The organism is Paraburkholderia sp. UYCP14C (assembly GCF_004197395.1).
Taxonomy (GTDB): domain Bacteria; phylum Pseudomonadota; class Gammaproteobacteria; order Burkholderiales; family Burkholderiaceae; genus Paraburkholderia.
In genome coordinates this window covers 1-56,500 of sequence record NZ_SELS01000027.1, presented here as the reverse complement: position 1 = coordinate 56,500, position 56,500 = coordinate 1, and the positions used below count along the sequence as shown (strand labels likewise).

The 56,500-nt window shown below is 63.4% G+C and carries 53 protein-coding genes and 2 pseudogenes (1 of these 55 cut by a window edge); 19 read left to right on the top strand and 36 right to left on the bottom strand.

What is annotated here, in order from left to right; all coding sequences use genetic code 11:
• The 3 genes from EVC45_RS23945 to EVC45_RS23935 all read left to right on the top strand — a co-directional run.
• On the top strand, positions 1–368 hold the 3' portion of the coding sequence (locus EVC45_RS23945; protein ID WP_129960711.1) for a hypothetical protein. The gene continues 328 nt to the left of window position 1, outside the view; 368 of the gene's 696 nt are visible here — the last part of the coding sequence; the start codon falls outside the window, past its left edge; it ends in the stop codon at positions 366–368.
• Positions 369–828: 460 nt separating this feature from the next.
• Positions 829–1,509 carry a PspA/IM30 family protein gene (locus tag EVC45_RS23940; RefSeq protein ID WP_129960710.1) on the top strand — a complete coding sequence of 227 codons (681 nt, stop codon included), beginning with the start codon at positions 829–831 and terminating at the stop codon, positions 1,507–1,509.
• A 170-nt stretch (positions 1,510–1,679) separates the two neighbouring features.
• Positions 1,680–2,846: a M48 family metallopeptidase gene (locus tag EVC45_RS23935; protein ID WP_129960709.1), complete on the top strand. Its 1,167-nt coding sequence runs from the start codon at positions 1,680–1,682 to the stop codon at positions 2,844–2,846.
• 93 nt (positions 2,847–2,939) lie between these two features.
• Here EVC45_RS23935 and EVC45_RS23930 read toward each other — a convergent pair whose 3' ends face one another.
• Complete coding sequence (locus EVC45_RS23930; RefSeq protein ID WP_248295235.1) at positions 2,940–3,608, bottom strand: TetR family transcriptional regulator; 669 nt, start codon at positions 3,606–3,608, stop codon at positions 2,940–2,942.
• Between the two features lie 211 nt (positions 3,609–3,819).
• Between EVC45_RS23930 and EVC45_RS23925 the strand changes: the two genes are divergently transcribed.
• Together EVC45_RS23925 and EVC45_RS23920 are read left to right on the top strand one after the other, a co-directional pair.
• Positions 3,820–5,310, top strand: a complete 1,491-nt coding sequence (locus EVC45_RS23925) for an NAD(P)/FAD-dependent oxidoreductase (protein WP_129960707.1) — start codon at positions 3,820–3,822, stop codon at positions 5,308–5,310.
• 40 nt (positions 5,311–5,350) lie between these two features.
• The gene (locus EVC45_RS23920; protein WP_129960706.1) at positions 5,351–6,355 is read left to right on the top strand and encodes an alpha/beta fold hydrolase; all 1,005 of its coding nucleotides are present in this window, start codon (positions 5,351–5,353) and stop codon (positions 6,353–6,355) included.
• A gap of 48 nt (positions 6,356–6,403) precedes the next feature.
• On the opposite strand, the gene EVC45_RS47665 is transcribed toward EVC45_RS23920, so the two are convergent.
• The 5 genes from EVC45_RS47665 to EVC45_RS23900 all read right to left on the bottom strand — a co-directional run bounded on the left by EVC45_RS47665 (position 6,404) and on the right by EVC45_RS23900 (position 10,650).
• Positions 6,404–6,532, bottom strand: a complete 129-nt coding sequence (locus tag EVC45_RS47665) for a hypothetical protein (RefSeq protein WP_306770789.1) — start codon at positions 6,530–6,532, stop codon at positions 6,404–6,406.
• Between the two features lie 16 nt (positions 6,533–6,548).
• A complete protein-coding gene (locus tag EVC45_RS23915; protein WP_129960705.1) occupies positions 6,549–7,367 on the bottom strand; it encodes an ABC transporter permease subunit in 819 nt (272 codons plus the stop codon).
• Positions 7,364–8,296: an ABC transporter permease subunit gene (locus EVC45_RS23910; RefSeq protein WP_129960704.1), complete on the bottom strand. Its 933-nt coding sequence runs from the start codon at positions 8,294–8,296 to the stop codon at positions 7,364–7,366. The genes EVC45_RS23915 and EVC45_RS23910 overlap by 4 nt, the downstream gene beginning before the upstream one ends.
• Entirely contained in the window at positions 8,293–9,459 is a 1,167-nt protein-coding gene (locus EVC45_RS23905) for an ABC transporter ATP-binding protein (protein WP_168991521.1), read from the bottom strand. The genes EVC45_RS23910 and EVC45_RS23905 overlap by 4 nt, the downstream gene beginning before the upstream one ends.
• A gap of 90 nt (positions 9,460–9,549) precedes the next feature.
• On the bottom strand, positions 9,550–10,650 hold the full coding sequence (locus EVC45_RS23900) for a polyamine ABC transporter substrate-binding protein (RefSeq protein ID WP_129960703.1): 1,101 nt from the start codon (positions 10,648–10,650) through the stop codon (positions 9,550–9,552).
• A 534-nt stretch (positions 10,651–11,184) separates the two neighbouring features.
• On the opposite strand from EVC45_RS23900, the gene EVC45_RS23895 reads away from it, so the two are divergent.
• The 3 genes from EVC45_RS23895 (at position 11,185) to EVC45_RS23885 (ending at position 13,682) form a co-directional block, all read left to right on the top strand.
• A complete protein-coding gene (locus EVC45_RS23895; RefSeq protein ID WP_129960702.1) occupies positions 11,185–12,486 on the top strand; it encodes an Nramp family divalent metal transporter in 1,302 nt (433 codons plus the stop codon).
• A gap of 125 nt (positions 12,487–12,611) precedes the next feature.
• Positions 12,612–12,815 (top strand): DUF1289 domain-containing protein, encoded by a 204-nt coding sequence (locus EVC45_RS23890; protein WP_129960701.1) that lies wholly within the window; start codon positions 12,612–12,614, stop codon positions 12,813–12,815.
• 90 nt (positions 12,816–12,905) lie between these two features.
• Positions 12,906–13,682, top strand: a complete 777-nt coding sequence (locus EVC45_RS23885; RefSeq protein ID WP_248295234.1) for a uracil-DNA glycosylase — start codon at positions 12,906–12,908, stop codon at positions 13,680–13,682.
• Positions 13,683–14,038: 356 nt separating this feature from the next.
• On the opposite strand, the gene EVC45_RS23880 is transcribed toward EVC45_RS23885, so the two are convergent.
• Entirely contained in the window at positions 14,039–15,631 is a 1,593-nt protein-coding gene (locus tag EVC45_RS23880; protein ID WP_129960700.1) for an ABC-F family ATPase, read from the bottom strand.
• A gap of 93 nt (positions 15,632–15,724) precedes the next feature.
• Positions 15,725–16,678, bottom strand: coding sequence for an NAD(P)-dependent oxidoreductase (locus EVC45_RS23875; RefSeq protein ID WP_129960699.1), 954 nt, complete (start codon positions 16,676–16,678; stop codon positions 15,725–15,727).
• A 280-nt stretch (positions 16,679–16,958) separates the two neighbouring features.
• On the opposite strand from EVC45_RS23875, the gene EVC45_RS23870 reads away from it, so the two are divergent.
• Positions 16,959–17,168 carry a dodecin gene (locus EVC45_RS23870; RefSeq protein ID WP_129960698.1) on the top strand — a complete coding sequence of 70 codons (210 nt, stop codon included), beginning with the start codon at positions 16,959–16,961 and terminating at the stop codon, positions 17,166–17,168.
• 149 nt (positions 17,169–17,317) lie between these two features.
• Here the strand turns inward: EVC45_RS23870 and EVC45_RS23865 are convergent, their stop codons facing one another.
• The 4 genes from EVC45_RS23865 to EVC45_RS23850 form a co-directional block, all read right to left on the bottom strand.
• Positions 17,318–18,412, bottom strand: coding sequence for a BMP family ABC transporter substrate-binding protein (locus tag EVC45_RS23865; protein WP_129960697.1), 1,095 nt, complete (start codon positions 18,410–18,412; stop codon positions 17,318–17,320).
• A 64-nt stretch (positions 18,413–18,476) separates the two neighbouring features.
• Positions 18,477–19,406, bottom strand: coding sequence for an ABC transporter permease (locus tag EVC45_RS23860; protein WP_129960696.1), 930 nt, complete (start codon positions 19,404–19,406; stop codon positions 18,477–18,479).
• Positions 19,407–19,433: 27 nt separating this feature from the next.
• Positions 19,434–20,540: an ABC transporter permease gene (locus EVC45_RS23855; protein ID WP_129960695.1), complete on the bottom strand. Its 1,107-nt coding sequence runs from the start codon at positions 20,538–20,540 to the stop codon at positions 19,434–19,436.
• Positions 20,541–20,632: 92 nt separating this feature from the next.
• A complete protein-coding gene (locus EVC45_RS23850; protein ID WP_129960694.1) occupies positions 20,633–22,231 on the bottom strand; it encodes an ABC transporter ATP-binding protein in 1,599 nt (532 codons plus the stop codon).
• A gap of 308 nt (positions 22,232–22,539) precedes the next feature.
• Here EVC45_RS23850 and EVC45_RS23845 point away from each other — a divergent pair, with 308 nt between their 5' ends.
• Positions 22,540–23,472 (top strand): LysR substrate-binding domain-containing protein, encoded by a 933-nt coding sequence (locus EVC45_RS23845; RefSeq protein ID WP_129960693.1) that lies wholly within the window; start codon positions 22,540–22,542, stop codon positions 23,470–23,472.
• A gap of 108 nt (positions 23,473–23,580) precedes the next feature.
• On the opposite strand, the gene EVC45_RS23840 is transcribed toward EVC45_RS23845, so the two are convergent.
• Positions 23,581–24,969 (bottom strand): 8-oxoguanine deaminase, encoded by a 1,389-nt coding sequence (locus EVC45_RS23840; RefSeq protein WP_129960692.1) that lies wholly within the window; start codon positions 24,967–24,969, stop codon positions 23,581–23,583.
• 546 nt (positions 24,970–25,515) lie between these two features.
• On the opposite strand from EVC45_RS23840, the gene uraH reads away from it, so the two are divergent.
• The 4 genes from uraH (at position 25,516) to EVC45_RS23820 (ending at position 29,185) form a co-directional block, all read left to right on the top strand.
• Positions 25,516–25,869, top strand: coding sequence for a hydroxyisourate hydrolase (uraH, locus tag EVC45_RS23835; RefSeq protein WP_129960691.1), 354 nt, complete (start codon positions 25,516–25,518; stop codon positions 25,867–25,869).
• A 240-nt stretch (positions 25,870–26,109) separates the two neighbouring features.
• Positions 26,110–27,303, top strand: a complete 1,194-nt coding sequence (locus EVC45_RS23830; protein ID WP_129960690.1) for a urate hydroxylase PuuD — start codon at positions 26,110–26,112, stop codon at positions 27,301–27,303.
• 269 nt (positions 27,304–27,572) lie between these two features.
• A complete protein-coding gene (locus tag EVC45_RS23825; RefSeq protein ID WP_008920757.1) occupies positions 27,573–27,839 on the top strand; it encodes a helix-turn-helix transcriptional regulator in 267 nt (88 codons plus the stop codon).
• Positions 27,836–29,185: a type II toxin-antitoxin system HipA family toxin gene (locus EVC45_RS23820; RefSeq protein ID WP_129960689.1), complete on the top strand. Its 1,350-nt coding sequence runs from the start codon at positions 27,836–27,838 to the stop codon at positions 29,183–29,185. The genes EVC45_RS23825 and EVC45_RS23820 overlap by 4 nt, the downstream gene beginning before the upstream one ends.
• A gap of 95 nt (positions 29,186–29,280) precedes the next feature.
• Here EVC45_RS23820 and EVC45_RS23815 read toward each other — a convergent pair whose 3' ends face one another.
• The 12 genes from EVC45_RS23815 to EVC45_RS23755 form a co-directional block, all read right to left on the bottom strand.
• Positions 29,281–29,793 carry an ureidoglycolate lyase gene (locus EVC45_RS23815; protein ID WP_129960688.1) on the bottom strand — a complete coding sequence of 171 codons (513 nt, stop codon included), beginning with the start codon at positions 29,791–29,793 and terminating at the stop codon, positions 29,281–29,283.
• Complete coding sequence (gene alc / locus EVC45_RS23810; RefSeq protein WP_129960687.1) at positions 29,790–30,800, bottom strand: allantoicase; 1,011 nt, start codon at positions 30,798–30,800, stop codon at positions 29,790–29,792. Before alc ends, EVC45_RS23815 begins: the two co-directional genes overlap by 4 nt.
• Positions 30,801–30,867: 67 nt before the next feature.
• Entirely contained in the window at positions 30,868–31,389 is a 522-nt protein-coding gene (gene uraD, locus EVC45_RS23805) for a 2-oxo-4-hydroxy-4-carboxy-5-ureidoimidazoline decarboxylase (RefSeq protein ID WP_129960686.1), read from the bottom strand.
• Positions 31,386–32,336 carry an allantoinase PuuE gene (gene puuE, locus EVC45_RS23800; RefSeq protein ID WP_129960685.1) on the bottom strand — a complete coding sequence of 317 codons (951 nt, stop codon included), beginning with the start codon at positions 32,334–32,336 and terminating at the stop codon, positions 31,386–31,388. Before puuE ends, uraD begins: the two co-directional genes overlap by 4 nt.
• Positions 32,337–32,565: 229 nt before the next feature.
• Positions 32,566–33,402 (bottom strand): aspartate/glutamate racemase family protein, encoded by an 837-nt coding sequence (locus EVC45_RS23795; RefSeq protein WP_129960684.1) that lies wholly within the window; start codon positions 33,400–33,402, stop codon positions 32,566–32,568.
• Positions 33,403–33,458: 56 nt separating this feature from the next.
• Complete coding sequence (locus EVC45_RS23790; protein WP_129960683.1) at positions 33,459–34,940, bottom strand: NCS1 family nucleobase:cation symporter-1; 1,482 nt, start codon at positions 34,938–34,940, stop codon at positions 33,459–33,461.
• A 368-nt stretch (positions 34,941–35,308) separates the two neighbouring features.
• Positions 35,309–36,022 (bottom strand): GntR family transcriptional regulator, encoded by a 714-nt coding sequence (locus EVC45_RS23785; RefSeq protein ID WP_129960682.1) that lies wholly within the window; start codon positions 36,020–36,022, stop codon positions 35,309–35,311.
• A gap of 318 nt (positions 36,023–36,340) precedes the next feature.
• Entirely contained in the window at positions 36,341–37,267 is a 927-nt protein-coding gene (gene ldcA / locus EVC45_RS23780; protein WP_129960681.1) for a muramoyltetrapeptide carboxypeptidase, read from the bottom strand.
• A gap of 26 nt (positions 37,268–37,293) precedes the next feature.
• Positions 37,294–37,932: a tRNA adenosine(34) deaminase TadA gene (tadA, locus tag EVC45_RS23775; protein ID WP_306770788.1), complete on the bottom strand. Its 639-nt coding sequence runs from the start codon at positions 37,930–37,932 to the stop codon at positions 37,294–37,296.
• A 128-nt stretch (positions 37,933–38,060) separates the two neighbouring features.
• On the bottom strand, positions 38,061–38,462 hold the full coding sequence (locus EVC45_RS23770) for a DnaJ family domain-containing protein (RefSeq protein WP_129960679.1): 402 nt from the start codon (positions 38,460–38,462) through the stop codon (positions 38,061–38,063).
• Positions 38,463–38,985: 523 nt separating this feature from the next.
• Positions 38,986–39,579 (bottom strand): 2'-5' RNA ligase family protein, encoded by a 594-nt coding sequence (locus EVC45_RS23760; protein WP_129960677.1) that lies wholly within the window; start codon positions 39,577–39,579, stop codon positions 38,986–38,988.
• 120 nt (positions 39,580–39,699) lie between these two features.
• Positions 39,700–40,602, bottom strand: coding sequence for a LysR family transcriptional regulator (locus EVC45_RS23755; protein ID WP_129960676.1), 903 nt, complete (start codon positions 40,600–40,602; stop codon positions 39,700–39,702).
• A 125-nt stretch (positions 40,603–40,727) separates the two neighbouring features.
• On the opposite strand from EVC45_RS23755, the gene EVC45_RS23750 reads away from it, so the two are divergent.
• Together EVC45_RS23750 and EVC45_RS23745 are read left to right on the top strand one after the other, a co-directional pair.
• Complete coding sequence (locus EVC45_RS23750; RefSeq protein WP_168991520.1) at positions 40,728–42,011, top strand: MFS transporter; 1,284 nt, start codon at positions 40,728–40,730, stop codon at positions 42,009–42,011.
• Positions 42,012–42,135: 124 nt separating this feature from the next.
• The gene (locus tag EVC45_RS23745) at positions 42,136–43,116 is read left to right on the top strand and encodes an amidohydrolase family protein (protein WP_129960674.1); all 981 of its coding nucleotides are present in this window, start codon (positions 42,136–42,138) and stop codon (positions 43,114–43,116) included.
• Positions 43,117–43,191: 75 nt separating this feature from the next.
• Here EVC45_RS23745 and EVC45_RS23740 read toward each other — a convergent pair whose 3' ends face one another.
• The 3 genes from EVC45_RS23740 to EVC45_RS23730 form a co-directional block, all read right to left on the bottom strand.
• The gene (locus EVC45_RS23740) at positions 43,192–44,319 is read right to left on the bottom strand and encodes a DUF2827 domain-containing protein (protein WP_129960673.1); all 1,128 of its coding nucleotides are present in this window, start codon (positions 44,317–44,319) and stop codon (positions 43,192–43,194) included.
• Positions 44,320–44,396: 77 nt separating this feature from the next.
• On the bottom strand, positions 44,397–45,551 hold the full coding sequence (locus EVC45_RS23735; protein WP_129960672.1) for a DUF2827 domain-containing protein: 1,155 nt from the start codon (positions 45,549–45,551) through the stop codon (positions 44,397–44,399).
• Positions 45,548–46,717: a DUF2827 family protein gene (locus tag EVC45_RS23730; protein ID WP_129960671.1), complete on the bottom strand. Its 1,170-nt coding sequence runs from the start codon at positions 46,715–46,717 to the stop codon at positions 45,548–45,550. Before EVC45_RS23730 ends, EVC45_RS23735 begins: the two co-directional genes overlap by 4 nt.
• A gap of 868 nt (positions 46,718–47,585) precedes the next feature.
• On the opposite strand from EVC45_RS23730, the gene EVC45_RS23725 reads away from it, so the two are divergent.
• Complete coding sequence (locus EVC45_RS23725; RefSeq protein WP_129960670.1) at positions 47,586–49,508, top strand: potassium transporter Kup; 1,923 nt, start codon at positions 47,586–47,588, stop codon at positions 49,506–49,508.
• 129 nt (positions 49,509–49,637) lie between these two features.
• Positions 49,638–49,769 (top strand): annotated as a pseudogene (locus tag EVC45_RS46860) (cysteine hydrolase); the annotation flags it as partial.
• Between the two features lie 89 nt (positions 49,770–49,858).
• Here the strand turns inward: EVC45_RS46860 and EVC45_RS23715 are convergent.
• The 7 genes and pseudogenes from EVC45_RS23715 to EVC45_RS23685 all read right to left on the bottom strand — a co-directional run bounded on the left by EVC45_RS23715 (position 49,859) and on the right by EVC45_RS23685 (position 55,431).
• A complete protein-coding gene (locus tag EVC45_RS23715) occupies positions 49,859–51,085 on the bottom strand; it encodes a hypothetical protein (RefSeq protein ID WP_129960669.1) in 1,227 nt (408 codons plus the stop codon).
• A 31-nt stretch (positions 51,086–51,116) separates the two neighbouring features.
• The gene (locus EVC45_RS23710; protein WP_129960668.1) at positions 51,117–51,764 is read right to left on the bottom strand and encodes a hypothetical protein; all 648 of its coding nucleotides are present in this window, start codon (positions 51,762–51,764) and stop codon (positions 51,117–51,119) included.
• A 179-nt stretch (positions 51,765–51,943) separates the two neighbouring features.
• On the bottom strand, positions 51,944–52,765 hold the full coding sequence (locus EVC45_RS23705) for a hypothetical protein (RefSeq protein ID WP_129960667.1): 822 nt from the start codon (positions 52,763–52,765) through the stop codon (positions 51,944–51,946).
• Positions 52,766–52,846: 81 nt separating this feature from the next.
• Positions 52,847–53,497: a hypothetical protein gene (locus tag EVC45_RS23700; RefSeq protein ID WP_129960666.1), complete on the bottom strand. Its 651-nt coding sequence runs from the start codon at positions 53,495–53,497 to the stop codon at positions 52,847–52,849.
• 192 nt (positions 53,498–53,689) lie between these two features.
• Positions 53,690–53,963, bottom strand: a pseudogene (locus EVC45_RS46855) (hypothetical protein); the annotation flags it as partial.
• Positions 53,964–54,157: 194 nt separating this feature from the next.
• Entirely contained in the window at positions 54,158–55,033 is an 876-nt protein-coding gene (locus EVC45_RS23690) for a sulfite exporter TauE/SafE family protein (RefSeq protein ID WP_168991519.1), read from the bottom strand.
• A 212-nt stretch (positions 55,034–55,245) separates the two neighbouring features.
• A complete protein-coding gene (locus tag EVC45_RS23685) occupies positions 55,246–55,431 on the bottom strand; it encodes a hypothetical protein (RefSeq protein WP_129960664.1) in 186 nt (61 codons plus the stop codon).
• A 253-nt stretch (positions 55,432–55,684) separates the two neighbouring features.
• On the opposite strand from EVC45_RS23685, the gene EVC45_RS23680 reads away from it, so the two are divergent.
• The gene (locus EVC45_RS23680; RefSeq protein ID WP_129960663.1) at positions 55,685–55,867 is read left to right on the top strand and encodes a hypothetical protein; all 183 of its coding nucleotides are present in this window, start codon (positions 55,685–55,687) and stop codon (positions 55,865–55,867) included.
• A 38-nt stretch (positions 55,868–55,905) separates the two neighbouring features.
• Here EVC45_RS23680 and EVC45_RS23675 read toward each other — a convergent pair whose 3' ends face one another.
• Positions 55,906–56,337 carry an Lrp/AsnC family transcriptional regulator gene (locus EVC45_RS23675; protein WP_129960662.1) on the bottom strand — a complete coding sequence of 144 codons (432 nt, stop codon included), beginning with the start codon at positions 56,335–56,337 and terminating at the stop codon, positions 55,906–55,908.
• Between the last annotated feature and the right edge of the window lie 163 nt (positions 56,338–56,500).

Below are 56,500 nucleotides of genomic sequence, written 5' to 3'. Positions count from 1 at the left end.
CCGCATCGGGCGCGCCGGATGCCGTGGATTCGCCCGCGCTACAGCAAGCCGGTCGGCCCGCCCTCGCCGCCGGCGCCGCCGATTCTCCCGCGCCGCTGCTTCCCGCCGGCGTCGCCGCCGCGCTTGCCGCAGAGCAGGACGAACAGGCCGCGGCCACCGCCGAGGCCGTCGCGCGTCTGACGGCAGCGCGAGCCGCCGACAACGCGGAAAACGCGGAAGCGGACGCAATCGACAACGCCGCGTCGAAACGGCTGCCCGGCGCGTCGGCGCGTCTGCGCAACTCACTCAAGCGCCGCCACCACGACCAGTCCCCCGACGACGACGAACCGCACGGCGACCCGAGCGCCGAAGGCGGCCGTTTCGCGTGACGCAACGCGTCACGGCACATTACCGCGCATCGAACCGCGATCACTGCATCCGAGCGAGCCGGCAAAGGTATGCAACGCGTCCCCGTTGCATATCGTTACATCGGTGACACCCGTATGAAATGCCGCTCGATAACGCCCGCTCACACGCGCCAACAGTGGCTTTGAAGGCAACGTGCGAGCCTTCGGAAGGCCGCATCGTTTAAGCCGTCTTTAAGACTGCCGATGGTGTAATATCCGCCGTCAAGTCCATGCCCATCGCGGCTTCACATCATCCAGACAACCCTCGACCCGGCATTGCGCCCCAACAAAAACGCACCGCGCTATTGCAATTGGCCAGTGCGCCCCGAACTCCGGTCCGAACGTTGCGCAGCATCGCGCGCGGCGGCGTAAAGTAGCAGTAGTTCAAGGTAGCCAGGCGCGCACGCATCGTCGGCGCCGCTTACATTCTCTGGAGGTTTTCATGTCGCTTTTTGACAGCATTTCGCGCACGCTCAAAGGTCTTCTGAACGATGCGGCCGACTCGGTGCAGGATCCGTCGCGCGACTCGCGCCAGATCGTGCGCGAACTCGACGACAGCATCGGCAAGGCCGAGAACTCGCTGATCGAGATTCAGGCGCAGGTCGCCACCCAGCAAAGCAAGCGCGATGTTGCCGCGGACAAGGCGAAGAAGTATGAAGACGGTGCCCGCCGTGCGCTGCAGTCCGGCGACGAAGCGCTCGCGCGCGAGGCGCTCGGCGCGCAGGCCACCGCCGAAGCCGAACGCGATGCGCTGACGAAAGAACTGACTTCGCTGGAGCCGTCGGTCGCGCAACTGAAGAGCCAGATCGACGACATGCGCACGCGCCGCAACGACCTGAACGCGCGCTCGAACATCCTGCAGGCCAAGCAGCAGATCGCGCAGGCGAAAGATACCGCGGCCACCGCACTCGGCGGCATCGGCGGCAAGAACCTGTCCGAGGATTTCCAGAAGCTCGAAGACAAGGTCGCGCTGTCGAACGCGCGTTCCGATGCACGTCTGAACTCCGCCGACGAGAAAAGCGGCAAGGCACTCGACGACAAGCTCGCGGATCTGAACCGCGGCCCGTCCGTCGACGATCGGCTCGAAGCGTTGAAAAAGCAGCTCAATACGCCGGCGCAGTAAGCGCCGGATGCGTGTGCCGCTTCACGGCAAGTACGCACAGCAATGACAACAGCAGTAGCAGTAGCAGTACATGCCGGTGCGCTCGCTCCTGAACGCACCGGCATACCGGCCGCCGCAGGCAGCCACCGCAATCGACTGATGGAGACGGGCGCGCCCCGCCCGGTCTGCAAATGAAAAAACTTTTCGCAACCGCCTTCGCTTCGCTGCTGCTCGTGTCGGCCGCGGCGTTTGCGGTGCCGACCGTTCAGCAAATCGAATCGGCGATGTCGCAGGGCAACTGGCAGCAGGCCGACGCCGGCCTCACCGAAGTGTTGCAAGCGCATCCGAACAACGCCCACGCGCACTATCTGTACGCTCAGGTGCTCGATCGCGAAGGTCGTTCCGCCGAAGCGCTCGCGCAGATCCAACAGGCGAAGACGCTCGATCCGCAGATCCGCTTCACCGACCCGAGTCGCTTCGCGCAAACCGAAGCGCGCCTGCGCCGCGATGCGCAAAGCGCGGGCGGCAACGTCACCCGTCACGCCACGAATCCGTTCGCTCAGCAGAATGCGCCTGCTGTGCAGCAACCGTCGGCGATGGCGTCGCAAGCGCAACTACGGCATGGTCCGGGGGTAGGTATGTGGATCGGTATCATTGTTCTGATCGCGGCGATCGCGCTCGTGCTGCGCTGGACCTTGCGCCGCGCGCGCAGCCAGGAAGACACGCGCGCCGACGAGGATCGCCGCGCGCAATTGAAGCGCGCAACCGAGATGCTCAACACGGTGCGTTCGATCAAGCTCGACGTGAAGCTCTCCACCGCGCCGGGTCACGAACTTCTCGAGAAAGACGTCGAAGCGACCGAAGAGCAACTGCGCGGCGCCGTCGAAACGCTGTCGAACGGCAAGAATCCGCTGCCGCCTTATGCGCTCGACGAGTTCGAGCAGCGCCTCGCGAGCCTGCGCGCGCGCGCCGACGGCCGGCCCGATCCGACCGCCGCGTCCGTGGGCAGCGGCCAGCAATCGGCGTATGCGCAGGAGGCCGAGCGCTTCGGCAGTCCGCAGCCGCCTTATCCGCAGCAGCAGCCGCAGGTCATCGTGCAGCAAGGCGGTGGCATGGGCGGCGGCATGGGCGGTCTGCTGACCGGCGTGCTGCTTGGCGAAGCGCTCAGTCACGGGCGTGACCGCGTGGTCGAGCGCGACGTGCTCGTCGACCCCGACGAACTGCGCCGGCGCGGCAACGACGGTGCAAACGCCGGCGGCCTCGACTTCGGTCAGGGTTCGAACGACTGGAACGACGACGGCAGCGGCGGCGGCATCGACATGGGCAGCAGCGACGATTCCGGTTGGACCGATACCTGATCGAACCCGATCGATGCGCGTCTAATAAGAAACAGGCTCCTTCGCGGAGCCTGTTTTTTTGCTTGCCGGTTTTGTGCACCGCCTTCGTTCAGGTCACGCCCGCGCCGGCTCCGCCCGGCTGCCGTCCTGCTGCGCGAGTACGACCGCCCCCGCGAACAGCCGCACGATGAAACGCTCCGCGTAATCGATCAACGCGTCGCGGCGCGCGTCGTTCGCGTCGATGTATTCAGCGGATAGATGAAACAGCTGCAGCACGATCTGCGTGCAGACTTCGTCGACGGTCTCGCGCGCGAGTCGCGGCATCAGTTCGAGCTGCACGACATCGTCCGCCATTTCCGCCGATACCTCGTGCAGGTTCGCACGCACCGCGTCGCGCAAAGCCGGCGACGTGCCGTGGTATTCGGCCAGCGCGCTCAGGAACGCCTCGCGGTTCGCGAGCGCGAATGCGAAGAACGCGACGCACGCGCGCCGCGGCACGCTGTGCGGTTCGTCGTGCGCGGCGAGCCAGCGCTCACGCCGCAGCATCGGCCGCAGCCGCCGGCTCACCGAGGCGACGGCTTCGCGCGCAAGTTCGTCGAGCGCGCTGAAATGGCGGTAGAACGTGTTCGGATTGAGCCCCGCCTCGCGCGCGAGCTCGCGCAAGCCGAGGCTCGCGAAACTGCGCCCACCGGCGGTCAGCCGCAGCGCGGCTTCGATCAGCTTGCGCTTGCCGGGCGGCAACTCCGCGCCGGCGACGGACGCTGCTTCGGAGACGGTGGTCATCGTGCGTTCAATCATCGCGCGGTATGCGCGTTTATTAGCTGCACTCTAAACGATCTTGACGCGATGTGCACAGTTGTCTACCCTGCGCGTTAAGCTTGGCGCAGGCAGGTGTAGACGCGCGATTTCGCTGCCGGCTGTCGCGCCGCGCGAACCCAGCGCGCGGCAGCCACTGTCGTTTCACCCGCCGCTTTCGCCCCGCCCGGAGACCGCCGTGACGCCTGCCCCTTCCGCTTCATCCACCACGCCGCGCATTGCGATCGTCGGCAGTGGCTTTGCCGGCATCGGCATGGCCATCCGTCTGCAGCAGATGGGTATCACGTCGTTTACGGTCTATGAGGCCGCGAGCGGCATCGGCGGCACGTGGCGCGACAATACCTACCCCGGCGCGGCCTGCGATGTCCCGTCGCATCTCTATTCGTTTTCGTTCGAGGCGAATCCGGCGTGGTCGCGCTCGTTCAGCAGCCAGGCCGAAATTCTCGCGTATCTGCAGCACTGCGCGCGCAAATACGGAGTCGATCGCTACGTGCGCTGCAATGCGAAAGTGAGCACCGCGCGCTTCGACGAAGCGCGGCAGATCTGGCTCGTCGAACTCGACACGAACGGCGCGCACGAAACCATCGAGGCCGACGTGCTGATCGCAGCGAACGGTCCGCTGTCGCGTCCCGCGCTGCCGCGCATCGCCGGCATCGAACGTTTCGAAGGCAAGCTGTTCCATTCGGCGCGCTGGGATCACGCCTATCCGCTCGACGGCAAACGCGTCGCGGTGATCGGCACCGGCGCGAGCGCGATCCAGTTCGTGCCGCAAATCCAGCCGCGCGTCGCGCATCTGGACCTGTTCCAGCGTACCGCGCCGTGGGTGATGCCCAAGCGTGACAAGCCGATCGGCGCGCGCGCGCAGTGGCTGTTCCGCACACTGCCATTCACGCAGCGCGTCGTCCGTCATGCGATCTATTGGCAGCTCGAATCGCGTGGGATCGCGTTCGTCGTCAATCCGAAGCTGATGAAGACGCCGATGAAGTTCGGCCTCAGTTATCTGGAGCGCCGCGTGAAAGACCCGGCGCTGCGCGCGAAGCTCACGCCGAACTACCGGCTCGGCTGCAAGCGCGTGCTGCTGTCGAGCGACTATTACCCGGCCGTCTGTCAGCCCAATGTCGACGTCGTGACGAGCGGCATTCGCGAGATCGTCGCCGATGGCATCGTGACCGAAGATGGCGTGCATCATCGCGCGGACGCGATCATCTGCGGCACGGGTTTCCAGGTCAACGACGTGCGCGCGCCGTTCGAAGTGACCGGTCTCGACGGCACCGACCTCAGCACGCTATGGCTGAGCGACGGCCCCGAAGCGTATCTCGGCACGAGCATCGCGAACTTCCCGAACTTCTTCATGATCGCCGGCCCGAACACCGGGCTCGGCCATAACTCGATGATCTACATGATCGAGTCGCAGTTGCGCTACATCGGCGATTGCCTGCGCGTGCTGCGCAAACAGAACGCGCGCACGATGACCTTGCGCGCCGACGTGCAGCGCGATTTCAACGCACGTCTGCAGCAGGACATGCAGCACGCGGTGTGGACGAGCGGCTGCCACAGCTGGTATCAGACCCGCAGCGGCAAGGTCACCGCGATCTGGCCCGGCTTCACGTTCAGCTTTCGCAAGCGTACGCGGCGCGTGCGGCCGCAGGATTACCGCTTCGCACGTTGATTCGGCACGATGTTTTGAACCACAAAGGGAGGCAAATAACGTGACAACAAACGACTCCACTTCATCTTCGTCCACCGCCCCGTTGCCGCGCCGCTCGCTCGCGGCGCGCCTCGGCATCACGAGCGTGTCGCGCACCGATCTGCGACGACGCTATACGCAAAGCGGCTCGCAATTCGTGCAGATCATGGGCGCGGACGTGCACTACGTCGACGAGGGACCAGGCGCGGTCAACGGCAATCCGATCGTGATGATTCACGGCTTCGCGTCGTCGCTGCATACCTGGAATCGCGTCGCCGATGAGCTGAAGCGCGAGCACCGCGTGATCCGCCTCGATCTGCCGCCGTTCGGCGTAACCGGGCCACTACGCTCGGCGAGCGGTGCGATCGAAACGATGAACCTGCCGACCTACCGCCGGTTCATCGATACGTTCCTGCAGGCGCTCGGCATCGAACGCGCGACGCTGATCGGCAATTCGCTCGGCGGTTTGATCTCGTGGGATTACGCGCTGCGTCATCGCGGCGCGGTCGAGCGGCTCGTGCTGATCGATTCGGCCGGTTTTCCGATGAAGCTGCCGATCTACATCGACCTTTTCAACAGCGCGCTCGTGCGCGCGAGTTCGCCGTGGTGTCTGCCGGACGCGATCGTCCGGAGCGCGGTGCGCGACGTGTACGGCGATCCGCGCAAGATCGACGCGCTGACGCTGCGCCGCTACGTCGAGTTCTTCCAGGGCGAAGACACGCGCACCGCGATCGGCAAAATGGTGCCGACGCTCGATTTCAACCATCTGGATACCGACGCGCTGACAACGCTCGACGTGCCCACGCTCGTGCTATGGGGCGCGAAAGACCGCTGGATTCCGACCGCGCATGCGGCCGAATTCGCGAGCCGCATACCGGGTGCGAAATCGGTCATGTATGCGGAGCTTGGCCATATTCCGATGGAAGAAGCGCCCGAGCGCGTGCTGGCCGATCTGCGCGAGTTTCTGGCAACGCCCGTCCCGGCCCACGGACCCACGAGCGCTCAGGCGCGCCAGCGAACCACCTGAGCGAACGACTGCGAGCCGCCGGCCCGCGCGTGGGGCCGGCGCATTCAGTTACCGCCCGCCGCCGCCCAGTAACAGCAACAGATCCCACAGAAACTTCAGGATGAGCACGATCAGCTCCCACAGCCGGTAAAGCGGCTCCCAGTCCAGCACCTGGAGAAGGGACTCGATCATGGCCATGGTCCGTCGCGTGAACTCAAACCGCCATCACGGCCCGCTTGCGCTCCGCGCGCTGCATGAAGAAGTTCGCCGCGACGACGCCGACCGTGACGACCGCGATGAACAGCGTCGCGAGCGCGTTCATCTCCGGATTCAAACCGAGACGCACGCGCGAGAACACGACCAGCGGCAAGGTCGTCGAGCCAGGCCCCGACAGAAACGCGGACAGCACCAGATCGTCGATCGACAGCGTGAACGACAGCAGCCAGCCCGACACCAGCGCCTGCGAAATCAGCGGCAGCGTGACGAAGAAGAACACCCGCAGCGGTGTCGCGCCGAGGTCGAGCGCGGCTTCCTCGAGCGACGGATGCAGCTCCCGCACGCGCGACTGCACGATGATCGCGACGTACGAAATACACAGCATCACGTGGCCGATCCAGATCGTGAAGATGCCGCGTTCGGCCGGCCAGCCGATCCAGCGTGCCATTTCGATGAACAGCAGCAACAGCGAGATGCCCTGAATCACTTCAGGGATTACCAGCGGCGCGTTGATCATGCCTGTGTACAGCGTGAAGCCGCGAAAGCGCCCCATGCGCGCGAGCACGAAACCGGCCCACGTGCCGATGATCACCGACGCGAACGCCGTCAGCAGGCCGATACGCAGCGACAACCACGCCGACGTGATGAGCTCGTCGTCCTGCAACAGCGCCGCATACCAGCGCGTCGAAAAGCGCGTCCACACGGTGACCAGCTGCGATTCGTTGAACGAATACACGACGAGGCTGACGATCGGGATATACAGAAACAGAAAGCCGATGCCCAGAGCGATCAGCTGCAGCATGCGATTCGGCTTCATTGGCGGCCCTCCTCCAATGCCTTCGCCTGCGAGTGCTGGAACAGCGCCATCGGCACCAGCAGCAGCAACACCATCGCGCACGTGACGGCGGACGCCATCGGCCAGTCGGCGTTGTCGAAGAACTCATTCCACATCACGCGGCCGATCATCAGCGTATTCGCGCCGCCGAGCAGCTCAGGAATCACGTACTCGCCGACCGCCGGAATGAACACCAGCAGGCAGCCCGCGATGATGCCGTTCTTCGACAGCGGCAGCGTGATCTGCCAGAACGCCTTCCACGGCTTCGCGCCGAGGTCGTAAGCGGCTTCGAGCAAGGTCAGGTCCATTTTCACGAGGTGCGCGTAAAGCGGCATCACGAGAAACGGCAGATACGAATAGACCATGCCGATATAGACCGCCGTGTTCGTGTGATACAGCTCGATCGGCGAATGGATCAGCCCGATCGACATCAGGAAGTTATTCAGCAGCCCGTTGTTCTTCAGAATGCCGATCCACGCGTACACGCGGATCAGGAACGAGGTCCAGAACGGCAGCATCACGGCCATCATCAGCAGATTGCGGGTGGCCGGATTCGAGCGCGCGATGTAGTACGCCATCGGATAGCCGATCAGCAGACACAGCACGGTCGAAATCGCCGCGACCACGACCGAATTCACATAGGTCGCGAAGTACAGACTGTCGGTCAGCAGAAACGCGTAGTGCGACAGATCGAGCGTGATGTGCAGCGCGCCTTCCGCGAAGTTGACGAGCTGTGTGTACGGCGGAATGCCGAGCTGCGAATCGGCGAAGCTGATCTTCACGACCAGCAGGAACGGCACGAGGAAAAACAGCAGCAGCCAGACGAACGGCCCTGCCACCACCGCGGTGCGGCCCGTGAGCTTCAGTCGCCGCACCGGCCATGCGAAAAACGAGGAAAGCGCATCTTTCATGACGTCAGCACCACGCCGGCCGATGCGCTCCAGCGCACGTAGACTTCATCGCCCCAGGACGGCGGATCGATCTCGGTGAGCGCGAGGCTCGTCACGTTCGCGATCACGGTCTTGCCGCCGTCGAGCTTCACGTGATACAGCGAATAGCCGCCCATGTACGCGATATTCGTGACGACGCCCCGGCCCCAGTTGTACGCGCCCTCGGGCGGCTTGCGCGTGAGCGCGATGCGCTCGGGCCGCACCGAGATCGTCACCGGCATGCCGAGCGGACCGGTGATGCCGTGATTGACGTGCAGATGGCACGGCAGATCCGGCGTTTCGATGAACACGTGATCGGGTTCGTCCTCGATCGTGTGACCTTCGAACAGATTGGTCGAGCCGATGAACTCCGCCGAGAAACGGCTGTTCGGATACTCGTAGACTTCATGCGGCGTGCCGAGCTGCACGATCTGGCCTTCGCTCATCACGGCGAGGCGGTTGGCCATCGTCATCGCTTCTTCCTGATCGTGCGTGACCATCATGCAGGTGACGCCGACCTGGTCGAGAATGTTGACGAGCTCGATCTGCGTGCGCTGGCGGATCTGCTTGTCGAGCGCCGACATCGGTTCGTCGAGCAGCAGCAGCTTCGGCCGCTTGACGAGCGAACGCGCGAGCGCGACGCGCTGCTGCTGCCCGCCCGACAGCTGATGCGGCTTGCGCTTCGCGAAGCGGCCCATCTGCACGAGTTCGAGCGCGTTGTGCACGCGGTCTTTCAGCTCGGCCTTCGGCACGCCTTCCTGCTTCAGGCCGAACGCGACGTTCGCCTCGACGGTCATGTGCGGAAACAGCGCGTACGACTGGAACATCATGTTGACCGGCCGGCGATACGGCGGCAGTTGCGCGAGGTCTTCGCCATCGATCAGGATCTTGCCTGACGTCACGGTTTCGAGCCCGGCCATCATGCGCAGCAGGGTGGACTTGCCGCAGCCCGAGCTGCCGAGCAGCGCGAACAGCTCGCCCTTTTTCACCGTCAGGTTGACACCTTTGACCGCGACGGTCTCGCCGAACTTCTTCACGACGTCGACGATCTGGATGAACTGTTCCGCTGCGTCGTCGGTAACGGCATTCGGGCCCGTCGACGGCACGGCCGTCCCGGCCAGCGCGCCCGGCTGGTCACTACTCATCATAATGCTGCTTCACTCCGGCGTTTGACGAACAAAGCCCCCGGTGAACACCGAGGGCTTCATAGGCTGCTTATCTGTTTGTTGCCGCGCTTAGCGGCCGGACTTGAACTCGGTCCACAGCCGCGTTTGCAGCCGCTGGATTTCCTGCGGCAGCGGCTTCAGCAGGAACAGCGTCTTGATGGTTTCCGGCGACGGGTAGACGGCCGGATCGTTCGCGACGTCCTTGTCGACGTACTTGCGCGCTTCCATGTTGACGCTCGGGTAGTACACGGCGTTGGTGATCGCGGCGTGCACCTGCGGCGTCTCGATGTAGTTGATCCATTCGAGCGCGGCTTCCTTGTGCTTCGCGTCCTTCGGAATCGCCATCACGTCGAACCACACCGGCGCGCCGCCCTTCGGCACGAAGTACTCGATCTTGTACGGCTTCTTCGCTTCGAGCGCGCGATGCTTGGCGATCACGACGTCGCCCGACCAGCCGTACGCGAAGCAGACGTCGCCGCCGACCAGGTCGTTGATATAGCCCGACGAATTGAACTGCGTGATGTACGGGCGGATTTTCTTCATCATCTCGAGCGCGGCGCGATAGTCGGCCGGGTTCGTGCTCATCGGATCCTTGCCCATGTAGTGCAGCGCGGCCGCGAACATCTGGTCCGGCGCGTCGAGCACCGACACGCCGCAGGCCTTCAGCTTCGAGATGTTTTCCGGCTTGAACAGGATGTCCCAGTTGTCGAGCGGCACGTCCTTGCCGAGGATCTGCTGGACCTTCGTCACGTTGTAGCCGAGGCCGGTCGTGCCGTACGCCCAGGGCACCACGTACTTGTTGCCCGGATCGGCGCCGGCGACGAGCGCCATCAGCGACGGGTCGAGGTATTTCAGGTTCGGCAGCTTCGATTTGTCGAGCGGCGCGAAGATGCCCGCGGCGATCTGCTTGCCCGCATAGTTGCTGGTCGGCACGACGATGTCGTAGCCCGAATTGCCGGTAAGCAGCTTCGCCTGCAGCGTGTCGTCGCTGTCGTAGTTGTCGTACTTGACCTGGACGCCGGTCTGCTTGGTGAAGTTAGGGATCGTGTCCTTCGCGATGTAGTCGGACCAGTTATACACGTTGAGCTGCGTATCCTTCGCAGCGGCCGTCAACCACGGCGCCGCGCACAAGACCAGCGCCGCCACATGCCCCACTATCCGTTTGTTCATCCCGTTCTCCGATCCCGTCGTCACTCAAGCCGCGCCCTCGCGCGCACGGCCCCCTGAAAACCCCGAAAACTACCACCAATTATTGCCCGCTCCAAAAAAAACCCGGAGCTGTCGCGCAAACGGTACAGGCTCTGGCCGCACCCTTGCAAAATGGGCGCAATTTTAACGGGTTATCGGCGCGTGTCCACCGAAAAATACGCGGCCCGCGGCCGTGCTTTATTCGCGCTGTGTACAGGCCGCAGGGGTTTCGTCGCGTCGCTGTTATCTGCTTGTCAGGTCGGCGTCGGCTCGCACCTGGGCGGTGCGCGGCTCTGGCCCACGCGGGTGCCCTACGGTGCTTGCCGGTGCACGGCCGCGGTGGTATGCGGCGCACCTTTCATGTTCCGCGGCGCCGACACGACGGCTCGAATGCTCCTATCATGGTCTCTTGATGCGTGTTGCGCGACGCCGTCGCGCGACGGGCCGCCAACCGCTGCGCGCGTGCAATGGGCATGTGCCTTGCAACAGGATGCGTTTCCCGGAAGCTCCGGCACGATGAACACCAATCCTTTCGCGATGCGTCCCAACCGGCGTCGGCGTCTGCCGGGCGAGCCGACGCGTCCGGCGCACTGGTTCTCGTACCTCGGCGCCGGCGCGCTGATCGCGGTCGGCTATATCGATCCGGGCAACTGGGCGACCGCGCTCGGCGCCGGCGCGGGCTACGGCTATCGCCTGCTCGGCATCGTGCTGCTGTCGAGCCTGATGGGCATGCTGATGCAATGGCTGTCGTCGCGCCTCGGCGTCGTGACCGGGCGCGATCTTGCGCAGCTGTGCCGCGAGCGCAATGGCCGGCGCGCAACGCTGTTCCTGTGGCTGACGAGCGAAGTCGCGATCATCGCTTGCGACGTGGCCGAGGTGGTCGGCAGTGCGGTCGCGCTGCAGTTGCTGCTCGGCGTGTCGCTGACGGTCGGCGTGCTGATGTCGGCGGTCTGCACGTTCGCGCTGCTCGCGCTTCAGCAGAAAGGCGGCCGTAGGCTCGAGGCCGTGATCGCCGCGCTGATCGGCTTCGTCGGGCTGTGCTTCGTCGTGCAGCTCGCGCTCGCGCGGCCCGACTGGCACGCGGCGCTGGCCGGCACCGCGCCGAGTCTGGAGCTGATCAGAAGCGCGGGCATGCTGTGGCTTGCGGCGGGCATCGTCGGCGCGACGGTCATGCCGCACAACCTGTATCTGCATTCGGCACTCGTCAAGCATCACGCGCCCGACAGCAGCGACGCGCAGATCAAGGCCGCGCTGCATGTGGTCAATATCGATACCTTCGGCTCGCTTGCTTTCGCGTTCGTGATCAACGCGGCGCTGCTGATCGTGGCGGCCGCGGTGTTCTATGCGAGCGGCCATCGCGACGTCACCGATCTGGCCGATGCGCATCGGCTGATCGCGCCGCTCGTCGGCAGCCGCTGGGCCGGCATCCTGTTCGCGGCGGCGCTGCTCGCGTGCGGACTCAGCGCGACCGTCACCGGCACGCTGGCCGGTCAGACCGTGATGGAGGGCTTCCTGCGGCTGCGGTTGCCGCGCTGGAAACGCGCGCTGCTCACGCGTGCGCTCGCGATCGGGCCGGCCCTGCTCGCGGTGGGCATGTTCGGCCAGCATGGCTCGAATCAGTTGCTGGTCGCGAGCCAGGTCGTGCTGAGCCTGCAATTGCCGCTCGCGGTCGTGCCGCTGATCCGCTGCGCGTCCGATGCAACGCTGATGCGCGGCTGGCGCGTGCACGGTGTGCCGCTCATGCTGTCGTGGCTGTCGGCGGCCTTCATCGTTGCGCTCAATGCCGCGCTGTTATGGCAACTGGCGACTGGGGCATGACGGCAGCCACAGACGTCGGCGCGGCTATCGTGAACTTCGCATGACGCCGAGCGCCGCGTACAAGGCGCGCGTCGCGCATCGGTTAACATAGCGGGACTTTGCCTCCCCCCGCCCCAAGGTTTCCGATGACTTCGAATCTCCACGATCTTCCCGATAGCCCGTGCATCGGCGTGTGCTCCACGCTCTTCGACGAGGTCTGCAAAGGCTGCGGCCGCACCGCGACCGAAGTGTCGAACTGGGTGTTCCTCAGCGACGAGGAAAAGCGCGCGATCTGGGTCCGGATCGAACAGGAAGGCACGGCGATGCGATTTCAGAACGACAAGGTGTGAGTCTGTTCGTTACGCGCATCGCGGGTTGATGGCGCCCGCCACCACCAGGAATGCCGGGATTCCGAAAACGCTTCCGAAAACTTCGGCGCCATGCCCACCGCCAAGGACTTCGTTCAGCGCGTCGCAGAATGGCGCCGAATGCCCAACGTGTTCAATCCATGGTCCGAGACCGATGAGCGCGATCAGCCCGGCGTCGATGCGCCGCTGATTCGCCAGAGACAGCTTACGGCCTACCTGCAAGCCCGCCGGACGAGCGTTAAGGTGATCCTGATTGCGGAAGCGTTGAGCTGCCGTGGCGGGCGTTTCACAGGCATCGCGATGACCTCCGAGCGGATTCTGCTCGGCCACGATGCAAAGCTCAACGACGTCGTCATGAGACCGGACCGCGGCTCGCTTCCGGACTACCTCCCGGGTCCGGCAACCCGCACCAGTTGCGTAACTGCGCTGTCTCGTACGACGGACCGCGAATACGGTGTCTATGAGAGAACCGCGTCAATCGTCTGGCAGACGATGCTCGCCAATGGATTCGGACCGACGGAGTTTGCGCTTTGGAATGCGTTCCCGTTTCATCCGTTCGCGCACGAAGATGCCCAGAGCAACCGCCGCCCGTCGACTCACGAACTACTTGAGACCGGCCAGATTCTGACCGACTTCATCAGTCTATTCCCTCGATCCGTGAGATTCGTTGCGCTTGGCCGGGAAGCGGAAAGCGCGTTGCGAAGTCACGCGATGGACCCACCGCACGAACTCGTGAGGCACCCTACGGCGAGAGCGGGGAGGCCTGCAAACGGAACGATTCAACGGAAGGCTCGCCCGATGGGCAAGCTGGACGAAGTGATTCGACGGCTTGCGCTGAACCGGCGATAGTCGCTAGTTTTAGCCGGCATCGATCGCTGTTCGCGGTGCCTTGACGCAGATCAACCGATCCACCCCTCAGTGCGACAGCCCGTCTCAGGTATGCGTTCGGCCGGGTCGGTAGAGTGACCCCATCAGCTAAAGAAATGGGGAACCGATATGTCCTGCCTGCAAATCCTGATTGCTCTGGCGCCGCTTTGGATCATTCTGCTTGGCGTGTCGTGCACGTGCGCTTACCTCATCTTCGTCCGCAAGGTGATCGAGTAGGCGTCTGGATCGCGTTTGAACTGGGTACAACAAAAAGCCCACCAAGGTACGAACCTGGGTGGGCCATCTGGGTACATCGGGTCTTGGGTACGACCCGGCGCTTATTGCACGCCCTGACTCGTCAGGAAGTCCTCGTAGTTGCCGCCGAAGTCGTTCAGCGTGCCGTTGGTCTTCACTTCGATGATCCGGTTCGCGAGGCCGCTGACGAACTCACGGTCGTGCGACACGAAAATCAGCGTGCCTTCGAACTTGTCCAGCGCGATCTGCAGCGACTCGATCGACTCCATGTCCATGTGGTTGGTCGGCTCGTCCATCAGCAGCACATTGTGGCGGCCGAGCATCAGCTTGCCCCAGATCATGCGGCCCTTCTCGCCGCCCGACAGCACCTTGACCGACTTGCGGATGTCGTCCGCGTTGAACAGCAGGCGGCCGAGCGTGCCGCGCACCATCTGCTCGTCGTCGCCTTCCTTGCGGTACTGGTCGATCCAGTCCATCAGCGTGACGTCGCCCGGGAACTCTTCGTACGTGTCCTGCGGCATATAGCCGATGTTGGCGTTTTCCGCCCACTTCACCTTGCCGTGATCGAGTTGCAGGTTGCCGAGCAGCGAGCGCAGCAGCGTGGTCTTGCCCGCGCCGTTCTCGCCGATGATCGCAATACGCTCGCCCGGTTGCACGCTGATGCTGAAGTTATTGAAGATCGAGCGCTCGTATTTCTTCGAAATGCTCTCGGCGACCACCGCGATGTTGTGCAGCTTCTTCTCGAACTCGAAGCGGATGAACGGGTTCTGACGCGACGACGGCTTGAATTCCTCGATCTTGATCTTGTCGATCATCTTCAGACGGCTGGTGGCCTGGCGTGCCTTCGACTTGTTCGCCGAGAAGCGGCGCACGAAGTCCTGCAGATCGGCCACGCGCTCCTTCGCCTTCGCGTTGGCGGCCTGCTGACGCTCGCGCGCCTGGGTGCTGGCGAGCATGTAGTCGTCGTAGTTGCCCGGGTAGACCTTCAGCGTGCCGTAGTCCATGTCGGCCATGTGCGTGCACACCTGGTTCAGGAAGTGCCGGTCGTGCGAGATGATGATCATCGTCGAGTTGTACTGGTTGAGCACGTCTTCCAGCCAACGGATCGAGTTGATGTCCAGGTTGTTGGTCGGCTCGTCGAGCAGCAGCACGTCCGGCTTCGAGAACAGCGCCTGCGCGAGCAGCACGCGCAGCTTCCAGCCCGGTGCCACGTTGCTCATCGGCCCGTTGTGGTCTTCGATCGCGATGCCGATGCCGAGCAGCAGTTCGCCCGCGCGCGCTTCGGCCGTGTAGCCGTCGTACTCGGCGAACTTCGCTTCGAGCTCGGCCGCGTGCATGTAGTCGTCGTCGGTCGCCTCGGGGTTCGCGTAGATCGCGTCGCGCTCGGTCATCGCGGCCCACATTTCGGTGTGGCCCATCATCACGACGTCGAGCACGCGCACGTCTTCATACGCGAACTGGTCCTGGCGCAGCTTGCCGAGACGCACGTTCGGCTCGAGCATCACGTTGCCCGAGCTCGGCTCGAGATCCGAACCGAGAATCTTCATGAAAGTGGATTTACCGCAGCCGTTCGCACCGATCAGGCCATAGCGGTTCCCTTCCCCGAATTTGACCGAAATGTTCTCGAAGAGGGGCTTCGGCCCGAATTGCATGGTGATATTGGCAGTAGACAGCACGGCGCGTCCCTTTGAATGTGATATCGGCGAAAAACCCAATATTTTAGCAGGTTTAGAGATTTCAACCCGACAGTTCGTCCGGCGCGGCCCGCCTCACCCGTTCGAGCCGCCGCGCGGCGTCTGCAAAATGTCGATGAAGGCCGAAAAATCCGCATCGGCGAGCCCCATCGCGGCACCCAGTCGCAGCAATTGCTGGACCGTCGACGCAACCGGCATCGGCGTGCCGGTCTCGTAGGCGGTGGCCGCGACCGTGTCGACGTCCTTCTGAAACGTGCGCAACGCGCCGATCGGCGCCTGGCCGCTTTGCGTCATGCGCGGCACGAAGGTCCGCAGCAGCACCGAGTCGGCCCAGCCGCCGGCGAGCGCCTCGCTCAGCTTCGCGGCGTCGATGCCGCTGCGCTGCGCGAGGCTCACCGCCTCGGCGATCGCGGCGACGGTCGCGGTGACGATCGCCTGATTGCACAGCTTCGCGGTTTGCCCCGCGCCGACCTCGCCCATGTGCGTGACGCGGGCGGCATAGGCGTCGAGCAAGGGGCGCACCGCGGCGAGATCGCTGGCCGCGCCGCCGGCCATGATCGCGAGCGTGCCCGCCGTGGCGCCGGCGACGCCGCCCGACACCGGCGCGTCGATCCAGCCTATCGAAGTCGCACGCTCGTGCGCCGCTGCGCCGGCCGCGTTGCCCGGTTCGCCGAAATCCGCCACGCGGCGCGCCAGCGCGCGCGTCGCGGCGGGCGGAATGCTCGAATGATCGACGATCCAGCGCAGCCGCTGCGCCGCCAGACGGCCGCCCCCCGGAGCGCAATCGAGCAGCCCGCCCGGCCCGAACACGGTCTGTTCGACCGCTGCCGCGTCGGCGACGCACAGCAGCACCGCGTCGCAGCGCGCAGCCAGCTCACGCGGCGTATCGACGACGTGCGCACCCTCGGCCCGCAAGGCCTCGGCCTTGGCCCGCGTGCGATTCCATACATGCACGGTATGCCCCGCGCGCAACAGGTGCCGGATCATCGGCGCGCCCATCAGACCGGGGCCGCAAAAACCAGTTTCCACGTTCGAACCTCGTCGGCTATCAGATTGCAGGGATTATGTTGCGTGCACATGATAACGGCCGCCCCGGGCGGTGAGCTCCCGCGATACCGGGCATGCGGCGTGCGGCGTCGATGGTTCGGGCGGCGACATCCGATCCGCCACGCAGCCGATGACGCTGGCGCGGACGTCGGCGAGCACGCATATGCCTCTCAGACAGCGCGAACCGTTGCCTATACTTTTTTCCATGCGCGTTTCCGAGCAGCGTTTCACCGACCCGCGGCGCACACCAAGGAGAACACTCATGTCAGAGCACGTTTACAAGAAGATCGAACTGACCGGCTCGTCGAAAAAATCGATCGACGACGCGATCACCACCGCGATTGCCAAAGCGTCGGCGACGCTGCGCAATCTGCACTGGTTCGAGGTCACGGAAACGCGCGGCCAGATCGAGGACGGCAAGGTCGCGTACTGGCAGGTCACGCTGAAGGTCGGCCTGCGCATCGAGGACTGAGCGGCGGCTACGCGATGCGCTTGCGCGCCATCGCGCGCAGCCGCAAACAAAAAAGCTGCGTCCAACCCGAAGCCGGGTTGGGCGCAGCTTTTTTTCAACAGGAGGCTGCCCGCGGCGCCGGACCCCACGGGCGAGCGTCACGGCCCGCTTTACTTCGGCAGTGACCCGTCGACACCCTCCACGTACCAGTTCAGGCGCTGCAGTTCCGCATCGGTCAGCGTCTTGCCGTCGGGCACCTTCACCGTGCCCGACTGATCCTTGATCGGACCCGTGAACACGTCGCGCTTGCCGCTCGCGAGTTCGTCGCGCCTGGCGGCGACCTGCTTCTGCCCATCGGCCGGAATCACCGAGGTGTTCAGGTCCTCGAGGTTGACGGCCTTCTGCGGAATGCCCCACCACACCGGATCGTTCTTCCACTTGCCGTCGAGCACCTGCTGGATCACCGCGCTGTAGTACACGCCCCAGTGCGCGACCACCGAGCCGAGATGCGCATCAGGACCGAACTTCTTCATGTCCGAATCCCAGCCGAACGCGTGCACGTGCTTCTCCGACGCGGTCGCGAGCGTCGCGCTCGAATCGGTGTTCTGCAGCAGCACGTCGGCGCCCTGGCCGATCAGCGTTTCGGCGGCCTGCTTTTCCTTGCCCGGATCGAACCAGCTGTTGATCCAGATCACCTTCGTGTGCACCTTCGGATTCACCGAGCGCGCGCCGAGCGTGAACGCGTTGATGTTGCGCACCACCTCCGGAATCGGCACCGACGCGACGAAGCCGAGCGTGTTGCTCTTCGTCACGTAGCCCGCGGCGACGCCGGCCAGATACGCGCCCTGATACATGCGCACGTCGTAGGTGCCGAAGTTCGGCGCCTTCTTGTAACCGGTCGCGTGCAGGAACACGGTGTCCGGGAAGTCCTTCGCGACCTTCAGCTGGAAGTCCTGGTAACCGAAGCTCGTGCCGAAGATGATCTTGTTGCCCTTGTTCGCGAGATCGCGGAACACGCGCTCGGAGTCGGCCGATTCGGGCACGTTCTCGACGCGCGTGATCTTGATCCTGTTGCCGAACTTCGCTTCGGCTTCCTTCGAGCCCTGGTCGTGCGCGAAGGTCCAGCCGGCATCGCCCGGATTGCCGAGATAGACGAACGCGACGCCCGGCACGTCGGCGGCTTGCGCGGTTTGCGCGAGCGGCGCGGCGAGTGCGAGCGACGCCGCGCCCCACGCGAAAGCGGTCAGCAGATTTCTTCTCTTCATGTTTTATCCCCTGTCGTGATGAGCGAATAGTATTGAGCGGATCGATAAAAAACCCGTGTCGCCGTCAACCCGCCGAGAAAAACGGCTTGCCGAGCGACGCGGGCGCATTCAGGCGAATCGTGTTCGGATTGCGCGAGATCAGCGCGAGCACGACGATCGTCGCGACGTACGGCAGCATCGCGAGGAACTGCGTCGGCACCGGCACGCCGATCGCCTGCGCGTAAAACTGCAGCCCCGTCACCGCGCCGAACAGCAGCGAGCCGATCAAAAGGCGCCCGGGCCGCCACGTCGCGAACACCACGAGCGCGAGCGCGATCCAGCCGCGGCCCGAGGTCAGGTTCTCCTGCCACAGGTGCAGATTGACGATCGAATAGTAGCCGCCCGCGAGCCCCGCCATGCCGCCGCCGAACGCGACCGCGCCATAGCGCACGCCGACCACCGGAAAGCCGACCGAGTGCGCGACCTGCGGCGATTCGCCGACCGAGCGCAGCACGAGCCCCGCGCGCGTGCGATACAGGAACCAGCCGATCACCGCGAACATCAGGAACGCGAGGTAATCGAGCGGCGTGAGGGTGAACAGCGCCGGGCCGAGCACCGGAATCTTCGACAGGCCCGGAATCGTCCACGTGTCGATCGTCGCGCGCACCGCGGCCGACGTGTACGGCTTGCCGACGTACGCGGACAGACCGATGCCGAAGATCGTCAGCGACAGACCGGTCGCGACCTGGTTGGCGAGCATCGTCAGCGTGAGGAACGCGAACAGCAGCGACATCACGAGACCGGCGCCGATCGCGGCGAGCACGCCGAGCCACGGGCTGCCGGTGATCGACGTGACCGCGTAGCCGCTGACGGCGCCCATCAGCATCATCCCTTCCACGCCGAGGTTGAGGACGCCCGATTTCTCGGCGACGAGTTCGCCGGCGCCCGCGAACATCAGCGGGATCGACGCGGTGATCGCGCTCGACGTGAGCGCGCTGGCTTGCTGGATATCCATATCGAATCTAGGAGCGGATTGGCAAACTTAATGACCCACTGCCACGGCCGAGCGGCGCCGCACGCGGTAGTTCACGAACAGGTCGGCGCCGAGCAGGCAGAACAGCAGCAGGCCCTGGAATACGCCCGACAGCGCCTGCGGCAATTGCATCGAGGTCTGCACCGCTTCGCCGCCCAGATACAGCAGCGCCATCAGCAGACTCGCGAGCACGATGCCAAGCGGATGCAAGCGCCCGACGAACACGACGATGATCGCGGTGAAGCCGTAGCCCGGCGACCACGTCGCCTGCAACTGGCCGATCGGACCGGCGATCTCGCCCATGCCGGCGAGGCCCGCGAGACCGCCGCTGACGAGCAGCGCGGTCCAGATGGTTTTCTTGTCGGAGAAACCCGCGTAACGCGCGGCCAGCGGCGCGAGTCCGCCGACGTTCATCCGGTAGCCCGCGAAGCTCTTGCGCATGAACAGCCAGACGAGCGGAATCGCGATCAGCGTGAGGAACACGGACGCGTTCAGGCGCGTGCCACGCAAAAATTTCCAGTGCCAGTCGCCGTACAGCGTCGGAAACAGCGCGTCGCCGCTGAACATTTCCGACAGCGGGAAGTTCATGCCCTGCGGATCGCGCCACGGGCCGCTGACGAGGTAGATCAGCAGTTGCGTCGCGACGTACGTGAGCATCAGGCTCACGAGAATCTCGTTGGTATTGAAGCGGCTCTTCAGAAACGCGGGAATCGCGGCCCACGCCATGCCGCCGAGGATGCCGGCGAGCATCATGGTCGGCAGGATCCACCAGCCGCTCGCCTGATCGAAATAGATCGCGACGCCGCTCGCCGCGATGCCGCCGAGCAGCATCTGCCCTTCGGCGCCGATGTTCCACACGTTCGCGCGATAACCGATCGCGAGACCAAGGCCGATCAGGCACAACGGCGACGCCTTCAGCAGCAGCTCGGACCAGCCGTTGATGCTCGACAGCGGTTCGATGAAGAACGCGTGCATCGCCTGCAACGGGTCGCGGCCGACCAGGCCGAAAATCAGGAAGCCGATCGCGAGCGTCAGCAGCGCGGCGATCAGCGGCACGGCGAGCTGCATCGTGCGCGAGGGCGTCGTGCGGGCTTCGAGTCGATAGGGAAGCATCATGGGTAGCGTGGGTTTGTTCGGGTTCTGTTCTTCAGGGTCCGCAGCGGCTGCGTGATGAGCTTGTTAGTGTGGCAGGCGGCGCAAGCCTCGCATCACGCATGCGCCGGCTGGTCCGCCGCGGGTGCCGAGCCCTCGCGGTCGCCGAACAGCCCCGCCATCCAGCGGCCGATTTCCTCGGCGTTGGTCGCACCGGTCGCCCGCACCGGTGAAAGCCGCCCGCCCGCGAGCACCGCGATGCGATCGCAGATGTCGAACAGCTCTTCCAGTTCCTCCGAGATCACCAGAATCGCGACGCCGCGCGCGGACAGATCGAGCAGTTGCTGACGGATGAACGCGGACGCGCCGACATCGACGCCCCACGTCGGCTGCGCGACCACCAGCACCTTCGGCGCCTGCAAAATCTCGCGACCCATGATGTATTTCTGCAGATTGCCGCCCGACAGACTTTGCGCGAGCGCGTCGGAGCCGCCGCAGCGCACGTCGAACGCGTCGATGCAGCGCTTCGCGAACGCGCGCATCGCGTCCGTCCTGATCCAGCCCGAGCTGACCATGCCCTGCCGATGCGCGGTCAGCAGCGCATTGTCGGCGAGGCTCATCGCCGGCACCGCGCCGCGGCCGAGCCGCTCCTCGGGCACGAAGCCGAAGCCGAGCGCGCGCCGGCCGCCCGCGCCGAGGCGCGCGGCCGGCTTGCCGCAGATCGTGATCGCGTCGGCCGGCAGGCTGCGTTTTTCAACGCGCTTTTCACCGGACAGCGCCGCGAGCAGTTCCGCCTGGCCGTTGCCCGACACCCCGGCAATGCCGAAGATCTCGCCCGCGTGCACGCTGAACGACACGTCGCGCAACGAGGTGCCGAACGGATCGTCGCTCGCGACCGACAACTGCCTGACGTCGAGCAGCACCGCGCCCGGCTTGTGCTCGCGCCGCGTGTAGTCGGGCAGCGAATGACCGACCATCAACTGCGCGAGGGAAGCATGCGTCTCGTTCTTCGGCGTCACATGGCCGGTCACGCGACCGCCGCGCATCACGGTGGCGGTGTCGCACAGCTCCTGGATTTCGTCGAGCTTGTGGCTGATGTACAGGATGCTGCAGCCTTCGGCCGCGAGCCGGCGCAGCGTCGTGAAGAGCTTGCGGACCGCCTGCGGCGTCAGCACCGAGGTCGGTTCGTCCATGATCAGGAGACGCGGATTCTGCAGCAGGCAGCGCACGATTTCGACGCGCTGCCGCTCGCCGACGGTGAGGCTGTGCACGTGCCGCTGCGGATCGATGTCGAGCCCGTAGTCGGCCGACACCTCACGAATGCGTTTGGACAGGGACTTCAGATCGAACGGCTCGTCGAGCGCGAGCGCGATGTTTTCGCCGACCGTCAGCGTCTCGAACAGCGAGAAGTGCTGGAACACCATGCCGACGCCGAGCTTGCGCGCGGCCGCCGGGCTCGCGATGTCGACCGTCTCGCCTTCCCAACGGATCTCGCCGGCGTCGGGTCGCACCGCGCCGTAGATGATCTTCATCAGCGTGCTCTTGCCCGCGCCGTTCTCGCCGAGCACCGCGTGAATTTCGCCGGGAGCGACGACCAGCGTGACGTCGTCGTTGGCGCGCACGGCCGGGTACTGCTTCGTGATGCCCGTGAGTGCGAGCCGGGGCACCGCCTGAGCGGTGAGTTGCGCGCCGTCGCTAAGTGGAGTGTCGCTCATGAGATTCCGTAGTGCGTTCGTGACGCTGCCTGGCATGTGCTTGCAGCCTGCTTGCCGCCTGTTTTTTTGCCGCCGGGTTGCCGCCGGGTTGCGGACCATCGGCCCGCCCTGTCGACGGGCGATCCGTCACCACAACCGGATGACGATACCTAATTCGTCCCACTCAGTCGAGTTGACAAAATTCCCGCAAACCCCCGCCACTACAAGCTCTGCGGGTATGCCACCCTTGACGCAGCTTTTCGTTCATATTAAAACGCATATACCCCCACGTTCGTTCGATCAGCCAGCACATATATTTCGGAGAGTCCATGAGTCAGCAACGCGAGGCGATCGACACGTACCTGCTACGCGTGTTGCACACCCTTCTGATGGAGCGCAGCGTCACGCGCGCCGCCGTCAAACTGAACCAGTCCCAACCCGCGATCAGCGCGGCGCTGCGCCGTCTGCGCGACATCACCGGCGACCCGCTGCTGGTGCGCGGCAAGTCCGGCATGGTGCCGACCGAGTACGGCCTGCGCCTGCTCGAACCGGTGCAGAACGCGCTGCGTGAAATCGAGCGCATCAAGTTCCAGCAGCACAACTTCGATCCGGCCACCTCGATCCGCTGCTACCGGATCGGCTGTCCCGACTACCTGAACGTACTGTTCGTGCCGACGGTCGTCGAACGGTTCCGCCAGGCCGCGCCGAACGCGACGCTCGAATTCCATTCGCTCGGCCCCGCGTTCGACTACGAACTCGCGCTCGAGGACGGCAAGCTCGACATCGTGGTCGGCAACTGGCCGGAGCCGCCCGAGCAGCTGCATCTGTCGAACCTGTTCGTCGATCAGATCGTCTGCCTGATGAGCAACACGCATCCGTTCGCCAAACGCGGCGGGCTCACGCTCGACCAGTACCTGAACGCGCCGCATCTCGCGCCGACGCCGTATTCGGTCGGCCAGCGCGGCGCGATCGACGTGCATCTCGCGCGCGAGCGGTTGAAGCGCCATGTGGTCGTCACGCTGCCCTACTTCAATCTCGCGCCTTACGTGCTGATCAAATCCGACCTGATCTTCACGACGACGCGCCTCTTTGCCGACTACTACGCGAAGTTCCTGCCGCTGACCGTGGTACCCGCGCCGCTCGACTTCCCGCCGATGCAGTATTACCAGCTGTGGCACGAACGCGTGCATTACTCCGACGAAGTGCGCTGGCTGCGCGGTCTGGTCGGCGAGGCCACCCGGACGTTGATCGACAAGCCCTGACGCCGCGGCGCCGATCGCACTGGCGGCGCCGCTCACGTGCCGAGCACTCGCGGCATCCGCGGATCACCACCCGGATGCCGCCCCTTCCGCGCAAGCTCAAGCTCAAGCTCAAGCCGCCGCATCGTAAAGCTGCCGCGCGAGCCGGTTATGGCGCTCGATCACCGGCCCGAGTTCGAGCGTCGCCAACTGCCCGTCCTTCACCACCACCTTGCCGTCGATCACGCTATAGCTGACCTGCGACGGCGCGCAGAACACCAGCGCCGCCACCGGATCGTGCAGCGCGCCGGCAAAGTGCGGCTGGTGCAGATCGAACGAAACGAAATCGGCGGCCATGCCGGGCGCGAGCGCGCCGATGTCGTCGCGATTGAGCACGCGCGCGCCGCCCACGGTCGCAATTTCGAGCGCCTCGCGCGCGGTCATCGCATCGGGCCCGAAACCGACGCGCTGCAGCAGCAGCGCCTGGCGCACTTCGGCGACCATCTGCGCACCGTCGTTCGACGCCGAGCCGTCGACGCCGAGCCCAACCGGCACGCCCGCGAGCCGCATGCGCTTGACCGGCGCGATGCCCGACGCGAGCCGCATGTTCGAGCACGGACAGTGCGCGACGCCGGTGCCGGTGCGCGCGAACAGCGCGATGCCCGCGTCGTCGAGTTGCACGCAGTGCGCATGCCATACGTCGCGGCCGACCCAGCCGAGATCGTGCGCATACTCGGCCGGCGTCATGCCGAACTTCTCGCGGCTGTACTCGACGTCGTTGACGTTCTCCGCCAGATGCGTGTGCAGCGACACGCCGTACTGGCGCGCGAGCACCGCCGATTCGCGCATCAGGTCGCGGCTCACCGAAAACGGCGAGCACGGCGCGACCACGACGCGCAGCATCGCGTAGCGCCCATCGTCGTGATACGTCTCGATCAGACGCTGCGTGTCCTTCAGGATGTCCGCCTCGCGCTCGACCACCGAATCGGGCGGCAGGCCGCCGCCTTTTTGTCCCACGCTCATGCTGCCGCGCGCCGCGTGAAAGCGCATGCCGATGCGGCGCGCCGCGGCGATGCTGTCGTCGAGACGGCTGCCGTTCGGATAGATATACAGATGGTCGCTCGAGGTCGTGCAGCCCGACAGCAACAGCTCGGCCATCGCGGTCAGCGTCGACACTTCGATCATGTCGGGCGTCAGGTTCGCCCATACCTTGTACAGATTCGTGAGCCAGCCGAACAGCTCGGCGTTCTGCGCGGCGGGAATCGCGCGCGTGAGGCTCTGGTACATGTGGTGATGCGTGTTGACGAGCCCCGGAATCACCAGATGGCCGCGCAGGTCGAGTACTTCGTCGGCCGTTTGCGGCAGTTGCGCGGTCGGTCCGACCGCGACGATCCGGTTGTCCTCGATATACAGCCCGGCGTCGCGCAGTTCGCGCCGCTCGCCATCCATCGTGACGAGCACGTCCGCGTGCTTCACGAGCATCGTTTTACCGGGTTGTTGCAGTGCTTCGTTCATCGTCATTCGTCTGTCCGCCTGGTTGCCTGCATGCAAAGCCGTTCGAACGCGATGCGGCGGTACGCCACCGTGCCGCCGCGTTCCGTTGAACGCCGTTGGCCCGGTTACCCAGCGTGAATCGCCGTCTTCGGGTTTTCCGTGGCAAAGGACTGCCTTCGCACGGGTGTTTTTGCGCCGCCGCCTTGCGCGAACCGCATCGGGTTCGCGTCGGCCGCGTCGCACAGCGCTTACCTTCGGTAGCCAAAATCCGGCTGGCAACCCGCGTGGTTGCGATACCCGGGTTCACACCGCCAATATAGTGGTGCATTTTTGGCGCCGGTACGATCGGCCGATGAGCCGGCGCGGCTTTCGATTGGCCGTCCATCATGCGCGAACTATTATCTTTCCTATCGCTCGCGTTCGGGACGGAGCAACCTTTTTACAATGGCTGCCACGGCGCTCGCTTCAATTCGCCGACGGGTATGTAGCCACTGACGTGGAGCCTCGATCCGCCGCAAACGTAATGGATCGGGCCGCCGCCGACACCTCGCATTCACACAAGGACAATTGCGAATGGGCAAGCTCACTACCCACGTGCTCGACACCGCGAACGGCCGTCCCGGCGCAGGCATCAAGGTCGAACTCTTCGCGCTCGCTGGAGACACGCGCCGCGCACTCAAAACCACGCTCACGAATCACGACGGCCGCTGCGACGAGCCGCTGCTCGAAGGCGACGCGCTCGTCGCGGGCGAGTACGAGCTCGTGTTCGGCGCGGGCGACTACTTCGCGTCGCTCGGCACCAAGGTGCCGGAGCCGCGCTTCGTCGATCGCGTCGTGCTGCGCTTCGGCGTCGCCGATGCTGGCGCGCACTATCACGTGCCGCTGCTGGTGTCGCCGTTTTCGTACAGCACGTATCGGGGCAGCTAGCCCGGCTGGATGCGAGCCGCGCCCGATCGCATTGGGCGGATGCTCGCCGGGCCCGCGGAGGAGACACGAGCCACGACCGGCGAACATGCGCGAAACGCGATCAGCTGCACGGCATGAATCAGCGGATGCCCCGCGATACCCATAACAACCCGCGCTGCGTCTTTTACCCCGCAGTCGGCGCGATGACCGGCGATATCGACCGTCATCGCGCGCACAACGAATCAGAAGTGGAGGAGTTTCATGGAAGGCTTTATCACCGACTGGTTGAACCTCGCGATTCGCTGGTTCCACGTCATCGCCGCCATTGCATGGATCGGCGAATCGTTCTATTTCGTCGCGCTCGACAATAGCCTGAAACCGCCGACCGATCCGAACCAGCGCCGCCGAGGCGTATTCGGCGAGCTGTGGCACGTGCACGGCGGCGGCTTCTACAACATGCAGAAGTACACGGTCGCGCCGCCCGAAATGCCCGACGACCTGCACTGGTCGAAGTGGCCGTCGTACACGACCTGGATGTCCGGCTTCGGTCTGTTCACCGTGCTGTATCTGTTCTCGCCGAGCACTTACCTGATCGACAAGAACGTGCTCGACATGGGGCCGGTGGTCGCCGTCGCGTCCGCGATCGGTTTCCTCGCGGCCGGCTGGATCGTCTACGACTCGCTGTGCCGCGTTCTCGGCACCCGCGACAAGCTGCTCGGCGTCTGCGTCGGCGCCTACGTGCTGATCGCGGCGTATCTCGCCTGCCATATCTTCGCGGGCCGTGCGGCGTATCTGATCATGGGCGCGATGCTCGCGACGATCATGTCGGCCAACGTGTTCTTCGTGATCATTCCCGGCCAGCGCAAGATGGTCGACGCGATGCTCAAGGGCGACACGCCGAACCCGATCTACGGCAAGCGCGGCAAGCAGCGCTCGGTGCACAACACGTATTTCACGCTGCCGGTCGTGTTTGCGATGCTGTCGAACCACTACGCGATGACCTACACGCATCCGTACAACTGGGCGGTGCTCGTCGTCATCATGCTGGCCGGTGCGCTGATCCGTCAGTTCTTCGTGATGCGCCATCGCGGTCAGGTGTTGTGGTATCTGCCGCTCGTCGGCGTCGCGCTGATGTGCACGGCGCTCGTGTGGACCATGCCGCGTCCGGTGGTGCCGACGGCGCAGGCCGCCAACGCGCCGACGCTGAAGGTCGCCGACATCGCGCCGGTGCTGCAGCAGCGCTGCGTGGCCTGCCACTCCGCGCATCCGACGATGATGGGCAGCGCGCCCGCCGGCGTGCTGATGGATACGCCCGACGAAATCTCGCAGAACGCGCAGCGCATTTATCAGCAGGCGGTCACGCTGAAGGCGATGCCGCTGGGTAACGTCACGCACATGACCGACGACGAGCGGATGAAGATCGCCGCGTGGTTCGAAGGCGGCGCGGCGAAGTAAGGACGTCGTTCCGGATCACGGATCCGGTGCCGAAGTAGAGGCAGGAATGGAAGCGGGCTTGTCGCGAGAGCGGCAAGCCCGTTGTCGTTTGGGGATCGCGGCGGGTGCAGTCGGCGGTATCGACAGATCATTTTGCTGCCCTAAGGCTACAAAAACTGGCCAAAACACACAAAATGTAGCCCTAAAGGCACAAATTCAAATAATCTTACTGTGCCTCTTGGGCTACAATAAATGTCATATTCGCCGAATGTGACGCCTTGGGGCTACAAATGACCAACCTCGCCGATGTCTCGGACATGCTCAAAGCCGTACGACGCGACAGCAAACTCTCGCAGGAAGAACTTGCACGCCGCGCGGGCGTGGCTCGCACGACCGTCGCGCGGATGGAGACGCTCGCAAAGAACGATATGAGTGTTTCCGTGCTGGTGCGCCTGCTCGAGGCTGCCGGCTACGACCTCAAGTTCGTCGCGCATGGACATGGTCGCACGCTGGAAGACATCCTCGCTGAGCAGCGCAGCCCGGACGCGCAGCCATGAAGCTCGACGTTCAGGTGCTAGGCAGGAACGTTGCCACGCTGTTTCGCGAGCGAGACGACTATGTCCTCAAATACAACCGCGATGCGAGCGCGGCCGACTTCGTCAGTCTGACGATGCCGGTGCGCGAAGAGGCCTGGCGCTGGCCGCGCGACCTGCATCCGTTTTTCCGGCAGAACCTGCCCGAAGGCTACCTGCTGAATCTGATCCGCGAGCAGTTCGGGCCCTTGCTCGACGGAACCGATCTGTCACTGCTCGCCGTCGTCGGTTCGATGGGAATCGGCCGGGTCACCGTCACGCCCGAAGGTGTCGCGCCGGGGACCGAGCTCCAGGCGCTCGACGTCCAGCACATCCTGCACGGCGACAACACCGCCGAACATTTCGCCCGGCTCGTACGTGAATATGCACGAGCGGCCATTTCGGGCGTCGTGCCGAAGTTCATCGCGCCGGAAGCGCAGCCGTCTTCCGCGTCGACACCGTTGCAGCTCGGCAAGCCGACGATTCGAACCAGCCGACACATCGTCAAAGGCTCGGACGACAACACGCCCTTTCTCGGCTTCAACGAGTTCTATTCGATGCGGGTGCTGGAGCGGCTGCGGGTGGCGCCGGTTGCGCGCACGCAGATGTCGGACGATGGCCGGGCCCTGATCGTCGAGCGCTTCGATGTCGACGCAGAAGGCCTGCCGGCGTACGGCGTCGAAGACCTGTGCGGCCTGCTCGGTTTGCCGCCGCACGAAAAATACAATTCGACCAGCGAGAAAATGCTCAACGCGGCGAGAGCGTATCTGCTCGATCGCGACACCATGCGCGTGCAGCTCCAGCAGTTCGGCTGGCATCTGCTGACCAACTACGTCGTGCGTAATGCGGACTGCCACACCAAGAACGTCGCATTGTTCTATACGTCGGTCGACGACGTCGCGTTCACGCCCGTCTACGATGTCGTGACGACGCAGGCTTATCCGCGCTTCGCGGCCAATCCGCCGGGCCTGGCCGTTGACGGCCGCAAAACCTGGGCAGCGGGTAAGACGCTCGAACGCTTTTTCAACACGCGCATGGGCATCGCTCCGCGGCAATATGCGCAGATGGTCGAAGCGCTGTGCGACTCGGCTGTCGACGTCGGACACGAGTTGATCGAAGCCGCGCGCAACGAACCGCAGTGGCGCACGGTCGCCAAGCAGATGCTGCACGCGTGGGACGACGGCATGACCTCGTTGCGATCGCCAAAGAAGAGCCTGCAATTCAGGGGGCTCAAGCCGGCCATCGAAGCGGCGGGATTTTCGGCGCCCGAGCCGCCCGAGCGGTCGAGGGAGGTGATCGGGCATTCGCCGCTGCTTGGCAGGCGCAAGTGATCGCCAGCGATGCAAAAAAGCCCGCGACGTAACGCACGCCGCGGGCTTTTTCTTAAAACCACAACGCTACCGGTTGCCCGGCAGCTGGATTGCCGTCAAACCGCCACCGCGCTCAACGCATCTTCCGTGAGCCACAGCGACTCCGCCAGATCCTGCTCGTTCAGATTGAGCCCCTCCCCGCCACGATCGACGACGATGAAGTCGCTCACCTCGCCCAACGCGATCAGCGGATGGTGCCACACGCCTTTCGCATAGTTGACGCCCTGCCAGCCGCTCGTGACGAACGCGCGGATCTGCGTCTCGTCGAGCTCGCCCACAGGCGCGACGACGACCAGATACGGCTTGTCGTTCAGCGGCACGAACGCCTGACTGCCGAGCGGATGACGCTCCAGCATCTTCACTTCGAACGGCAGCGTGCGCGGCTGACCACGAAACAGATTGACCAGCGTGCGGCCGTGCTCGTCGGTCACGTCGACTTTCGCGAGGTCGTGATAACGGATCGTCGTGCCGAGGTTGATCGGAATCTGCTTCGCGCCTTCGAGTTCTATCACGTCGCCGAATGCGGCGAACGCCTCTTTCGTCAGCGGTTCGATAGCGAGCGTTTTCATTCGAGCGTACCCCACAGACGCAGACGCGACACACCGCCGTCCGGATAGATGTTGAAGCGCACATGCGTGACGGGCCCGAGCGCCGCGATCTCGCTTTCGAAGAAATGCTGCTTGTCCATCTGCAGCTTCTGTTCGCCGAGCAGCACCGGCCAGAACATCGCCTGCGTGACCAGCGAGCTGTCGGTGCCGCCCTTCACGTACGCGGCCTGGATCGAGCAGCGATCCGGATAATTGCCCTTGAAGTGCGCGGTGTCGACTTCGATCTTGCGGATCACGCCCGGCTGCGCGAGCGCGATGATCGCCCAGTCGTTGCCCGGCTCGCGGCGACGACGCGTTTCCCAACCGTCACCCATGTTCACGCCGCGGCCCGGCATCAGCAGCGTAGAGGCCGCGCCGAAGTGCTGGTTGTTCGCGCCGACCAGATACGCGCCGTTTTCCATCGCCGCGAGATCGAACTGCTCGGTGCGGCTCGCAGTCGCCCAGTCCACCTGCGGCTGACCGTACACCCGCAGACGCGCGATGCCGCCGTCCGGATAGATGTTCACGCGCAGATGCGTATACGCATTCGCGTCGCCGACTTCGAGGTAGTGGTGGCTATTGCCCTGCAGGGTGGTCGACGGCACGATCTCGGTCCATTGCGTCGCCTGGTTCGGCTCGCCATCCACCACGCGCGCCGCTTCCACCGACGCCGCCGGCGGGAAGTTGCCGGTGAAATGGCTGGTGTCGAGGTCGAGCCCCTTGATCACGCCGGGCCGCGCGAGCTTGACGACGCACCAGTCGTAGCCGGTCGTGCGCTTGCGGCGCGTTTCCCAGCCGTCCATCCATTTGCCGTTGTTGTCGTACTTGCCCGGAATGAAGACGGCCGGTTCCGGATTCAGCATGCGGTCTTTAGACGCGAAGAATTCGTCGCTGGCCTCGAGCGCCTGCGCGCCCAGACGCGGGTCCGCCAGATTCACGTAACGGCGCGTGAATTCCGGTGCGTTGGGGTCGAGAATCGGAAGTGCCATCTTTGTCGTCCTTGATATCGATTGGTGCGAAAAAAACGTTGCGGCTCGCTGCGTGACGCGATGCGCGTCACGCGCTGATCAGGTCGTCGAGCCGGAAACGTGCAATGCGATAGATCTGATCGAGGCTCGCGCGCATTTCGTCGGTGCGGCTATTGTTCACGCGCGATTCGAAGTTCGCGATGATGCCGTGGCGGTCATAGCCGCGCACCGCGAGAATGAACGGAAAGCCGAATTTCTCGCGATATGCGTGGTTGAGCGCCAGCAGCTTGTCGAACTCTTCCTGCGTGCATTGCGCGAGGCCCGCGCCGCTTTGCTCGCGCGTCGATTCCGCCGTCAGCTCGCCGCGCACGGCGGCCTTGCCGGCCAGCTCCGGGTGCGCGTTGATCAGCGCGAGCTGCCTGTCTTCTCCCGAGGTTTCGACGATCTGCGACATCCTGCGATGCAGCTCGTCGATGCTCGCGAACGGCCGCTCCTGCGCCGCAATCTCCGCGACCCACGGCGAGTGCTCGAAGATGCCCGACAGCGCCGCGACGAAGGCGTCGGTCGAGATGCGGTTGAGTTGGTCCAGGGTGTATTGCATCGCCTTCATGCCGCCGCCTCGCGGTTGTCTTGTTGGTAAGGATGAGTTTCGTGCCAGTGCCGCGCGATATCGACGCGCCGCGACACCCATACGCGATCGTGCTGCTCGATGTGATCGAGAAAGCGCTGCAGCGCGCGAAAACGTCCCGGCCGCCCGAGCAGCCGGCAGTGCATGCCGATCGACAGCATCTTCGGCGCTTCGTCGCCCTCTTCGTACAGCACGTCGAATGCGTCGCGCAGGTAGGTGAAGAAGTGGTCCGCGGTGTTGAAGCCTTGCGGGGTGGCGAAGCGCATGTCGTTGGTGTCGAGCGTGTACGGCACGATCAGTTGCGGCACGCTCTTGCCGCCCGATACTTCGACGTCCATCCAGAACGGCAGGTCGTCGCCGTAGTAATCGGAGTCGTACAGGAAGCCGCCATATTCGGCGACCAGCCGATGCGTGTTCGGACTGTCGCGGCCGGTGTACCAGCCGAGCGGCCGCACGCCGGTCACGCGCTCGATCGCCTGCATGCCGAGGCGCATGTGCTCTGCTTCCTTCTCCGGCGACATGTCCTGATAGTGAATCCAGCGATAGCCGTGGCAAGCGATCTCATGCCCGAGTTCGACGAACGCCCGCGCAACTTCCGGATGCCGTTCGATCGCCATGCCGACGCCGAATACCGTCAGCGGCAGCTTGCGCTTTTCGAATTCGCGCAGGATGCGCCACACGCCCGCGCGCGAGCCGTATTCGTAGATCGACTCCATGCTCATGTGCCGCGCCGGATACGACGCCGCGCCCACGATCTCCGACAGGAACTGCTCGGAACCGGAATCGCCGTGCAGCACGCAGTTTTCGCCGCCCTCTTCGTAGTTGAGGACGAATTGCACCGCGACGCGCGCTCGGCCCGGCCAGTTCGCCTGCACCGGGTGGCGGCCGTAGCCGATCAGATCGCGTGGGTAGTTCGGGTCGAGTGGCATGGTTTGACGGATGCGTAGTGACGGGGCCAGGAATTCGCGTGAAGCTCGGGCGGGCCGCATGATTGACTTGAGGACCGCCGCGGCTCGAAACCCCTCGGCAGCGGCGGCGCGATTTGCTCACGAAGACGCTTGACGGAGGCTTCAGCGGCAGCCGAAGCCGCCGCACCGAGTTGAACCAGTGTAGCTAAAACACCCCGGTGCGCCCATACAGCGGGGCAGATAGTGCGTGTTACACCGAGTGTATGTGCGAGTCCGCCGACTCGGCGTTTACCCGCGGCGCGGCGCGCAGAGTGGCCGGATTACGTTCGGCTTGCGCGGCGATGGAGTCGTCCGCGCCCGGGCTGAACGAGGCGAGCGCGCCGTCGTAGCGCTTCGCGAGCGGGCGCGCGTAGTCGCCGCGCTTGGCCGTCGCGAGACGCAGCGCCACCAGCGCCTCGGTCCATTTGACGGCCGCCGTCACGCCTTCGATCACCGGCGCGCCGAGTGCGTCCTCGATCTCCGCGCACAGCTCGGCCATGCCCGCACAACCGAGCACGATCGCATCCGAGCCGTCCTCGTCGAGCGCGCGGCGGCATTCGTCGAGGATGATGCGGCGCGCCGCCGAACCCGGCTTGTCGAGATCGAGCACGGCGACGTCGGTCGCCCGCACGTTGCGGCAGAAGCGCTTCATACCGTAGCGCTCGGCCAGATGCCAGGCCATGCCGCAGGTGCGCGCGAGCGTCGTCACGACCGAAAAGCCCGGCGCGAGCACGCTCGCCGCGTGCATCGCCGCTTCGGCGATGCCGATCACCGGGCCGCGCGCCAACTCGCGCGCCGCATAGAGACCGGGGTCGCCGAAGCACGCGATCACGTAGCCGTCGCAGCCTTCCCGTTCGCCCGCCGCGACTTCGGCGAGCAGACCCGGCGTGGCGAGCGCTTCGTCGTAATAGCCCTCGATCGACGGCGGGCCCATCGTCGGATTGACGGCGATCACTTCGGTGCCGGGCGCGGCGACGTCGCGCGCGCAGCGCCCCATCGCCTCGGTCATGCGGTGGGTCGTGTTCGGATTGATCAGTTTGATACGCATGGCGACTCCTGTTCGACTCGTTGTTGCAGCGGCGAAAACCTGGTGCTTCGTGAAGCTCAGCGGGCGAGGATCCGGTAAAACAGCGCAGCGAGTCCCGCGCCGATGAACCACGAGAAGTTCGCGCAGCCGTCGAGCCCCGGCACCATCACGCAGATCACCGCGATCAGCGCGGCCGGCAGCAACGCGGCCACCGCCCGATAGTTGACGCCGTTGCGATACCAGTACGAACCGCTCGGCGCGACCGTGTACAGATCGTCGAGCACGATCTTCTGGCGCTTGACGAGGTAGAAGTCGACGATCAGGACGCCGTACAAAGGTCCGATGAAGCTGCCGAGCACGTCGAGCGTGTAGTGGATCACGGCCGGATTGTTGAACAGGTTCCACGGCGTGATGAAGATCGACGCGACCGCCGCGAGCATGCCGCCGGCGCGCCAGCTGATCAGACGCGGCGCGACGTTCGAGAAGTCGAAAGCCGGCGACACGAAGTTAGCGACGATGTTGATGCCGATCGTGGCGATCGTGAAGGTCAGCGCGCCGAGAATCACCGCCATCGGATAGTCGATGCGGCCCACCGTTTCGACCGGGTCCGTAATCAGTTCGCCGAACACCGGCAGCGTGGCCGCCGTCGTGATCACCGTCACCAGCGAGAACGCGAGGAAGTTGACCGGCAGGCCCCAGAAGTTGCCGCGCTTGACGCTGCGAAAGCTCTTGCCGTAGCGCGAGAAGTCGCCGAAATTCAGCATCGGTCCGGAGAAGTACGACACCACCAGCGAGATCGCCGTGATCATCACCGGCACCACTTCCATGCCGTGATATTTGACGCCGCCCAGGTTGATACCGATGTTGTGCAAGCCTGCGCGATACACCATGTAGCCGGCGAGAATGAACATCACCACATACACGGCCGGCCCGGCGAAGTCGATGAACTTCTTGATGGTCTCCATGCCGTGCCAGAACACCAGCGCCTGCAGTACCCACAGCAGCATGAAGCCGGCCCAGCCGAGTGTCGACAGACCGAGCAGACCATGCCGATGCACGTCCGCATAGGGCAACAGTTGCGGCACGAACTTCAGCACGACGATCACGAGCGCGCTCGACGCCAGATAGGTCTGGATGCCGTACCACGCGACCGCGATCAAGCCGCGGATCACCGCGGGAACATTCGCTCCGAGCACACCGAAGGTCGCGCGGCACGCGACCGGGTACGGCACGCCATTCATCTGGCTCGGCTTCGCGATCAGGTTGCACAGCACGTTCACCAGCGTGATGCCGATCAGCAGCGACACCAGCACTTGCCAGCTCGTCAGGCCGAGCGCGAAGAGACTCCCCGCGAATACATAGCCGCCGACGCTATGCACGTCCGACATCCAGAACGCGAAGATGTTGTACGCGTTCCAGGTCTGCGCGTGCAGCGGCGCAAGGTCCTCGTTGTAGAGCCGCTCGCTGTAGCCGGCCGGCATCGACGAATCGGCTTGAGCCGTGCCCTCCGGATAGCTGGTGATGGGGTGACTGCCTGGCGCTGCACTGAACTGAGCCATGATTCCTCCTTTGGATAGGGACCGTCGAAAAAGCATCGACGGACGTTGCATCGGTCATGCCAGTTGCTCGCTTCCCGCCCCGCTTGGGTCGAAGAAGTCGGCTCCGTGGTCCCGGACCGTGCCGCGCGTGTCTCCGTACTGAAGTACTTGTGGTTGTCGCATCGCCGGCCGCCGCGGATTTCCGGCGATGCGTCGCTACCCGAAACTCCGTCGTCTCACGACGGACGTGCGTGTTCAGGCCGGCGGCGCTCACGCGAGGCCGCCCTGCCGTGCATCTATTGGTTCAGTTCAATTCAGTGCGGCGCGCACCACCAACGGGCGCTCGCTTGCCGCTTGCCTCAGCCTGGCGTGGAGCCGGCTTCGGCTGTCTACGTGGATGTTTCTTTCGGCGCGAGCGCGCCGAATACTTCATGCAGATCCGCCGCCCCGCGCGCGGGGCGTTCCAGCATCTTCAACTCGACGCTTTGCAGATGGCGCGACATCAGCGCCGCCGCCTGCTTCGCATCGCCGGCGTCGAGCGCGGCGAGAATCGCTTCATGGTCCTCGAACGAGCACGAGCTGCGTCCGAGCGACTCGTACAGCGCGGAGATCAGCGTGGAACGCGCGACCAGTCCGTTCAGGCAATCGCACAACACCGAGTTGCCAGCCAGGTTCGCGAGCTCCGTATGAAACTCGCCCGACAAGCGGATCCATGCCGGAAAATCCCGCGTTTCGAACGCCTTGCGTTCGCGGCCGATCATGCCGCCGATATTCTTCAGGCGCCGAATGCCGTGTCCGCTACAGATCTTTTCGACGACGGCCAGCTCGATGATGCGGCGCATTTCGAACACCTCATGCACTTCCTGCAACGACGGACTCGCGACGAACGCGCCACGATTCGGCTCGAGGTCGACGAGGCGCTCACCCGCCAGCTGCGACAGCGCCTGCCGGATCGGGCCGCGTTTCACACCGAATACTTCGCAGAGCTGAGCTTCGGTGAGTTTCGCCCCGGGTGCCAGCCGGTGCTCGAGGATCGCCGCGCGGATGCGCTCGGCGATTGCTTCGGGCTTCGAACTGTTCGCGGCGGATTCAAGGTCGGACATGATTGGCGTCTCGGTATGTTGGTCATCATAGGACGGACACAAATATTGTCAACAATTTTTGCGTCGATTTTCGACAGTTTCGGTGCTGCGTTGCGTCAGAGAAAGTCTGCAAGCCAAGCTGCATGGGCGTCTGACGGGAATCTTACCCCGTTTTGTCGATGCCACGCCGATTGTTGTCGGCCAGTTTTTGTCAACAAAAACTGAAGACATTGGCGGCGGGTGTGAGAGCTGGTGAGGGTTCAAACGCTGACAGTTAGTTGCGTTGCTGGGTTGAAAAAAAGCGGCCGATGCGCCCGCCTCTGCCCCGTCCGAGCCGCTTCAGGCAAGGCTCGGATAGCCCGACGCCGTCAGCCTGAAGCCATGCGCATCGGCGACCAGATGCGCGTTAGCGCCGACCGGCAGCGTCACCATGTTGTGCACGTGCCCGAACTGCAGCCCCGTCACGACCGGAATGCCGATGGTCGAGCGCACTTGCTCGACCATCGCGTGCAGGTCGTAGCCGTTGTCGTAGTCGTAAGGTCTGCCGCCCGAGAAATCGCCGAGCACGAGCGCCTTCTGCTGCGCGAGGATGCCGGCCAGGTGCAGCTGATAGATCATCCGCTCGATGCGGAACGGCTGCTCGTTGACGTCCTCGACGAACAGGATGCCGCCCTGCACCGGCGGCATATACGGCGTGCCGACCAGCGACGCCACCACCGCCAGATTGCCGCCCCACAGCGTGCCCGTTACGTCGACGCTCTGCGCTTGCGGGGTGTTGCTCGCGACCGTGACGGTCGGCTGCGTCAACGCCGACCAGAAATGCCGCATCGTGAATTCGCTGAGTTCCTCGGCGCCGAAATCGCTCATCAGCATCGGGCCGCCGAAAGTTTTCAAGCCGGCGCGCGCGAGCAGCGCCAGTTGGATCGCGGTGAAGTCGCTGTGACCGACCAGCGCGATCGGCTGATCGGCAAGCCGCCGCTGCAGCCCTTCGTAGTCGAGACCGTGCAGGATCCGCACCGCGCCGTAGCCGCCGCGCACGGCCAGCACGACATCGGGCAACTCGCGCGAGGGATCGGCGAGCCGGTTCAGATCGGCCGCACGCTCGCCGTCAGTGCCGGCGAAGCGCTGATAGCGGCGCTTCGCGGCCTCCTCGCCGTCGACACGATGCCCCTGCGTACGCAGGCGATGCAACGCGCGATGCAGCACCTCCGGATCGTGCGGATAGCCGGATGGCGCAATCAGTTCGATGGTGCGATGAGCGGTCATGGCGAGACCCGTTGGGCGTTGTGGTTTTAGAGCGGCTTGGTTGGGGGCGGTTCGCTGCTGGAGGGTGTGGCAGTGTTCGTGGCGCTATTTGCGGCGTTGTCAGCAGCCGTTTCACCCGCTTCACCCGGTGCAACCGCTTCAACCGCTTCACCCCGCGCCGCCGCGCGCGCTTCCCGGCTCGCCCGACGCCGCTCGGCGAAAAACGATCTGAGCGCGGCACCGCATTCGGCTTCCAGGACGCCGCCGCTGACCATCGTGTGATGGTTCAACTGAGGATTCGCGAACGCATCGACCACGCTGCCGCACGCGCCGGTTTTTGGATCGCGCGCGCCGAACACGACACGTGCGATGCGCGCGTGCATGATCGCGCCGGCACACATCAGGCAAGGCTCGAGCGTCACATAGAGCTCGCAACCCGGCAGGCGGTAGTTTTCGAGCGACTGCGCGGCGGCGCGCAGCGCGACCATTTCGGCGTGGGCGGACGGATCGTGCGCGCCGATTGGATGATTGAAGCCCGACGCGATGACTTCATCGCCACGCACGAGCACCGCACCGACCGGCACTTCGCCGGCTGCGCGCGCCTGCTCGGCGGCGGCCTGAGCAAGCGCCATGAAGCGCAGGTCGCGTTCGGAAGTGATGGCAGGCTCGGGAGTTACGGAAGGGATGGCGGGAGCGGCCGCGGCATGATCCGCCGTCGGCCCGCAGACCGCGCCGACGCTAGCACCAGCGGATCTTTCGCCGTCCTCGGCTTGCGCCGTCAAGCCGGTCGAGGCGGCACACACGAGCGGCTCGTTCACTGCGAACCCGCGCCGGCCACGTCGACATTGCCCACTCGCTCAGACAGACGCTCGGCGATGCGGCGGCAATATTCGCGCGGCAGGACCATCGGGCCGCCGCGCAGCGATTCGAGCGCCATATCGAGCGCGAGCATGCGCGCCTGGAGACGGCAACGGGTCGCCTGATCGCTCACGGCATTCAGCTCCGTTTGCAGGTCGCGCAACGCGCGAAGCTGCTCGACGGCGGGCGGCACGAAGCCCGCGTTTTTCAGAATCCGGTTGGCGACGCGCACCTCTTCCGGCACCAACGCATCGTCTTCGAGGGGTAGCGGCGCACCCGCACCAGGTAAATCGTCGAACTCTCCGCGCGCGGCGGCGGCGGCAATACGCTGTTCGACAAGCGCATCAAGCAATTTCATCTGCTATCCACAACGTTGCGGCCCGAGCATTCTATCAGGGAGCGCACGGGCGTTCAGCGCTCACTTGACGGCATAAAAACGCCGATTTGCCGGTCGTTCGGCATTTGACCGTGCTTCCGCGTGGACTTAGAGTGAGTCGTCAAGTCGTCCAACTCGCGCGGCATTTAGCCGGCGCGGCGTGCGGGTGTGTCCCTGCCATCGACGTCGATGTCGCGATGCCATTCAATCCGATCGGCCACTCCAGTACTTTTCCCGTCGCGAATCCGGGTCCGGTCTGCGCCGCGCGGACCCCGCAAACGAGCCCGCGCGAGTCGCGGCGCATCGGCGTGCGCACCGTGTTAGCCGCGCTTGCGGCGGCCGCGCTGCTTTCCGGATGCGGAGTCTTTTGCGGCGGCGCCGCAGCGAGCGGCGGGGCCTATGCCGGAGGTTGCGGGACGAGCGTGCGGTTCTAACCAGCTCCCTCACGAAACGGCGGCGAATCCGACATCGCGCGTGGTCGACGCGCGTCCCCTGCCCCTCCGCTCTACCCCACCAACGGCCACCGCGCGAGGACAAGATGCCGGGTTCGTCCAAGCAGGCTGTGCATCAGCGCAAACTCCCGTACATTCCAGCACGCCGGCTCGGCCGGGCGGCGCTCGATCCACGGCATCCCATAGGCCAGCGTCACGTGCGGCGTAAAGCGCGCGTCAGGCTCGATGCCGTCCTCCCGCAAGCCCGCTTCGAGCGCATCGTGAAGTGCCTGCAGCCCGCGCACCCCGTGCTCGCCGACCAGCACCGCCGGCCCGAGCCGCGGCCTTTTCGCAAAGCTGGCGAGCGCGTCGAATTCGACCGTGAACGGCGCCATGCTGACCGCCGCGGCCGCCCGCTTCGCCGCCTCGACCACATCCGCCGGCAAGCCGCCCGCGAAATTGCCGAGATGCCTCAGCGTCACGTGCAAGCGGTTCGCCGCGAGTGGCTTACCGCGCACGCGGCTGCGCCCATGCACCTCCGCACAGACCTGCTGTGCGAACTTCGCCATACCGGCTGCGGAGTTGGCATCGGGATAAACCGCGAAAAAGAGCCCGTCGGTGAGCGGGGCCGGCGCCTCGAGCCCGGGCAACCACAGTTGTTCAGGCATCGCGCCTCGTCCCCTCGCTGATTCATTCCGCCGATTCGCACGCCGCCGCACGTGCGGTCCATTGCGGCCATGATACTGTATATTCATACAGTACGACAGGTCGCGCGCAACCGCGGCGCGCTACAGCTCGGCCGGCTTGCCGATACGTTTGTACCAAAGCTCGATGAAAGACTCGGCCGCCGGCGACAGCGAATGCTCGGCGCGTCGGATCAGATTCACGTCGCGCGTGACGAGCGGCGCTTCGAGCCTGCGCGCGACCAGATCGCGATGCGGAAACGAGCCGAGCAGAATGCCCGGAAAAACCGCGATCCCGAGACCGGCCTGCACCATCGAGAGCCCAGTCGTCATATAAGACACCTCGTACTCGACCGCTTTGCGCGCGCCGAGCGTGAACAGTGTTTCGTCGATCAGCTTGCGGATGCCGCTCGTCGACTTGATGCCGATCCACGGATACTGCAGCGCATCCTTCCAGCTCACGCGCCGCTTCTTCGCGAGCGACGAATCCTTTCGGCAAATCGCGCACAGGTTGTCGCGCGCGAGGCATTGCAGCGTGATGCCTTCGGGCCGCTCGCTGATCGTGCCGATGCCGAACTCGACGTCGCCCGTCAGCGTCGACGCGGTCAGGCGATCGGGAGCGGCGTCGTCGACCGAGACCTCGATGTTCGGGTACAGCGCGCGATATTCGGCGAGCAGTTTCGGCACGATCGCCGCCGCGATCGACGGCGTCGCCGCGAAGCGCAACTGACCGCGCTCGCGCCCGGCCAGTTCCTTCACGCTCGACTGGATCGACTCGAGATCGCGCAGCATCCGCTCGACGGTCGGCAGGATTTCGTGCGCGGCCACGGTCGGCCGCAGCGAGCGCGACGTACGGTCGAACAGACGCAGGCCGAGCGCCTCTTCCATTTGCCGGATCAATACGCTGACCGCGGGCTGGGTGATGAACATTTCGTCGGCCGCGCGCGTCAGCACGCCGAAGCGGCAGACGAGCGCGAACGCGCGCAACTGCTTGATGGTTGGAGTCATGAAAGCTGAATCATAAAGTTACTTTATGGAGCCATTGATTTTGTTCGATTGTTTTCATGCGGACAGTACCCTACATTGCCTTCCTACGCAGCACACAGCCGTTCAAAAAACGACAGGAGACAGTCGTGACAGCAATCGATTCGCGCAAACGCTGGGTCGGCGCAATGGCGTCGACGCTCGGCAATGTGCTCGAGTGGTACGACTTCGTGGTGTTCGGCTTTCTGTCGATCATCATCGCGAAGCAGTTCTTCCCGAGCGACAGCGAATACGCCGCGTTGATGCTCACCACCGCGACGTTTGGCGCGGGCTTCGTGGTGCGGCCGCTCGGCGGCATTCTGCTGGGCATGTACGCGGACCGCAAAGGCCGCAAGGCCGGCCTCACGCTCGTCATCGCGATGATGACGGTCGCCGCCGCGATGATCGCACTCACCCCCGGCTTTCACCAGATCGGCCTGATCGCACCGGCGATCGTGCTGTGCGCGCGCCTGTTGCAGGGCATCTCGGCCGGCGGCGAGTTCGGCACCGCGACCGCGATGTTGATCGAATACGCACCGAAAGCGCGGCGCAATCTGTATGGCAGCTGGCAGATGTTCGCGCAGGCCCTGGGCGCGTCGCTCGCGGTCGCGATGGGCAGCGCGCTCACGCATCTGTTCACGCACGAGGCGCTCGAGTCGTGGGCGTGGCGCATTCCGTTCCTGCTCGGTCTGCTGATCGGCCCGGTCGGCTTTTATATTCGCCGCAATCTGCCCGAAACCGAGGCGTTCCAGAAGCTGGGCCCGCGTGTGAAGGTGCCGTTCTCGCAGGTCGTCGCGCACTATCCGCGCGAACTGTTCGTCGCCACAGCGCTGTCCGCCGCGCTCAACGTGATGGCTTACGTGATCATCACGTATCTGCCGATCTACGCGGTGCAGAACCTTCACATGCCGATGACGCTGCCGTTTTCCGTGCTGCTTGCAAGCGTGCTGCTGCGCGTGGTGACGATCCCGCTGTTCGGTCATCTGGCGGATCGCATCGGCGGCGAACGCATGATTCGCGTCGCGCTGGTGCTGTTTCTCGTCGTGCTATACCCCGCTTACTACTGGATCGTCAGCGCGCCGTCGTTCGCGTCGATCATGACGGTCGAGCTCGGCTTCGCGCTGCTGATCAGCGCATCGAACGCGCCGATTCCGACCGCGCTCGCCGGCCTGTTCCCGACCGAAGTCCGCTCGACCGGCCTCGCGATCTCGTACAACATCGGCGCAGCCGTCTTCGGCGGCTTCTCGCCGATGGTGCTCACGTGGCTGCTGCACGTGAGCGGCAACAACATGATGCCCGCACATTTCTGCGCGGTGTTCTTCGCGCTCGGCCTGGTCGGTGCGTTCATGCTGAAGCGCCGCGCGGCGCCGATGAACGAATTCGCCGCCCAGTAGCCAGCTCCGTTTTCACCTCACCCGCAGGGGCGATCTGAATCGATCGGTAGCTCGAATCGATCGCCCGCCACTGAAGACGCACGCCGCGCCTTCATTCGATCACTCTTTCTTTCGGAGATCCCGCATGCCTGTGATTGACGTTCATACGCACATCTTCACGCACAAATGGCTCGAGCTGCTACGGCAGCGTGGCGGTGCGTACAACATCCAGACGCGCCCCGACGGTCAGCAGGAAGTGTTTCGCGGCAACACGCCGGTCGTGATTCCGCAAAAAGGCCACTTCGATTTCGACATGCGGATTCGCCAGATGGATGAATCGGGCATCGATATTTCCGTCGTGTCGCTGACCTGCCCGAACGTGTACTGGGGCGATCAGGCAACCAGTTGTCTCGCCGCGCGCGAATCGAATGACACGCTCGCCGAAGCGCAGGCCAAATATCCCGGACGCATCCGCTGGTTCACGTCGTTGCCGTGGGAGTATCCCGAAGCGGCGCTCGAAGAATTGCGCCGCACCTGCGATAACGGCGCAAGCGGTGTGATGGTCCTCGCGAACATCGCGGGACGCAGCCTCACCGATCCGATGTTCGCGCCGATCTGGGCCGAGATCGACCGTCGCGCGCTGCCGGTGCTCGTGCATCCGACCGATCCTCCCGGCGTCGATCTGATGGACATGACGAAGTTCGATCTGAGCTGGGCAGTCGGCTTCATGTTCGACACGACGCTCGCCATCACGCGGATGATCTTCGAAGGCTTCTTCGATCAGTATCCGAATCTGAAGATCATCGCGTCGCATGCGGGCGGCGCGTTGCCTTACCTCGCCGGCCGCTTCGAAAAAGGCAACGAGGTCGAGATCCCGCAGCGTCGCAAGATGAAGCGCAAGCCGATCGATTATCTGCGCCATATTTACTACGACTGCATCACGTACGGCCCGGCGTCGTTCGACTTTCTCGTATCGGTGGTCGGTGCGGATCGCGTGATGTTCGGCACCGACTGGCCGCACCAGGTGTACGACATTCGCGGCGCGTTCGCCAACACCGCCCGTTTGCCGAAGGAGCAATGCGACGCGATCCGCGGCAACAACGCGCTGCGGGTGTTCGGGTTCTGAGCCACGTCGCGGCGAATGCGGGGACATGATGCGCCGGACACACGGGCACCTCGATTCTTGCGTCGTGCGCGACGACTACCGCGGCGCTCGGGCGATCAGATCGTCGAGCAGCGCCGCGTAGGTGGCAACCAGCTGACGGTTATCCGGCAGGTAGCGCGCGATCTCCGTGCGCTGCTTCTCGCGGTACCACGACGTATGCGCGTCGTGGCGGTCCATCGCCTCGATGGTCCGACGCGCACCTTCTTCGACGTCGTTGTCCCGATAGTAGTAACCGAGGTCCGCGCACAGATACGCGTTGTGCACCAGCGGATAGCCCTGCCAACATACTTCCAGGTAGAAGTAATTGAGCGGGTTTTCCAGTTGATGCGAGATCACGATGTCCGTGTTCTCGGCCAGAAACACCGGCGTTTCGTGTCGTCCGAGGAATACCGCCTTCTGATTACGCACGATATCGAGCTGGTTCATCAGCGCGATGAATTCCTTGCTTTCACGCGCGATACTCTCTGCGTTCGTGACCTGCAGCAGCGCGACGCTATCCGCCCGCTGGCGGTACACCAGTTCCGCGATCAGCGTCGGATAGAAACAGAACTTCACGACGTTGATATTCGGCTCCATCACGGAGAGCCGCTTCGCGCCGCCGTGCGGCTGATAGATCCCACCGCCCGGCAGGCTCCTGACCCGCTCGTCCAGAAACATTGGACTCCAGATGAACGGCACGACACGCGCGGTTTGCCGGCGCAGCACCTCGAAATACGAGCGGCTGATATGGTCGACCTGCGGGATCATCCAGATATCGTCGTAGCGCTGATTGACGAACAGGTTCCCGCCCCACGCCGGCTTGCGGAACAGCACCGATTCCATCGCGTGGATGTATTCGAATCCGCAGCAATACGACACGATCCGCACGCCGCGTTGCTTCAGATAGTCGGTCTGTTCCGCGTTGATCTGACCGCCCAGTTCGATCAGCACGTCGAGCGCATCTTTCGCGGCATCGAACGTCAGCGTCGGAAAACGCGTCTGGTCCCACGGCAATGCGGGGGTGATCGGCACCGCGGTCGTATTGACGAGCGTCACCGACGTCACGTTCGGACAATGGCGCAATGCATCGGCAAGAAACGCGGCGTTCTGTTTGATGCCGTTATTCCACAGCGTTTCATTCGGTTGATGCAAACCGATGGTGATGCCGATACGCAACCCGCTCATGATCTGAAATTTCCAGTTTCGCACCGACAGGGTGCTGAATCTCGTGGTGCTATCTGCATGCTGCCCTTACACGGGCTTTAACTGTTTTCGAAAAGCGCGGCGATCGCCTGGGTATAGCTGCCGACGTTGGCATCGCTTTCGGGATCCAGTTGTGCAATGAACGCATTCGCGGTGCGCTGGTAGGCAGCGAGATTCGCGTCATGCTCCGCATACGCGAGTTGCAACGCGCGACCCCCCTCTTCGCAATCGAAGTCGTGATAGCGATACCCGCAAGCGCCGATCAGATGCGAGTTGTGGATCAGCGGATAGCCGCCATACAGTGCCTCGTAGTACACATAGTTCTGCGCGTTTTCCCACTGATGGCTGACGATCACATCGACGTCGCCGGCCACCACCTGACAAAACGGAAACCGCCCCTCGAACGACGCGAGACCGTGATGCACGATATCGAGGCTGCGCGCGAAGCCGTTGAAGCTCACGTGCTCCTTCAGATGAAACGTGTTGTACGCGAACACGTGATCGAGCATGTCCGGGTTGTCGCGATGCGCGGCTTCGCAGGCCAGCAGCGGAATATAGCTCGTCTTCACCATGCAGATGTTCGGCTCGAAGATACCCGCGCGCCAACGCCTGCGGCCGGGCCGATAACCGAAGGGCCGGTCTTGCGGCAAATTCGCGGCTTCGCGATCGAGCACCATCGGGCTCCACAGATGCGGCATCAGACGCACCGGGCAGCGGAACAGGCTCTCGAAATACGGCGCGCAACTCACCTCGTACTCGGGCAGCGTCCAGATCTCGTGATACGGTGCGCCGGTAATCAATAGTCCATGTGATTTGTCGAACACCATGCGTTCGATGTCGATCACATAGTCGTTGCCGACCCGCATCGACACGATCTTGCCGCCGCGCTCCCGAAACGCGACGACCCATTCGTGCGACAGTTGCGCGCTCATTTCGATCATCAGGTCGAGCGTCGCCGCCGCTTCGTTCATGTCGATCAGCGGTACTGGCGAATCGGCGAGAAACTTCGTCGCGTCGGCAGGTCCGCCGTCGCCGCCGCCGGCCACCAGATAAGTCGCCTCGACGAGCGGCGAGCGCATCAGCAGCATCACCAGAAAAATGCAGTTCTGGTAAATGCCGTTCTCCCACACCGACTGCTCGCCTTTGCGCACAAAAATCGACACGCCGACCCGCAGTTTGCGGCCGCCGGCTAATGGACTGGTTGCAGTGTTCATGAACGGCTCGGGCGGTTGGCAAGGAAATTCGCGTCGCGACACAGATGCAGCAGCCGTGCCGCATAGGCATCGAGGTTGTGCTGCGCAAATGCATCGACCGCGTGGAATACCCGCTGGGTGCGCGCGCGATAGTCGTTGAGTTGCGCCGCGTGCCGATCGACCGCGAGCCGCAGTTGCGCGGCCCCCTGACGGATTTCGAAGGCCGGATAGTAGTAGCCCGCCTCCTTCAGCCACGCGGAGTTGTGGATCAGCGGATAGTCGCCATACAGCGCGTCGAGGTAACTGTAGTTCTGCTCGTTGCGCCACTGATGCGACACCACCGCATCCGCATGCTGCACCATGAAGCCGACGATATCGTGACGCCCGTGAAACACCGCCTTGTGTTCGCGCACCAGATTCATCGAGTTCGCGAAGTGCAGCATGGTCGCGTGGTCCTTCATGTGCAGCGTATTCAGTACGTGCATCATGCGCACCGAGGCGGGATCGGCGCGGTAGGCTTCCTCGCAGACCAGCATCGGTATGCTCGACGTCTTCACGACCGAGATGTTCGGCTCGAAGATCGCGACGCGCAGACCGCGCGCGGCATCCGTGGCCGCGTCGTTCGCCCGGGCGCCGGCCTGAAAACCGTAGCGCAGCCCCGAGAGGTCCACGACCTCCTGGATGCGCCGCTCGATGAATTGCGGATGCCAGATGAAAGGCGTCTGATGGACGTCGCAGCGGTGCAATACCCGCAGCATCGGCGCGAATGCCGCGTCTTTCGGCAGATGCCAGACTTCGTCGCAGCGATCAGGGCGCGACGCATGCGTCGGCTTGTTGAACACGGCCGGCTCGGCCAAGCCGACGAACGGCTGCCCGCAGCAATGGAATACGACCTTCTTGCCGCGCGCGCGCATCAGATCGAGCCACTGAACGTCGAGCGCGCCGCCCATCTCGACGATCACGTCGACCTGATCGGTCGCATCGGCGGTCTTGATCACGTTCAGCGCTTTCGCGTTCGTGTCGACCTGCGGCGGCATCGCGAACTGGTCGCCGACATCGATCAGGACGACCGATTGGACGAAAGACAGACGTTGAAAAAGTTCGGCGAGAAAGATGACGTTCTGCCCCAGACCGTTCTGCCAGATGTTCTGGCCGGCATGAGTGACGACGGAAATCGCAATACGCATGTTCAGGTCAGCACCAACAATTGTTAAACAGCGTCCAAGCGAGCCTTGCTTTCACAAGAGCCCGCCTTGCTTCTGAACTTGACGATGGTGTAGCCGCTGACGCGAGCACTGGCGCCAACGCATTCGCCATCGCAACATGTGCGCAGCCGCTGCTCGCGAACCGCGACATTCGGCTGCACGACCTGAGTTCACGCAACATTTGCCGCAGCACGAGCAGTGTATTCGACAATGCTTGCGTGGATGTGAACTAATGTGAACAAAGTGCCGAATTGTCTTTCGAACTGAACGTGCCGGCTGCCGTTGAGCGCGTCGCCGCTCGCCGCGCCGATCGCGCGTGCGGCGACGCTCGTCAGTACGACACTCGATGAATATCAGCAGGAATACTGATAATCCAGTCGGATCGCGCGACGACGAACCGACACGCGATCGACGCACCAAGGCAAGTCGACAACGTTGGGCAGTTGGCGCTTGTGCATATCGTTGAATCAAAGAAGTGCTTCGTCTGAAGTCAGGCCCCAACCTACGCGCGCAGTTGAAGCCTTCTTTCATTTTTCGAACATTCGCCTTACGCATCGAGCCGGCTTGTTACCCAAGGCTTTCATCAGGTCTACGCAGGACGAATGAGATCATTGGCTCGGCCGCCGCGCAGCCCCGTTTGACTTGGGTTAACCGTCATTGCGAACCTGCCCGATTCATTGCATGGTACGCGCAGCAACGCATCGAATACCAACGCACGACCACCCCGGGAGAGTACGCTCGATCGTCAATCCGACTCATGGGATTCAAAGAATCGCAATCGACACGGCAACATACTGTCGATACCATCGCCCCTCGCCTGCCGACCTCATCCTCCGGATATGAATAACCCATGAACAACAGCCAAACCCTGCAGGCTTCGCCGTCCTCGCATCGCGCAACTGGAACGGCCGCACTCGCACTCTCCGCGCTCGGCATCGTGTTCGGCGACCTCGGCACGAGCCCGCTGTACGCATTGCAGGCTGCATTCGGCGGTTCGCTCGGCGTCGCGCCGACCCACGCCAACGTGATCGGGATCGTCTCGTTGTTCCTGTGGTCGCTGCTGCTGATGGTCAGCGTCAAGTACGTGCTGGTGCTGATGCAGGCCGACAACCGCGGCGAAGGCGGACTGCTCGCGCTGCTCGCGCTGCTGGTCGGTGAACGTACCGGACGCGTCACTCGCGCCGGCGCATTGCGCTGGGTGTTCATGGCGATGTTCGGCACCGCGATGCTGTATGGCGACGGCGTCATCACGCCCGCGATCTCGGTGCTAAGCGCGATCGAAGGGATCGAAGTAGCGACGCCCGCCTTCGCGCATTACACGGTGCCGATCACCGTAGTGATCCTGGTGGTGCTGTTCGCGGTGCAGCCTCTGGGATCCGGCCGCGTGGGCGTCGCGTTCGGTCCGATTCTCACGGTCTGGTTCGTCGTCATCTTTGGATTAGGGCTGGTGTCGCTCGTGCAGACGCCGGCCATCCTCGCCGCGTTCAATCCGCTGAACGGTATCGAGTTCTTCGCGCACAACGGCTTCAAGGGCTTCGTCGCGTTGGGCGCCGTCGTGTTGTGTCTGACCGGCGGCGAAGCGCTCTACGCCGACATGGGCCACTTCGGCGCGCGGCCGATTCGTCTCGCATGGTATGGGCTCGCGTTACCGGCGCTGACCGTCAACTATCTGGGTCAGGGCGCATTGCTGCTGCGCGATGCGAGCGCGGCGGCCCGCCCGTTCTACACGACGGTGCCGTCCTGGGGCCTGTATCCGATGGTGGTGCTCGCCACGCTGGCGACCATCGTCGCGTCGCAGGCGCTGATTTCCGCGGTGTTCTCGTTGACTCGTCAGGCGGCGCAACTTGGCCTGTCGCCGCGCGTGACAGTCAAACACACATCGTCGAGCACCGAGGGGCAGATCTATCTGCCGGGCCTGAACTGGGTGCTGATGGTCGCGACCATCGCGGTGGTGCTCGGCTTCCGCACCTCGGACAGCCTCGCGGCCGCTTTCGGTATTGCCGTATCGACGACGATGTTGATCACGACCATGCTGTTTGCCGCCTTCGCGCGCGTGCGCTGGAACTGGCCGATCTGGCGCGTCGCGCTCGTGGCCGGAATCTTCATGGTGGTGGACGTGGCGTTCGTCGCGGCTAACGCGATGAAGTTTGCCGACGGCGGCTGGCTGCCGCTCAGCATCGGTACGCTGACCTTTCTCGTCTCGACGTCGTGGCTGATCGGACTGCGCGCGCTGACTCGCGCCCGGCTGGACACGCAATTGCCGCTGGACGCATTCGTTGCAAGTCTCGCGGTGTCGCCGCCGCACCGCGTGCATGGTACGGGCGTATTTCTGATGGGCGCCGGCAACTCGGTGCCGACTACCCTGCTGCATCATCTGAAGCACAATCAGGTGCTGCATCAGCAGGTGGTGCTGCTGACCTTGCTGACCGAAGAAACGCCGCGCGTCGACGCAGGCGAGCGCTTCACGGTGCAGTGTCTCGACCTGGGCTTCGTGCGCGTCGTCGGCCGTTACGGCTACCTCGAAATGCTGGACGTGCCGCAACTCCTCGAACAGGCGTTGCGGCACTCGGGATGCACGGCCTATGAGCCGATGACGACGACGTTTTACCTCGGGCGCGAATCGCTGTCGGTGCAAACGAAGCGGCGTCCGGGACGCTATGTCCTGCTCAGTCTGTTCTCGCTGCTGCGCAAGAACGAGCTGAACGCGACGGCTCACCTCGGCCTGCCGCCGAATCGCGTCGTCGAGATGGGGGCGCGGCTCGATCTCGTTTGAAGGGCTGGACGCGCCGGCGAATCTGCCGCAACGCCATTGCTTTTGAAGACTCCGTTTCCTAGTCTGATCAGGAGGCTCAGGTCGAATCGAAAACGGGCGAGCCTTCATCCACTCTACTGGAGGCGCGACGTGAGCTTCGATCGATCCGACACTGCGATTGTTTTCATCGACCCACAGGTCGATGTCTTAAGTAAGAAAGGCAAGAATTGGGGGGCGGTTGGTGCGAGCGTGACCGAGAATAAGACGGTGGAAAACATGCTGCTGATGCCGACCGAGCGCGCCAAGGTAAATATTCGAGCAGCCGCAGAGGCCGGTAGGCGCGCCGGGCTGATCGAGCGGATAGCGTTGCACTACAGAACCTGGAAGGCTGCGAATGCACCGCCCACGAACACTTGCTGGGAGAAGATCTGCCAAAGGCCGCCCACTCGCACGCCAATCATGCACATATATTGGAGTGGAACTGCGCCAACTCCCACCACCGGGTAGCCATTTGGAAAGCCGACGATGTTGCTGTGCCCTGCGCCATAGACCATGAAAGGGGCGACGCCTGCATGATTCGCGAAATCGCCTGCGCCAACGTTAGCATTCATTCCGCAGAGCTGCTGGGCCATGGTAGTGCCGACGTGCGGGTTCGGATGCCCCGGGATGCTGGGCGAAATATGAGCGGCATAGATCACGCCTCCCACGTCCTTCATGCAAAAACTGCAGCCGGTGAACTGCGTCGTGACCATCACGTCGGAGCCATCGAGACGTGTACCGTCGATGGCGGCAAAGCTGGCACCGCCCGGCGGTGGCCCCGGAATTGCCACGACTCCTCTACCGGGGACGGCGGTCCAGTGCACGGCCCGCACGCTTGCTGCTGAAAAGCCGTATGCGCCCGCAGGAACCGGAACCCCCGCGACAGGCACGAACATGTAGCGATCCTGGGCCGGGTCGTAGTTGAAGTGAAAGTTCACGAGATTGCGGTCTAGCGCATCCGGCGCATAGGCCGTCGAACCGTGAACCATAATCTTGTTCTCTGTGAGAAACTGCAGTGGCGCGGTCGGGATAACGGTCGTCAGCAGATTTCTGCTGCCGTGGTCGCGCGCATGATTTGCATCCTCGACTATCCTGGCTTTCTGCAACAGGCGGCGATATTCAGCTGCCAGCAATCCGGCACCGAGCGTCGTGGCCCGATTGGCGAGCGCGTGGTTTCCAATGGCATGCCACAGCAGATAAATGACGCGTCGCATTTCGCGCTGGGCCTCGTTACCCGCGTTGTGCAGATTCTTCATCGACATGCCGTTCGAGAAATTCACATAGCCGGCCTGGTGCGCGTTGGCCGGCGGATAGTGGTTCTGAATATAGGTACTGGCCAGAGCATGCGCGCAGGCCTTCTCGGCGAAGGTCCCGATTGCCGAGGTCGTAATGGATGCAAGCGTGTCGTTGATCCTGACAGTCACGTCTTTCATGGCTATTCCCAAAGTGTCGTGTGCCGCAGCAATGGTTTTCCATCTCGATGTGGTCTTCGCGTCCAGATCGCTCGGGCAGAGGATGTCCACGCCAGGACGCATATCGCGACCCTCGCGGATCCTCATGTCATCTTGCGTGCCTGGACGCCACGGTGATTCAAACCACGCGAGTGAAATCCAGGTACTTGTCCTGGACGTGAAGATGATCGCTCGGCGTCTGGATGTCTTCCGTGACGGCGATCATCATCCCGTCCCTCCCCTCTCGCTCGTAGTTTTCGTCCATCGCGTCATGATCACGGGAGGTAATGTTCACCTTCGACGACCGCTTGATCCCGATGGTGGGATTCCGCTTGCCGGTATGAAACGCAAAAGTGCACAAATCGGAGGTTGGGCTGGGGGTGAAGACTTTCCCCTTTCGCGCCTGGAAAGCCTGCTGGTTGACCAGATTCCCGCTGTGTTTGTTTTTGATGATGACGTCAGCGTTGTGGTAGTCGAGCACAAAGGTCGCCACATCGGCGCATCCCAGCGCATTCTGAATCTGACTGATGTCGTGACATTCCTCGCTTCCCACGTTCCAGCCGGCGATATAGAGCTCGTAGACCCTGTCACCACCGATCAACTTGACGGCGCGCGCGAACAACGTGTTGGTGGTGCCGCGCCAGCCCTGGGTTTTGTGGACGCCCACGAGCCGGTCGGCGAGCACGCAGATAATCGCGGAACAGGTCGACATCGTGGGAAATGCGAGCGCCGTACCCTCCCCCGTCTGATCATCGTGAATCGACATCACGGTCCTGGTAACCGGCATGACATCCTCCTGGATTGCCCCTGCTGCCTTCGATCTCCGACCGGCCGGTAATCTCACGTAGCCCGGGCCGCTGGCGCTCCCGCAGATGCCACGGCCTGCTCCTGTCACTCATGCCGCGCCCCCAACGCATGCTGAAGCAGCCCCTGTCAGGCTGCATCGCCGCGGGGCCGCTCGCTGCGTCAATCAGACTTCTCTTCTGCCGCCTCGATCCAGGCTTTGGTGGGTTTCTTCGGGTTATCCGTCGCCACTGCACCCACGCATTTGAACTTGCTGTCCCCACGTTCGAGGCAATTCTGCAGATTGTCGGCGTCGGTCGTCTTCGCATCGACCAGCATGCCGGGCGGGATACAGCCACTCAGATCCTTCTCCACGGATTTCAGGGCTTCGTAGATGAGGCTGTAGCGGTTTCCCTTTTTCAAGGCCACGAAATTTTGCGGGCCCAACAGAAAGTTCTTCGCATCCTGAGATTGCAGGCACATGTTGTGCAGCGCTGCGTGCAGGCTGGCTGCCTGAAAACAGTACGTGACGAACTGCGAGCAGCTGATTCCCTTGCGACTGGAAAGCTTCACGCCCGCGAGTCCGCGGTGCCAGGCTCGCACCGCGCGGACCAGAGAGTTGGCAGTCCAGGCCTCTTCGGTCTGGTATTCATCTCCGCGCCGTCCGAACGGAACGCTCGCCTTCACGACCTGATTTTTCGTTGCGGCATATTTCACCATCCCAGCCACCATGGGATCGTCACTGCGCGTGGCCCATCTTGTGGCGAACCACGCTGCCGCGGCGGCCACAGTTGAGTCCTCGTAACGATAGACGAGGTACTTGACGTCGTCGTCGGTGATCGCCAGCGCGCCGACGGACTGCTGCACAACTCCCTGCAGGTTCCCGACGTCCTTGCTGTGGATGACGGTCTTTCCGTTGGCGTCAAGCACCCAGATCAGCGCATGCTTCGCTTCGTCGTCACTGTCGTCGTACTCGATGATGATGTCGCCCGCGGAAAAGTCCATATCTCAATCGGCTGATCAGAGCGGCCGTTTCTGTTGCGCAATTGTGTGCGTGAACTGGGTACCTGAATTGCAGAGGCATCGTCATCGTATGCAGAGATCGGCTTTGACCAGAATCGCCGGATTGATCCCGCCACTCTGGACGATCTGAACCACGATTGCTCGCCCCTGCCCCGCCTCCGACGAATATTCGACGGGCTCCTCCACGACAATCCCATCGCTAGCATTGATACTGTGACGAAAGCGCACCGCCTTGCCTTCCTTGGTGGTGGTCACCTTGAATTTTCCGTTGCCGATATCTTCCACGGAATGGGTAATCTGAAATCCTGAGCATGGCGCAACCGTCCACGGTTTGAAGCCATAGACGAAGACCTGGTATAGAACCATTTCACCCGGGCCGTTTAGTGCCATCTGGGCAGGAAAGCCGTGCTCATCGTTGCTTTGTCCCAGGTATGTGTCCACCTTGCTGGAAACATGAAAACCTACATTGGCGAAACAGCCCGTCGCTTTTATCGGCGCGGATATGAGCTCGTTGCTGTACACCCCCGTGAGGTGCGTAAGATCGCCATCGGCAGATTGCCAAACCATACTCGCATCCATTCCGCATTTATCCTTGATCACCGTAAGCGGCACAAAGCGATCAATACTGTAATTGCAGGGATAACTGAAGACTGTCTTTGGAATGGTGATGGTTAGCCCAAGTTTGTTGGGTGTAGACTTGTTGGGTGTAGACATGTCTGCCCCTTCCGCTGTGTATCACACTGGCCACACTTAAGCCCGGATAAAAGGATAGGTAAACTGCACCGCCCATTCAACAAGATCAGACGTTTGGGTCTCGTCGACTCGAAAGGCCTGCCACGAGCTCGAATGGTCGCCGCTTGAAGAGTGGCGCCAGGACGATCACCTTTTGATTTTTTTGGTAATTCAGCCATCCAGCATATCGGCCCACGCTTGAAGCATTCCTCTCCTCTGCTCCGCATACTCGGCCTTGTATTGGAGAGTTCGTCTCTTAGTGACCCGGATGCACGTATGAACTCGCTCCGAAGCACGTCTTGAATGCGACCAGAATGTCCAGAGCCTGTCGACTCAAATAAACATTGTGGGCGCGACCGGCCTTCATTCGCTCCTTCTGAATTGTCCAAACGGCAGCTTCGAAATCTACCTCACCCAACATTACCAAAATGAACTCTGACTTCTTGAGTTCACTCGCCGAATGGTCGCCTACGATGCAACCATGGGATGTGGATCATTGAAGCAGCGACCCTGGCATAACGCGATGGACCGTTGTTTGTTCGTCCATCATGTATTTTCGTCAAGGTGCTTCTTCGTTCAAAACGCACGGGCGCCCTAGATCGGCCTGCCGTCAATCACGGCGGTCAGCCAGAATTCGTCTAGTTATCCAAAATAGCTAATCCCCGAGACAATCAACAGCAGGTTCACGACCCGTGCGAAATGATTGTCCGACAGCCGTTTATAGAGCGTCATGCCGATCGCGGTTCCGAGCAGCGACCCAGGTATGCAGAGCAGAATGGCTGGGGCTAAAGCGGTCTTGCCGGCGGAGTGTCGCAACAGACTGATGGCAGCCAGCGCGGTGACCTGCGTGATCAGGATAAACGGCTGATACATGGCACGCTGGCGGTCCTTGCTCCACCCCTTGAACCCGCACCAGATGGTCACAAATGCTCCGGGAAAGCCAGCCGCGCCACCCGTGATGCCGCCGAGAAATCCCGCCAGGACATCGAGTGCCTTCGACTGGCGCGGGATGACCAGCGGCCGCCTCGCGAGCATAGAGCACCCATAGAGACTCAGGACCACGCCAAGTACGTGGGTGTAGACGTGACGATCCAGCGTGAGCAGTACGGTGATGCCCAAGGGCAATCCGACCACGCCACCGACCAGGAAAACTGCCAGCGCCCGCCACTGGATATCCCGTTTGAGTGCCCAGACCATGGCTGTCTGGTTCGCGATGCTGCAGACAATCATGATCTGGACGATCTGCACCGTGTCGGCAGAGAGATGGAACAGCATTGCGCCGCAGACTGCGGAGAAGGCGAAGCCCGCGATGCTGGATATGCCAGACGCCAGAAAAATGGCACCGATGACAAAGAGTTCGACGCCTTCGTGCACAGACAAGGCCAGGCAGAGTGCCGTGGCGAGCACGAGCACCGCCCACTGAAGTTTGACCTGCCAGGGGTGCCATCCCGGCGCCGGGGCCAATGACCGGACTGATGCCGCGGCGCTCTCGGGCGCAGGCTGAGGTTCGTGATCCATTTGCCATGTCTCTCCGTTTTGGACACCACCGGGAGGGCCCGGCCTTTGCCGCTGGCGAATGCCCATCGGTACAGACTCGTGCACACGCAACCTGGACCGCCACGAAGGTCGACTACGACATGTTCCGCGCGAGCGACATCACCGCGTATCCGACGCGCACCCTCCGCAGTGCGATAGCTAAATCCCAACTTCGGAGGGACACCGTGTTTCTGCTAGTACGTCACAGAAGTCCCACTGCCAGTAAAGCTGTGCTGGGTAGGAGAGTCATTTGCATAGTCGTTAACGGCCTGGATGATGTTCACGATCTGCTGCGGCAACCTGCCGCCGCTGACGGCGGCCATTGCGCTACGGTCCATCTCAACGGTGACGGCGAGGTCTTTGATTACCAGCGTATTCATTTCGGTTCTCCACGGGGAAATTAGTCGGTCGGGAACGTCAGAGCCTGTTTTGAGGGTGTCGCCACGCCTCGATCATGATCAACGCAAAGTGCGTGCCAAACGGTTGCGCTGCGGTAAGCGAACACACAACCAGTTGAAAATATTGGATCTTTTATGGTGTTCGTGCGCATTGGTAGACGAACGTGGGCGCTGCGGCCGGTGGGTCGAATCCAACTCTTCGTCTGGCGCTGTGGGGTAGATCGCGACACATGCGGTGATGCCGTTTGCGCGGATTGCGACGCGCATCGGTGATGCGGTAACGGTGATGGTTGCGCTTGCCGCGTTCGACTGGATTCCAGACACCCACAAACGGGTCGGCAAGCACACTGACTTTGCTTACCTCCATGGAGTCGAGAATGATGCGTCCGTCCTGACGGCCGCCCGACAAGAAAGCTGATATCCGAAAGCCTGGTCACGCAGCATCGCGCGCAGCAATCACGCTTTATGTGTCGACAAAAGAATGCTGGTTTCGGTACTGGCAATGCCGTCGATCAAACGGATCGAGCCGAGTACGCGATCGAAATTTTCCAACGAGTCCGCCAGCAGTTCTGCAATCAGATCCCAACGTCCGTTGGTGCTGTGAATCGTTGCAACATTCGGATAACCGCGCAGTATCTTCACGACCTCAGCGGCCCGATTGCCCTCTACCGCAATGGACATCAGCCCTCGAATGCGGTGCTTTTCCGCAGCCGGCTTCAGTCGGACCGTATAGCCCACGATCACGCCGTTCTTTTCGAGCCGGGTCAAGCGGTTCTGGACCGTCGCACGTGCGACTCTTAACTGCTGCGCGAGCGTCACGACCGGGGTACGCGCGTTGTCGCGCAGCAGCGCGATGAGTTGATGGTCGACGTCGTCGAGACTGATCATGCAGTTAGCCTCACAAGGCGATGCTGAAAAGGGAATGCAAGTGGCCGGCTGACAGGAACAACGGCATCGTCAGATCAACTCGCCAGTGCGGCGGCTCCGGTTTTTCTGGACACAGAGTTGGGGTAAAACGTGTGATCCAAACTGGAGTAGTTGATGTTGAAGA

What these genes read in the sequence shown, in the direction of transcription:
- EVC45_RS23885 (WP_248295234.1), top strand. Translation starts at nt 12,906, where the DNA reads ATGCCCACCGCCAAGGACTTCGTTCAGCGCGTCGCAGAATGGCGCCGA.
- EVC45_RS23865 (WP_129960697.1), bottom strand. Translation starts at nt 18,412, where the DNA reads ATGAAGAGAAGAAATCTGCTGACCGCTTTCGCGTGGGGCGCGGCGTCG.
- EVC45_RS23825 (WP_008920757.1), top strand. Translation starts at nt 27,573, where the DNA reads ATGACCAACCTCGCCGATGTCTCGGACATGCTCAAAGCCGTACGACGC.
- alc (WP_129960687.1), bottom strand. Translation starts at nt 30,800, where the DNA reads ATGGCACTTCCGATTCTCGACCCCAACGCACCGGAATTCACGCGCCGT.
- EVC45_RS23735 (WP_129960672.1), bottom strand. Translation starts at nt 45,551, where the DNA reads ATGAACACTGCAACCAGTCCATTAGCCGGCGGCCGCAAACTGCGGGTC.
- EVC45_RS23930 (WP_248295235.1), bottom strand. Translation starts at nt 3,608, where the DNA reads ATGACCACCGTCTCCGAAGCAGCGTCCGTCGCCGGCGCGGAGTTGCCG.
- EVC45_RS23705 (WP_129960667.1), bottom strand. Translation starts at nt 52,765, where the DNA reads ATGGACTTTTCCGCGGGCGACATCATCATCGAGTACGACGACAGTGAC.
- EVC45_RS23815 (WP_129960688.1), bottom strand. Translation starts at nt 29,793, where the DNA reads ATGAAAACGCTCGCTATCGAACCGCTGACGAAAGAGGCGTTCGCCGCA.
- EVC45_RS23725 (WP_129960670.1), top strand. Translation starts at nt 47,586, where the DNA reads ATGAACAACAGCCAAACCCTGCAGGCTTCGCCGTCCTCGCATCGCGCA.
- EVC45_RS23890 (WP_129960701.1), top strand. Translation starts at nt 12,612, where the DNA reads ATGACTTCGAATCTCCACGATCTTCCCGATAGCCCGTGCATCGGCGTG.
- EVC45_RS23910 (WP_129960704.1), bottom strand. Translation starts at nt 8,296, where the DNA reads ATGAAAGATGCGCTTTCCTCGTTTTTCGCATGGCCGGTGCGGCGACTG.
- EVC45_RS23745 (WP_129960674.1), top strand. Translation starts at nt 42,136, where the DNA reads ATGCCTGTGATTGACGTTCATACGCACATCTTCACGCACAAATGGCTC.
- EVC45_RS23790 (WP_129960683.1), bottom strand. Translation starts at nt 34,940, where the DNA reads ATGGCTCAGTTCAGTGCAGCGCCAGGCAGTCACCCCATCACCAGCTAT.
- EVC45_RS23755 (WP_129960676.1), bottom strand. Translation starts at nt 40,602, where the DNA reads ATGACTCCAACCATCAAGCAGTTGCGCGCGTTCGCGCTCGTCTGCCGC.
- EVC45_RS23715 (WP_129960669.1), bottom strand. Translation starts at nt 51,085, where the DNA reads ATGAGGATCCGCGAGGGTCGCGATATGCGTCCTGGCGTGGACATCCTC.
- EVC45_RS23855 (WP_129960695.1), bottom strand. Translation starts at nt 20,540, where the DNA reads ATGATGCTTCCCTATCGACTCGAAGCCCGCACGACGCCCTCGCGCACG.
- EVC45_RS23685 (WP_129960664.1), bottom strand. Translation starts at nt 55,431, where the DNA reads ATGAATACGCTGGTAATCAAAGACCTCGCCGTCACCGTTGAGATGGAC.
- uraD (WP_129960686.1), bottom strand. Translation starts at nt 31,389, where the DNA reads ATGAAGGCGATGCAATACACCCTGGACCAACTCAACCGCATCTCGACC.
- EVC45_RS23895 (WP_129960702.1), top strand. Translation starts at nt 11,185, where the DNA reads ATGAACACCAATCCTTTCGCGATGCGTCCCAACCGGCGTCGGCGTCTG.
- EVC45_RS23845 (WP_129960693.1), top strand. Translation starts at nt 22,540, where the DNA reads ATGAGTCAGCAACGCGAGGCGATCGACACGTACCTGCTACGCGTGTTG.
- EVC45_RS23850 (WP_129960694.1), bottom strand. Translation starts at nt 22,231, where the DNA reads ATGAGCGACACTCCACTTAGCGACGGCGCGCAACTCACCGCTCAGGCG.
- EVC45_RS23915 (WP_129960705.1), bottom strand. Translation starts at nt 7,367, where the DNA reads ATGAAGCCGAATCGCATGCTGCAGCTGATCGCTCTGGGCATCGGCTTT.
- EVC45_RS23740 (WP_129960673.1), bottom strand. Translation starts at nt 44,319, where the DNA reads ATGAGCGGGTTGCGTATCGGCATCACCATCGGTTTGCATCAACCGAAT.
- EVC45_RS23770 (WP_129960679.1), bottom strand. Translation starts at nt 38,462, where the DNA reads ATGAAATTGCTTGATGCGCTTGTCGAACAGCGTATTGCCGCCGCCGCC.
- EVC45_RS47665 (WP_306770789.1), bottom strand. Translation starts at nt 6,532, where the DNA reads ATGGCCATGATCGAGTCCCTTCTCCAGGTGCTGGACTGGGAGCCGCTT.
- EVC45_RS23700 (WP_129960666.1), bottom strand. Translation starts at nt 53,497, where the DNA reads ATGTCTACACCCAACAAGTCTACACCCAACAAACTTGGGCTAACCATC.
- EVC45_RS23710 (WP_129960668.1), bottom strand. Translation starts at nt 51,764, where the DNA reads ATGCCGGTTACCAGGACCGTGATGTCGATTCACGATGATCAGACGGGG.
- puuE (WP_129960685.1), bottom strand. Translation starts at nt 32,336, where the DNA reads ATGCCACTCGACCCGAACTACCCACGCGATCTGATCGGCTACGGCCGC.
- EVC45_RS23675 (WP_129960662.1), bottom strand. Translation starts at nt 56,337, where the DNA reads ATGATCAGTCTCGACGACGTCGACCATCAACTCATCGCGCTGCTGCGC.
- EVC45_RS23820 (WP_129960689.1), top strand. Translation starts at nt 27,836, where the DNA reads ATGAAGCTCGACGTTCAGGTGCTAGGCAGGAACGTTGCCACGCTGTTT.
- EVC45_RS23905 (WP_168991521.1), bottom strand. Translation starts at nt 9,459, where the DNA reads ATGAGTAGTGACCAGCCGGGCGCGCTGGCCGGGACGGCCGTGCCGTCG.
- EVC45_RS23860 (WP_129960696.1), bottom strand. Translation starts at nt 19,406, where the DNA reads ATGGATATCCAGCAAGCCAGCGCGCTCACGTCGAGCGCGATCACCGCG.
- EVC45_RS23760 (WP_129960677.1), bottom strand. Translation starts at nt 39,579, where the DNA reads ATGCCTGAACAACTGTGGTTGCCCGGGCTCGAGGCGCCGGCCCCGCTC.
- uraH (WP_129960691.1), top strand. Translation starts at nt 25,516, where the DNA reads ATGGGCAAGCTCACTACCCACGTGCTCGACACCGCGAACGGCCGTCCC.
- EVC45_RS23940 (WP_129960710.1), top strand. Translation starts at nt 829, where the DNA reads ATGTCGCTTTTTGACAGCATTTCGCGCACGCTCAAAGGTCTTCTGAAC.
- EVC45_RS23690 (WP_168991519.1), bottom strand. Translation starts at nt 55,033, where the DNA reads ATGGATCACGAACCTCAGCCTGCGCCCGAGAGCGCCGCGGCATCAGTC.
- EVC45_RS23840 (WP_129960692.1), bottom strand. Translation starts at nt 24,969, where the DNA reads ATGACGATGAACGAAGCACTGCAACAACCCGGTAAAACGATGCTCGTG.
- EVC45_RS23730 (WP_129960671.1), bottom strand. Translation starts at nt 46,717, where the DNA reads ATGCGTATTGCGATTTCCGTCGTCACTCATGCCGGCCAGAACATCTGG.
- EVC45_RS23785 (WP_129960682.1), bottom strand. Translation starts at nt 36,022, where the DNA reads ATGTCCGACCTTGAATCCGCCGCGAACAGTTCGAAGCCCGAAGCAATC.
- EVC45_RS23900 (WP_129960703.1), bottom strand. Translation starts at nt 10,650, where the DNA reads ATGAACAAACGGATAGTGGGGCATGTGGCGGCGCTGGTCTTGTGCGCG.
- ldcA (WP_129960681.1), bottom strand. Translation starts at nt 37,267, where the DNA reads ATGACCGCTCATCGCACCATCGAACTGATTGCGCCATCCGGCTATCCG.
- EVC45_RS23870 (WP_129960698.1), top strand. Translation starts at nt 16,959, where the DNA reads ATGTCAGAGCACGTTTACAAGAAGATCGAACTGACCGGCTCGTCGAAA.
- EVC45_RS23795 (WP_129960684.1), bottom strand. Translation starts at nt 33,402, where the DNA reads ATGCGTATCAAACTGATCAATCCGAACACGACCCACCGCATGACCGAG.
- EVC45_RS23830 (WP_129960690.1), top strand. Translation starts at nt 26,110, where the DNA reads ATGGAAGGCTTTATCACCGACTGGTTGAACCTCGCGATTCGCTGGTTC.
- EVC45_RS23935 (WP_129960709.1), top strand. Translation starts at nt 1,680, where the DNA reads ATGAAAAAACTTTTCGCAACCGCCTTCGCTTCGCTGCTGCTCGTGTCG.